The organism is Micromonospora sp. NPDC049203 (genome assembly GCF_043197215.1).
In the GTDB taxonomy this organism is placed as follows: domain Bacteria; phylum Actinomycetota; class Actinomycetes; order Mycobacteriales; family Micromonosporaceae; genus Micromonospora.
The window spans coordinates 1-42,029 of record NZ_JBICSV010000002.1 but is presented as its reverse complement, the minus strand read 5'-3'; the positions used below and the strand labels follow the sequence as shown (position 1 = coordinate 42,029).

The 42,029-nt window shown below is 74.5% G+C and carries 34 protein-coding genes, 1 pseudogene and 1 riboswitch; of the genes and pseudogenes, 20 read left to right on the top strand and 15 right to left on the bottom strand.

Translation table 11 applies throughout. The annotated features are described in order from the left end of the window. Positions 1 to 108 precede the first annotated feature (108 nt). The 3 genes and pseudogenes from ACGFIA_RS04850 to ACGFIA_RS04840 all read left to right on the top strand — a co-directional run. Positions 109 to 690: pseudogene (locus tag ACGFIA_RS04850) on the top strand (thiamine pyrophosphate-dependent enzyme); the annotation flags it as partial. Further along, positions 690 to 1,655: a transketolase C-terminal domain-containing protein gene (locus tag ACGFIA_RS04845; RefSeq protein WP_357473699.1), complete on the top strand. Its 966-nt coding sequence runs from the start codon at positions 690 to 692 to the stop codon at positions 1,653 to 1,655. The pseudogene ACGFIA_RS04850 and the gene ACGFIA_RS04845, both read left to right, overlap by 1 nt. A gap of 3 nt (positions 1,656 to 1,658) precedes the next feature. After that, the gene (locus tag ACGFIA_RS04840) at positions 1,659 to 3,008 is read left to right on the top strand and encodes a hypothetical protein (protein WP_357473696.1); all 1,350 of its coding nucleotides are present in this window, start codon (positions 1,659 to 1,661) and stop codon (positions 3,006 to 3,008) included. Positions 3,009 to 3,153: 145 nt separating this feature from the next. Here ACGFIA_RS04840 and ACGFIA_RS04835 read toward each other — a convergent pair whose 3' ends face one another. The 8 genes from ACGFIA_RS04835 to ACGFIA_RS04800 form a co-directional block, all read right to left on the bottom strand. Continuing rightward, entirely contained in the window at positions 3,154 to 4,395 is a 1,242-nt protein-coding gene (locus ACGFIA_RS04835; protein ID WP_357387719.1) for an MFS transporter, read from the bottom strand. An 8-nt stretch (positions 4,396 to 4,403) separates the two neighbouring features. Next, positions 4,404 to 4,643 carry a hypothetical protein gene (locus ACGFIA_RS04830; protein ID WP_357387717.1) on the bottom strand — a complete coding sequence of 80 codons (240 nt, stop codon included), beginning with the start codon at positions 4,641 to 4,643 and terminating at the stop codon, positions 4,404 to 4,406. A 30-nt stretch (positions 4,644 to 4,673) separates the two neighbouring features. Then, positions 4,674 to 5,912, bottom strand: a complete 1,239-nt coding sequence (locus ACGFIA_RS04825; RefSeq protein WP_393258656.1) for a YcaO-like family protein — start codon at positions 5,910 to 5,912, stop codon at positions 4,674 to 4,676. Positions 5,913 to 5,963: 51 nt separating this feature from the next. After that, positions 5,964 to 6,698, bottom strand: coding sequence for an SGNH/GDSL hydrolase family protein (locus tag ACGFIA_RS04820; RefSeq protein WP_357387713.1), 735 nt, complete (start codon positions 6,696 to 6,698; stop codon positions 5,964 to 5,966). A gap of 41 nt (positions 6,699 to 6,739) precedes the next feature. Then, positions 6,740 to 7,372: an HAD family hydrolase gene (locus tag ACGFIA_RS04815; protein ID WP_357387711.1), complete on the bottom strand. Its 633-nt coding sequence runs from the start codon at positions 7,370 to 7,372 to the stop codon at positions 6,740 to 6,742. Further along, positions 7,369 to 7,515: a hypothetical protein gene (locus tag ACGFIA_RS04810; protein ID WP_357387709.1), complete on the bottom strand. Its 147-nt coding sequence runs from the start codon at positions 7,513 to 7,515 to the stop codon at positions 7,369 to 7,371. The genes ACGFIA_RS04815 and ACGFIA_RS04810 overlap by 4 nt, the downstream gene beginning before the upstream one ends. A gap of 80 nt (positions 7,516 to 7,595) precedes the next feature. Then, positions 7,596 to 8,816 (bottom strand): MFS transporter, encoded by a 1,221-nt coding sequence (locus ACGFIA_RS04805; protein WP_357473684.1) that lies wholly within the window; start codon positions 8,814 to 8,816, stop codon positions 7,596 to 7,598. Further along, a complete protein-coding gene (locus tag ACGFIA_RS04800; RefSeq protein ID WP_357387705.1) occupies positions 8,813 to 10,375 on the bottom strand; it encodes an AMP-binding protein in 1,563 nt (520 codons plus the stop codon). The genes ACGFIA_RS04805 and ACGFIA_RS04800 overlap by 4 nt, the downstream gene beginning before the upstream one ends. 284 nt (positions 10,376 to 10,659) lie before the next feature. Here ACGFIA_RS04800 and ACGFIA_RS04795 point away from each other — a divergent pair, with 284 nt between their 5' ends. From ACGFIA_RS04795 to ACGFIA_RS04770, 6 genes are all read left to right on the top strand, one after another. After that, positions 10,660 to 11,970 carry an SGNH/GDSL hydrolase family protein gene (locus ACGFIA_RS04795; RefSeq protein ID WP_393258653.1) on the top strand — a complete coding sequence of 437 codons (1,311 nt, stop codon included), beginning with the start codon at positions 10,660 to 10,662 and terminating at the stop codon, positions 11,968 to 11,970. 65 nt (positions 11,971 to 12,035) lie between these two features. Continuing rightward, positions 12,036 to 13,256 carry a cytochrome P450 gene (locus ACGFIA_RS04790; RefSeq protein WP_357387703.1) on the top strand — a complete coding sequence of 407 codons (1,221 nt, stop codon included), beginning with the start codon at positions 12,036 to 12,038 and terminating at the stop codon, positions 13,254 to 13,256. Then, the gene (locus tag ACGFIA_RS04785; RefSeq protein WP_357387701.1) at positions 13,256 to 14,275 is read left to right on the top strand and encodes an alpha/beta hydrolase; all 1,020 of its coding nucleotides are present in this window, start codon (positions 13,256 to 13,258) and stop codon (positions 14,273 to 14,275) included. Before ACGFIA_RS04790 ends, ACGFIA_RS04785 begins: the two co-directional genes overlap by 1 nt. Then, a complete protein-coding gene (locus tag ACGFIA_RS04780; RefSeq protein ID WP_393258650.1) occupies positions 14,268 to 15,401 on the top strand; it encodes an alpha-hydroxy acid oxidase in 1,134 nt (377 codons plus the stop codon). The genes ACGFIA_RS04785 and ACGFIA_RS04780 overlap by 8 nt, the downstream gene beginning before the upstream one ends. Before the next feature lies 1 nt (position 15,402). After that, on the top strand, positions 15,403 to 16,746 hold the full coding sequence (locus tag ACGFIA_RS04775) for a PLP-dependent aminotransferase family protein (protein WP_357387697.1): 1,344 nt from the start codon (positions 15,403 to 15,405) through the stop codon (positions 16,744 to 16,746). A 27-nt stretch (positions 16,747 to 16,773) separates the two neighbouring features. After that, positions 16,774 to 17,025, top strand: a complete 252-nt coding sequence (locus ACGFIA_RS04770; RefSeq protein ID WP_013286617.1) for a hypothetical protein — start codon at positions 16,774 to 16,776, stop codon at positions 17,023 to 17,025. Positions 17,026 to 17,095: 70 nt separating this feature from the next. Here the strand turns inward: ACGFIA_RS04770 and ACGFIA_RS04765 are convergent, their stop codons facing one another. From ACGFIA_RS04765 to ACGFIA_RS04745, 5 genes are all read right to left on the bottom strand, one after another. Next, positions 17,096 to 18,532, bottom strand: a complete 1,437-nt coding sequence (locus ACGFIA_RS04765) for a glycine hydroxymethyltransferase (protein ID WP_357387695.1) — start codon at positions 18,530 to 18,532, stop codon at positions 17,096 to 17,098. Between the two features lie 18 nt (positions 18,533 to 18,550). Further along, a riboswitch (ZMP/ZTP riboswitch) is annotated at positions 18,551 to 18,640 on the bottom strand. Positions 18,641 to 18,821: 181 nt separating this feature from the next. Next, positions 18,822 to 19,322: a hemerythrin domain-containing protein gene (locus ACGFIA_RS04760; protein WP_357387693.1), complete on the bottom strand. Its 501-nt coding sequence runs from the start codon at positions 19,320 to 19,322 to the stop codon at positions 18,822 to 18,824. A 106-nt stretch (positions 19,323 to 19,428) separates the two neighbouring features. After that, positions 19,429 to 20,913 (bottom strand): S8 family serine peptidase, encoded by a 1,485-nt coding sequence (locus ACGFIA_RS04755; protein ID WP_357387691.1) that lies wholly within the window; start codon positions 20,911 to 20,913, stop codon positions 19,429 to 19,431. A 148-nt stretch (positions 20,914 to 21,061) separates the two neighbouring features. Continuing rightward, the gene (locus ACGFIA_RS04750) at positions 21,062 to 21,925 is read right to left on the bottom strand and encodes an NAD(P)H-hydrate dehydratase (RefSeq protein WP_357387689.1); all 864 of its coding nucleotides are present in this window, start codon (positions 21,923 to 21,925) and stop codon (positions 21,062 to 21,064) included. Continuing rightward, positions 21,909 to 22,640 (bottom strand): histidine phosphatase family protein, encoded by a 732-nt coding sequence (locus ACGFIA_RS04745; protein ID WP_357387687.1) that lies wholly within the window; start codon positions 22,638 to 22,640, stop codon positions 21,909 to 21,911. Before ACGFIA_RS04745 ends, ACGFIA_RS04750 begins: the two co-directional genes overlap by 17 nt. Positions 22,641 to 22,902: 262 nt before the next feature. Between ACGFIA_RS04745 and ACGFIA_RS04740 the strand changes: the two genes are divergently transcribed. From ACGFIA_RS04740 to ACGFIA_RS04715, 6 genes are read left to right on the top strand one after another with little or no spacing between them, the layout of a single operon-like run. Beyond that, complete coding sequence (locus ACGFIA_RS04740) at positions 22,903 to 26,577, top strand: DUF4132 domain-containing protein (RefSeq protein ID WP_357387685.1); 3,675 nt, start codon at positions 22,903 to 22,905, stop codon at positions 26,575 to 26,577. Further along, a complete protein-coding gene (locus ACGFIA_RS04735) occupies positions 26,574 to 27,677 on the top strand; it encodes an AAA family ATPase (RefSeq protein ID WP_357387683.1) in 1,104 nt (367 codons plus the stop codon). The genes ACGFIA_RS04740 and ACGFIA_RS04735 overlap by 4 nt, the downstream gene beginning before the upstream one ends. Continuing rightward, positions 27,674 to 30,013, top strand: a complete 2,340-nt coding sequence (locus ACGFIA_RS04730; RefSeq protein WP_393258645.1) for a DUF5682 family protein — start codon at positions 27,674 to 27,676, stop codon at positions 30,011 to 30,013. The genes ACGFIA_RS04735 and ACGFIA_RS04730 overlap by 4 nt, the downstream gene beginning before the upstream one ends. Then, positions 30,010 to 31,122, top strand: a complete 1,113-nt coding sequence (locus ACGFIA_RS04725) for a VWA domain-containing protein (RefSeq protein ID WP_393258643.1) — start codon at positions 30,010 to 30,012, stop codon at positions 31,120 to 31,122. Before ACGFIA_RS04730 ends, ACGFIA_RS04725 begins: the two co-directional genes overlap by 4 nt. A 9-nt stretch (positions 31,123 to 31,131) precedes the next feature. Next, positions 31,132 to 33,174: an SWIM zinc finger family protein gene (locus ACGFIA_RS04720; RefSeq protein ID WP_393258641.1), complete on the top strand. Its 2,043-nt coding sequence runs from the start codon at positions 31,132 to 31,134 to the stop codon at positions 33,172 to 33,174. A gap of 34 nt (positions 33,175 to 33,208) precedes the next feature. After that, positions 33,209 to 34,189, top strand: a complete 981-nt coding sequence (locus ACGFIA_RS04715) for a DNA polymerase domain-containing protein (RefSeq protein WP_393258639.1) — start codon at positions 33,209 to 33,211, stop codon at positions 34,187 to 34,189. A gap of 5 nt (positions 34,190 to 34,194) precedes the next feature. On the opposite strand, the gene ACGFIA_RS04710 is transcribed toward ACGFIA_RS04715, so the two are convergent. Further along, positions 34,195 to 34,701, bottom strand: a complete 507-nt coding sequence (locus ACGFIA_RS04710) for an Lrp/AsnC family transcriptional regulator (RefSeq protein ID WP_262011709.1) — start codon at positions 34,699 to 34,701, stop codon at positions 34,195 to 34,197. Positions 34,702 to 34,773: 72 nt separating this feature from the next. Between ACGFIA_RS04710 and pdhA the strand changes: the two genes are divergently transcribed. The 4 genes from pdhA (at position 34,774) to ACGFIA_RS04690 (ending at position 40,187) form a co-directional block, all read left to right on the top strand. Further along, positions 34,774 to 35,973 carry a pyruvate dehydrogenase (acetyl-transferring) E1 component subunit alpha gene (pdhA, locus tag ACGFIA_RS04705; RefSeq protein ID WP_357481368.1) on the top strand — a complete coding sequence of 400 codons (1,200 nt, stop codon included), beginning with the start codon at positions 34,774 to 34,776 and terminating at the stop codon, positions 35,971 to 35,973. After that, positions 35,973 to 36,977 carry an alpha-ketoacid dehydrogenase subunit beta gene (locus tag ACGFIA_RS04700; RefSeq protein ID WP_357481362.1) on the top strand — a complete coding sequence of 335 codons (1,005 nt, stop codon included), beginning with the start codon at positions 35,973 to 35,975 and terminating at the stop codon, positions 36,975 to 36,977. Before pdhA ends, ACGFIA_RS04700 begins: the two co-directional genes overlap by 1 nt. A gap of 110 nt (positions 36,978 to 37,087) precedes the next feature. Continuing rightward, positions 37,088 to 38,437 (top strand): dihydrolipoamide acetyltransferase family protein, encoded by a 1,350-nt coding sequence (locus ACGFIA_RS04695; protein ID WP_357387836.1) that lies wholly within the window; start codon positions 37,088 to 37,090, stop codon positions 38,435 to 38,437. 475 nt (positions 38,438 to 38,912) lie between these two features. Then, on the top strand, positions 38,913 to 40,187 hold the full coding sequence (locus ACGFIA_RS04690; protein ID WP_357481365.1) for an Ig-like domain-containing protein: 1,275 nt from the start codon (positions 38,913 to 38,915) through the stop codon (positions 40,185 to 40,187). 61 nt (positions 40,188 to 40,248) lie between these two features. On the opposite strand, the gene ACGFIA_RS04685 is transcribed toward ACGFIA_RS04690, so the two are convergent. Next, positions 40,249 to 41,268 (bottom strand): SMP-30/gluconolactonase/LRE family protein, encoded by a 1,020-nt coding sequence (locus tag ACGFIA_RS04685; RefSeq protein ID WP_357387669.1) that lies wholly within the window; start codon positions 41,266 to 41,268, stop codon positions 40,249 to 40,251. A 184-nt stretch (positions 41,269 to 41,452) separates the two neighbouring features. On the opposite strand from ACGFIA_RS04685, the gene ACGFIA_RS04680 reads away from it, so the two are divergent. Then, the gene (locus ACGFIA_RS04680; RefSeq protein ID WP_357387667.1) at positions 41,453 to 41,830 is read left to right on the top strand and encodes an STAS domain-containing protein; all 378 of its coding nucleotides are present in this window, start codon (positions 41,453 to 41,455) and stop codon (positions 41,828 to 41,830) included. Positions 41,831 to 42,029: the final 199 nt, after the last annotated feature.

The window sequence follows — 42,029 nt, the reverse complement described above, 5'->3', positions numbered from 1 at the left end:
GCTCCCCCACCGCCCCCCCCCCGCGGGGGGGGGGGCCCCCGCCCGCCCCCCCCCGCGCGCCGCCCCCCCCCCCCCCCCCCCCGCGGCGGGCCCCCCCCCCCCCCCCCCCGCGGCGCCGACATCGTCGGCGCCACCTTCTTCGGTGACGGCGCCGTCAACGAGGGCATGCTCCTGGAGGCGTTCAACCTGGCCGCGCTCTGGCGGGTGCCGGTGCTGTTCGTCTGCGAGAACAACGGCTACGCCACCACGATGCCGGTCGAGGGGGCGGTCGCCGGCACCATCGCCGGGCGGGCCGCCGCGTTCGGCATGCCGGCGGCCGCCGTCGACGGGCAGGACCCGGAGGCGGTACGCGAGGTCACCTCCGCCGCCGTCGCGCGGATGCGCGCCGGCGGCGGCCCCGAGCTGGTCGAGGCCCGCACCTACCGCTTCGACGCCCACCACACCTTCGAACATCAGGTACGCCTCGACTACCGGCCGCCGGAGGAGGTGGCCGAGGGCCGGTCCCGCGATCCGGTGGACATCGCCGGAGCGCGGCTGGACCCGGCGGTACGGGCCGAGGTGGACGCCGCGGTCGAGGCGGAGCTGGACGCCGCAGTCGACTACGCGCTCGCCGGGCCGCACCCCGACCCGGCGACCGCACTGGACCATCTGTACGCCAGCGGGCTCACCGCCCGGACCGGAGGTGGCTGATGCCCCGGCTCTCCTACCGCAGGGCGCTCACCCGGGCGCTCGCCGACGAGATGACCCGCGACGACTCGGTGGTGGTGCTCGGTGAGGACATCCGGGTGGCCGCCGCGAACGTCACCACCGGCCTGCTGAAGAAGTTCGGCCCGGAACGCGTCCGCGACACACCGCTGTCCGAGCAGGCGTTCACCAGCTTCGCCACCGGCGCGGCGCTGGCCGGGGCCCGCCCGGTGGTGGAGTTCCAGATCCCGTCGCTGCTGTTCCTGGTCTTCGAGCAGATCGTCAACCACGCGCACAAGTTCCCGCTGATGACCGGCGGCCAGTGCGCGGTGCCGGTCACCTACGTGGTGCCCGGCTCCGGTTCCCGCACCGGCTGGGCCGGGCAGCACTCCGACCACCCGTACGCGCTGTTCGCCCACGTCGGCGTGACAACAGTCGTACCGGCCACCCCGGCCGACGCGTACGGCCTGCTGGTGTCCGCGATCCGCTGCGACGACCCGGTGGTGGTCTTCGCCCCGGCGGGCGCCCTCGACCTGCGCGCCGACGTCACCGACCCGGCGCCGGTGCCGCTGGGCCGGGGGATCGTCCGCCGCGCCGGCACCGACGTGACAGTGGTGGCGGTCGGGCACCTGGTGCACGACGCGCTCGCCGTCGCCGAGGACCTGGCCGGAGAGGCGTCGGTGGAGGTCTTCGACCCCCGCACGATCTACCCGTTCGACTGGGACGGGCTGGTCGAGTCGGTGAGCCGCACCGGGCGGCTGGTGGTCGTCGACGACGGCAACCGCTCCTGCGGCATCGCCGGGGAGATCATCGCCACGGTGGTCGAGCGGGTCCGGCTGGCGGCGCCACCCCGGCGGGTCACCCGCCCCGACGGCGCGGTGCTGCCGTTCGCGCCGGCCCTGGACCGGGCCGTGCAACCCGGCCGCGACCAGCTCACCGCCGCCATCCAACTGACCCTCAAGGACGGATGAACGATGGACCCGAACTACACGTGGCCGCCGCTCGGCCAGGCGTGGACCGACCTGCCCGAGTCCACCCGTACCGCGATGGTGGCCACCGGCGCCGCGGCGTGGGAGAAGGTCTTCCACGGCCGGGCCACGTACAACAAGCAGTGGCGGCTGGCCCGCCCGCCCGTGTTCACCGCCGACGCGTTCCGCGAGCTGAACGAGGTCTGCGACCGCATCGCGCAGCTCATCCTGGAAGCCTGCCGGCGCCGCGCCCGTACCGCTGGTGAGCTGCGCCTGCTGCTCGACGTGCCGGACGGGGAGACCCGGCTGCTCGACCCGGACGAGGAGCTGCACGAGGGGCTGCTCGCCGCGTACCGGCCGGACGTGCTGTTCTCCGGCGGCGTGCCGTGCATCGTGGAGTACAACATCGACAGCAGCCTCGGCGGCGGCTTCGACGCCGACACAGTGATCCAGCGGTACGCCGAGCTCTACCGTACCCATGACCTGCTCGACGGCGCGCGGCCCGCGCCGTCCCTGCTGGATCAGCGGTTCGTGGCCATCCGGGACACGCTCGGCCTGCCCGACGGCGCCCGGGTGGCGCTGCTGATGGACTTCGACGCCGACTACCCGGGGCTGGACGACCCGGAGACGTTCATCCGGATCCTGTCCCCGCTGATCGACCAGGCCCGGCCGTTCGGCATCGACCTGGTCATCGCCCCGGTCGCCACCGCCACGCTGGACGCGCGGAACCGGCTGGTCGTCGGCGGTGCCCCGGTGGACGCCCTGTTCCGGCTGTTCGTGCCCAACCGGGTCACCCCCAGCGCCGGCCTGGACGCGGTGTCCGGGGCGCTCGCCGCCGGCACGCTGCCGATGTTCGTCAGCAGCGCCGCCTGGCTGCTCAGCAACAAGCTGAACTACGCCTGGCTCTGGGAAGACCTGGACCTGTTGCCGGAGGACGACCGGACGCTGATCCGCCGGTACGTGCCGCACACCGTGGCGCTCACCGCCGACCAGCTCGACCGGGCGCTCGCCGAGCAGGCCGACCTGGTCGCCAAGCCGGCCGGCGGATCGGCCGGGCACGGGGTGCTGATCGGCCGGGAGATGAACCCGGGGGCATGGGCGGACGGGGTGCGCGCCGCGATCGCCGAGGGCGGCAACATCCTGCAGCGCTACCACGAGGCGGACCGGGTGGCGATGGACTTCGTGCAGATCGAGACCGGTGAGACGGTCACCGCCGACGTCCCGTACAGCCTCGCGCCGTACCTGTTCGACCGCACCGGATCCGGCGCGCTGGCCCGGGTCGGCTACCCGGGTTGCGACGAGGTCCTCAACCTGGCCCGAGGCGTCCTCCTGACCGGCATCCTGCTCACCGACTGACCCCCGCCCCTTGGGCGCGTTGATCAAGGAGTTTGTGTCCTCACCAGGGCCTGCCGTTGACACAAACTCCTTGATCGACGGGCGGATCGTCGGGCAGGGCAGGCCCGGGGGAGGAAAGGGCGGGGCAGGGGTGCGGGGTGCGTGGCTAGTCGGCCGTGATGCGCAGGCCGCGCACCGGTGAGGTGATGACCAGGGCGAGGCTGAGCACGACGGGCACGGCCAGCATCAGGTACGCCACCCGGACCCCGACGGTGTCTGCGGCCAGCCCTCCGATCAGGGCGCCGAACGGAGTGCCGCCCCAGGCCAGCATGCGCCCGGTGGTGTTGACGCGGCCCTGCAGCGCATCTGGTGTGAGGAGTTGGCGCACGGTGATGCCGTTCGCGTTCACGGTCAGGCGCGCCACGGCCCAGATCGTCCACCACGCCAACGCCAGGGCGAACACCGACGTGCCGGCCAGGCCGATGAGGGCCGCGACGAAGATGACGAGCCCCGTGATGGACACCGTCCCCTGGCCGGCCCACCGGCTGGCCCTGGGCAGGACGACGGCGGCCACCAGTGAGCCGACCGCGGCGGCAGTGAAGAGCAGACCCAGGCGCTGGTCCTCCGGGCTCAGATCGAGCACCTCGTCGGCGTGGACGACGAGCAGGCCCAGCACGCCGCCGGCGGCGACGTTGAGCCCGAAACCGGCAGCGGTCAACGTCCGCAGGACCCGCGTCCGCCAGAGGTGGCGCAGTCCTTCGGCGATCTCGGCCCGCACCCGGCGGGCTCCCGTCGGCCCCGGGTCCAACCCGGCGCGGATCTGGGCGAGCAGCGCGGCGGACACCAGATAGGTGACGGCGTCGACGGCCAGCACCAGGGTGGGGTCGGCGACAGCGGCAAGTAGTCCCGCGGCGGCGGGCGCGGCGATCTCCAGCACGATCTCGGTGGACCAGATGAGGCTGTTCGCCCGGGTGATCCCCGCCTTGCCGACGATGCGCACGAAGGCGCCCCACGCCGCCGCGTCGAACCAGCAGAAACCGCAACCCACGCCGAACGCCACGACGAGCAGGTACCAGGGGGCGAGCACATCGAACAACGCGGCGACCGGCACGGTGGCGATCAGCAGTGCGCAGCACACGTCTGCGATGATCATCATGCGCTTACGTCGCAGGCGGTCGGCGGCGGCCCCGGCGAAGAGCCCGAACAGCAGGTACGGCAGGGCTTCGAGCCCGACCACCGCCGCGGTCAGCGTCGGGGACGCGCTCGTCCGGTAGACGAGTAGCGGCAGCGCGACGGCGCTGGCGGCGGTCCCGGCGACGGAGATCGACCGGGCGAGGTACCAGAGGGAGAAGTCACGGTGAAACAGCCGGCTCCCGTCGACGCCGGCTGTCTCTACGAGCCGCGTCACGACCTCCTTCAGGCCAGCACGGCGAGGTGGCGGTCGTCGATGCTGGTCAGCGCGAGGTGCAGGTCCGCTGCCAGATCGTCGGCGAGGCGAAGCGTCGACGCGCCTTCCTCGTCGCCGGGGTGGAAGCAGAGGGTGCCGCCACCGGGGCCGATGCCGAGATCCTGAGCCATCGGCTCTTCGACGTCGTCACCCGGGTGGAAGCAGAGGCTGCCACCACCGGGGGCGAAGCCGTTCTCCTCAGTAGACATGTGTCCTCATATCGTTTGGACTGGATGTGGTCAGGTGATGATCGCCCGGTCCGGTGACGGCCACAAGTGCCATCCCCGTCCGGTCGGGACGACGGGCACCCCGTGTCGCACCAGGCTGAAGCGTTCCAGCCCCGGGGCGATCGTGGTGGCCACCACGATCGGTGAGCCGGCCGCCGTGACCTCGCACACGTGGTGGTCGACGCCTCGACGGGCCAGAGCCCGCCGGACGTGCTCCAGCCCCCAACCCGGGCTGCCGTCGTCGGCTACGTCCGCGCGTAGCGGCACCGCGCGCACCGGCCCGGAGAGCAGCCCGTCGAGTGGCATCAGGGCACATCGTCGCAGTGCGGGCCAGGCCGCCAGACGCTGGACCGCGGGCGAGCCGGGGGCCGGTGAGGAGAGCGCACAGACTTGGATCAGCTCGCCGAGGGCACGCGACGCGGCGTCGGTGGCCCAGAGCGATGCGCCGGCCCCGAGCCGGGTCGGCTCGCCGCCGGCCGCCGGGCTGACTGCCAGGTACACCGGCACGTCCAGGTCGGTCGTGACGTCGAGCAGATGTACGGGTGCGCCGGCCGCCCGTACGGCCTGCGCGTGCAGTGCGCGCAGCTGGTCCGGCAGGTCCCCGGCCGGCACGAGGTCGACGTCCGGCACTCCGGCGACGTACCACCGGAGCAGCGCCTGCCCGAGCCCGTCGTGTTCGATCAGCTCGCAGAGGCCGTGATAGACGGCCTCCGCCACGTCGACGCCGGCCGCTGTGCCCAGGCTGGACGAGTATCGCAGGAGGCTGCGGTACGGCCGGACGTCGTCACCCGCCACCGGCCACCGGTAGTAGCGCGGGTCCGTGAGGAAGGTGGGATAACGGACCCCGCCGTACGAGGCACATGCCGCGACGGAGTCCGGAAACTCCGTCGCCCACCGCTGTACGACCAGATCCGAATCCAGGGCGGACTGTCCGGCCACGATGCTCGCCGGCAGCAGCCTCGTGGCGTCCGCCGTCCATCGGCGGTTGTCCCGGGCAGACATGAGGTGGCGTTCCAGGGCCTCGAAGTGCGCGCTCGCCGCGCCCTGGGGACCCGCTCCCTTTCCCGCACCCACGGCGACCCGTGCCCCGCCCTGGAACAGCGTGACGCGCATGGTGGGCGACTCGGCCGGGCCGAGCACCTCCGTCCGCGCCGTGAGGCCGAGCCGCTCGATCTCAGTTGACGCTGTAGCGAGAGCGCGCTCCGCGGGCACGGACCGGAACGGCACCGCGGCCTCCCGGGGACTGTTCACCGGCCCGGACCGTGTCATCGAACTGCCGTGATCTCAACGGCGGTGGCGGGATCAGACGCCACGCGCCGCGCCCCGCCCCGGCGTCTGCGCGGGGTTCCTCTCCGGGGAGCCGGACGTGCCGCGGCAGGCCAGGACACGCAGCGTCTCGGCGGTGGCGACGGCGTCGCTGCGGGCGCTGCCGTGCCGGCCGTCGCTGCTGTACAGCGACGGGTCGGCCACCAGCGGATGGTCGGTGAGGTGGACGTGCAGCGTGCCCAGCCGCTCGCCCACCGCCCTCGTGTGCCGGGCCAGCCGGCGCATCCGCTCGCCCAGGCCCGCGCGTAGCGCGTCCGGCACCGCCGGGCTGTGCGACACGTCGAACATGCCCACCGTGATCACGTCCGCCCCCGCCTCCCGTAGGGCGGTGATCATGGCGGTGAGCTCGGCGTCGACCGCGTCCGGGTCGTAGGCGGACCGGAACGCGTCGTTGCCGCCGCACACCACGAGGGCCAGGTCCGGCTCGAAGGCCAGCGCGTCGGCGAGCTGGGTCGCCCGGACCTCGTGCGCGCGCAGTCCGCGCCGGCCCAGGTTCAGGTAGGCCAGCTCCGGCCGGATCGCGCGCAGCTCGACGGCGACCCGGTCGGCCCACTGGAGATCCGGATAGCCGTCGGCCGGCTCGCACAGCCCTTCCGCGACACTGTCACCCAGCACCACGAACCGCCGCCACCGGTGCCCGCGCAGCAGCTCGGCGGCCTCTCCCGGTCGCAGGCACCACGGGTCGGTCGCCTCGGTCAACGTCGATGGCATGCCCGGCAGGCTAGCTGAGCCGGGTGAGCGGGGAAAGGGGATCAGGGCAGCAGGGCCAGCAGCTCCCCGGGCCGGCTCAGGCTGAGGTCGGCCGGCTCGGCGCTGTCGTACTGGTGGCCCCAGGCGGCGGCGACCGCGATCGCGCCACTGTGCCGGGCGGCGCGGACGTCCAGCGGTGAGTCGCCCACGTACGCGGCGCGGCCGGGTGGCACGCCGAGCCGGCGGCAGGCCACCTCCACGCCGTCGGGCGCCGGTTTGGGGCGGTCGACCTGGTCGCCGCCGAGTACGACCCCGAAGTGGCCGCGCAGGCCCGCCCGGTCGAGCAGGATCTCGGCGGCCCGGTGGCTCGCGCCGGTGAACACGCCCACCGGCACCCGGGCGGCGATCTCGGCGAGCGTGTCGGCGATGCCGGGGTAGACGCGCACCCGCCCGGCCAGCGCGGCCAGTTCGGTGTGGTAGCGGTCCAGGTCCTCGCCGGAGGCCGGCCGCCGCAGCAGGTGGGTCAGCAGGTCCGCCGGCGAGCCGAGCGAGTAGCCGGCGATGACCTCCGCGTCGGTGTACGACGGGCCGCCGCCGGCCCGCACGGCCGCCCGGTAGGCCGCGGGCACCACCGCGTGCGACTCGACGAGCGTGCCGTCCATGTCGAACACGATCGCGTCCACCGTGCGGCTCATGCGGCGCCGGCCCGGTGTGCCGTGGCGAGCCGCTTCGGGGCGCGGTCGTGCACCCGCCAGGCGGGCAGGTCGTCGTGCGAGCCGCGCTCGGTGGTCTCCGGCAGGGCCAGCGCGATGCGCCGCACGTCGTCCCAGGTCGCCATGGCCCAGACCCTACCGCCGCCCCCCGACGCCGCGACCCGCGACCGGCAGGCTCGCGACCGGCGGGCCCCGACCGGCGGGCTCAGACCGGCGTGGGAGTGGCCGGTTCCACGGCCGGGCGCCGGGACGCGCGGGTCAGCAGCAGCGGTCCCACCGTGAGCACCAGGCAGACCACCGACATCACCAGCAGCGCCGGGGTCAGGTCGAGCAGCGCCACCGACCAGCCGCCGAGCAGCGCGCCCACCGGCAGGCCGAGGAACGCCACCGATCCGGAGATGCCCAGCACCCGGGTCTGCAACTCGCCCGGCACCCGCTGGTAGAGCGCCGCGCCGAGCAGCGGGTTCACCGCCGCGATGCCGATGCCGGACAGGAACGTCACCACGAGCACCACGACCAGGTCGTCGCTGAGCGCCAGCGCGAGCAGCCGGGGCGCGCCGCTGAGCGTCAGCCCCAGCGCGAACGTCGTCCCGGCGGGCAGCCGCGTGCCGAGCATGGTGAACAGCAGGTTGCCCAGCAGCGCGCCGGCCGAGAAGACGCCCAACAGCAGGCCGAACCCGGCCGGGTCGCCGAGCACCTGGCTGACCCAGAGCGGGATCCAGACCGCGACGCTGGCGTTGGCGAACATGTTCGACACCGACACCACAAGCAGCATCGTCATCAACGTCCGGTCGGTGCGCAGGTACGCGAAGCCGCCGCGCAGCGCCCGCAGGTACGGCTCCCGGGGCGCGGGCTCGGCCGGTGCGGGCGGCCGGACCAGCACGCCGATCAGCAGCGCGCAGACCGCGAACGTGGCCGCGTCGATCCAGATGGCCCGGGTCAGCCCGACCCAGTCGATGAGCAGCCCGCCGAGCACCGCGCCGAACAGCGTCATGCCCCGGGCCAGGCCGTCGTAGGCGCTGGTGAGCCGGATCAGTGGCACCCCGGCCCGCTCGGCGGCCGGTTTGAACAGCACGTGCTTGACCCGGTCGCCGATGCCGCGCAGCCCGCCGGCGACCGCCACCAGCACCAGCAACGCGCCGAACCCGAGCCAGGGCGCCAGCGCCACCACTGCCATCGCGGCGGCGCTCGCGGCGTCCACGAACACCGAGGTACGGCGTACCCCGAACCGGTCCGCCCACGGTGTCGCCAGCGCGCTGGACAGCATGTACGGCAGCGTCTCCGCCGCCGCCACCAGGCCCATCTTGGTGGGGCTGCCGGTCGTCTCCAGCACCAGCCACGGGATGGCGACCACCGAGATCCGGGTGCCGAGGTTGGACAGCAGGTCGGCGCCGACCAGGGTGTACAACTCCCGGCGCGGGTTCACGCCGGACTGCCGATCGGGTCGGCGCCGGCCGGGTGTGCGGCCGCGTACCGGGCTCGCAACGCCCGCTTGTCCACCTTCGCCGACCGGTTGAGCGGCAGCGCGTCGACGAACTCCACGGCGCCGGGCGCCCAGGTCTCGCTGAGTTCCCGGACCACGAGCGCGATCAGCTCCTCGCCGGTCACCGACGCGCCCGGCGCGGGCACCACGTACGCGTGCGGCAGCTCCCCGGCCACCGGGTCCGGTACGCCGATGACGGCGGCGGCGCGTACCTCGGGGTGGCCGGCGAGCACGTCCTCGATCGGGCGGGAGTAGATCGGCCAGCTGCGCTGCCGGGTGAGGATCCGGTCCTGTAACCGGTCGACCAGGTAGAGGTAGCCGTCGGCGTCGAGGTGCCCGATGTCGCGGGTGCGGACCCAGCCGTCGACGAGCGTGTCGGCGGTCAGCTCGGATTGTCCGTGGTAGCCGGCGAAGCTCAGCTTGGTGCGCGCCCACACCTCGCCGTCCTCGCCGGCCGGCAGCACCCGCCCGTCGGCGTCGCGGATCTGCACCGTCACGTCGCCGTACGGGCGGCCGCAGGACCGCAGCCGTTCCGGGTGCTCCGGGTCCTCGGTGAGCCCCGGTAGCGCGCAGATGACCACTGCCTCGCTGAGCCCGTACACGATGCGCAGGCACGGGCCGAAGCGGGCGATGGCCTGGCGCAGCCGGGCCGGCGCGGCGGGCCCGGCCCCCACGTTGAACATGAACATCGCCGAGAAGTCGGCGCCCGGCAGGTCGGGGTGGTCGAGCACCTCGTACAGCATCGGCGGGGTGACGAACGTGGAGGTCAGCCGCTCGGCGTCCACGGTGGCGATGAACGCGGCCGGGTCCCACTGCTCGCGCAGGAACAGCACGCCGCCGGTGAACAGGTTGAACAGCGTCGTGATCTGGCCGCTGGCGAGCCACATCGGGGAGTGCGACAGGTGCCGCAGCAGCGGGAACCCGGCGCCCCGGAAGTCGGCGGCCAGGGCGAGTACCTGCCGGTAGAAGCTCTCCCGGTGGTGTACCAGCTTCGGCGTGCCGGTGGTGCCGCTGGTCTGCAGGAACGACTCCGGCGCGGGCACGCCGGCGGGCAGCTCCGCCGCCGGCTCGCCGGTTTCGGCCCTCAGGTCCGGTCCGGCACCGCCGGGACCGAGGCAGAGCAGCGGTACGCCGGACAGCCCCGCCGCGACCTGCGCCGCCTGCGGATCGCGCGCGTCGTACACGAACGCCTCCGGCGCGGACAGCGCGACGAACTCGTCCACCTCCCGCCGCGAGGTCACCGGCGCGACCCACATGCTCCGGCAGCCGAGCAGGTGCAGGGCCAGTTGGAGTAGCGGGCCCTCAACCGTGTTGCCGAGCATCACCAGCACCGCCGCGCCGGGGCGTACCCCGTGGTGGCGCAGCGCGGCGGCCAGGCCGCGCACCTCGGCGGCGACCTGGGGGTAGCTCAGGCGGCGTCCGCCGCCGACGAGCGCCTCCCGGTCGCCGAACCCGGCGAACAGCTCCAGCGCCTCGTGCACGTAGTTCGGCCGGTCGGTCATCGGGCAGCCCCCATCATGGTCCGCGAGCGGCGTCCGGCCAGGTCAGGGCCGGGACATGACGGCAGGTGCCGGAGTCGGCGACCGCACCGCCGCCAGCCCCGAGCCTAGGCAGCGGCGGTCCACGGCGGACAGAGCCGATCGTCGTCGCGTCCCGTCCCGCGGGCATTTGATCATGTCGATCAGGTTGATTGACGCTCGTCACGGCCGGAAGCTAGTTTCCGGTCCATCGCCCGGGCCGTGTCGCCGACCGCGTCACGCCCGGGGCTGCCGACCATGGAGGATCGATGCCGACCCCGAAGAGATGGCACGTCATAGCTTCCGCCGTCACGCTCCTGATCGCCGCCACCCCGGCGGTCACCGCGAGCGCCGGCCCGACCGGGAACGAGGGCGCCGGGCACGGGCGCGCCGAGTGGGCCGGAACCTGGGCCGCGGCGGTGACCCGCGGGAACAACGTGGGCCTGACCGAGACCGGGCTGAACAACCAGAGCATCCGGATGACAGTGCAGACCTCGGTCGGCGGGCCGCGCCTGCGGGTGCGGCTGACCAACCTGTACGGCCAGCAGGCCGTCCAGGTCGGCCGCGCCACGATCGCCCGGCCGAACACCGCCACCCCCGACGACCTGTCCGACATCGTCCCGGCGAGCGTCCGCCAGCTGACGTTCTCCGGTGGCGGCTCGGCGACCGTCAACAAGGGCGCGGAACTGCTCAGCGATCCGGTGGACTTCCGGGTGGCCGAGCAGGAGGACCTGGTCGTCACGCTGTACTTCCCGGTGCTCACCGGGCCGGTCACGTTCCACGGCCAGTCCAAGGTCACCAACTTCATCGGCGCCACCGACCTCACGTCGGCTGCCGACGGCGCCGGCTTCACCATCCGGCCCAACTGCTGCTGGATGTTCCTGTCCGGCATCGACGTGGAACGCAAGGTCACGCCCGGCTCCGTGGTGGTGCTGGGTGACTCCATCGGCGACGGCAACGGCAGCACCGTCAACGCCGACCGCCGCTGGCCGGACTTCCTGGCCAAGCGGCTGATCGACGCCCGGCCCGATCCGCGTACGCCGGGCGTGCTCAACCTCAGCCTGGCCGGCAACCGGCTCAACCACGAGGGCACCGAGCCCGGCGCGGGCGGATTCCCCGGCTACTACGAGCTGGGACCGAACGCGCTGGCCCGGCTCAACGAGGACGTGTTCCCGCAGACCGGGGTGCGTACCGTCATCACCCACCTGGGCATCAACGACATCTGGATGAACGGCGACAGCCCCGAGGCGATCATCGCCTCGCTGCGCCAGATCAACCGGCAGGTCCAGGCGCGCGGCCTGACCAGCATCGCCGGCACGCTCATGCCGTACGAGGGCAACGGCGGGCCGGGCGTGTGGACGCCGGAGAAGGACGCCACCCGTCAGGCCGTCAACACCTGGCTGCGCGGGCCCGGCCGGGTCGAGTTCGACGGCGTCGTCGACTTCGACGCGGTGATGCGGGATCCGGCCCAGCCGACCCGGCTGCTGCCGGCGTACGACTCTGGTGACCACATCCACCCGAACGACACGGGTGCCGCGGCGATGGCGAACGCCGTGCCACTGAAGTTGCTCGGACTGTGACACCGGGCGGGGGCGGCGGTCGACACGACGCCGCCCCCGCCGCCGTTTCCTGGGGAGGAAAGACAGTGGACGTCAGCGAGATCCTGACCGGGCTCTACAGTGAACAGGGCCGGCAGAACCCCTATCCCTTCTATACGGCCCTGCACGAGCACGGGCCGATAAGCGCCGTTCCGGCCCGGGCCGAGCACAGCACTGTCAGCGCGGTCGCGGGCGGGTACGACGTGGTCGACCAGATCCTGCGCGATCCCGGCTGGTACAAGGGTTTCCCGCCCGGCTGGGAGGAGCAGGAGATCCTGCGTACGTTCCTCACCTCGATGATGTTCGTCAACCCGCCGGACCACACCCGGATGCGCGCGGTGTTCGCCAAGACGTTCACCCCGCGCCGCCTCGGCGCGCTGGAGCCGGTGATCGAGCGGATCGTCGCCGAACGCCTGGACCACATGGCCGAGGCGGGCGCGGGCGGGCACGAGGTGGACTTCGTGGCCGACTTCGCGTACCCGGTCCCGGCCCTGGTGATGGCCGAGTTCATCGGCCTGCCCGCGGCCGACCTGGCGTGGTACCGGCAGCGGGTCGACTGGATCGACGAGTACATGGACGTCGCCGGCAAGACGCCGGAGCGGCTGGCCCGGGCCAACCAGGCCGCCGAGGAGCTGCGCGTCTACTACCGGGACCTGATCGCCCACCGGCGCCGTACGCCCGGGCACGACCTGATCAGCGGGCTGGTCGAGGTGCTCGACGCGGGTGGCGTCGACCTCACCGAGGACGAGTTGATCAGCAACCTGATCGTGCTGTTCAACGCCAGTTTCGTCACCACCGTCTACATGTTCAGCAACGGCCTGCCGCTGCTGCTTGACCACCCGGACGTGACCGCCGCCCTGCCCGGCGACGACGCGCTGGCCAGCGGCTGCGTCGAGGAGGTGCTGCGGATGGAGAGCCCGGTGCACTTCCTGGCCCGCTCCGCGCCGGCCGGCGTCGACCTCGGCGGCGTGCCGATCAGCCGCGACGACAACGTGCTGCTGCTCATCGCCGCCGCCAACCGCGACCCGGCCCGGTTCCCCGACCCGGACCGCTTCGACCCGCACCGCGACGGGCCGTCGTCGCTGGCCTTCGGCGTCGGGCTGCACTTCTGCCTCGGCTCGGCGGTGTCCCGGCTGGAGGGCCGGCTGGCGCTGCCGCGCCTGTTCGCGCGCTTCCCCCGGCTCGCCGTCACCCAGCCCTACACGTACAGCGGGAGCCTGTTCCTGCGCGGTATCGACAAACTCTTCGTCACCACCGGGGAGGCTTGATGACACTCGATCCACAGGTGGTCGCGTGGCGGGCCGCGCGGGCCGCCGCCGGCACCGTGCCGCTCTACACCCAGACCCTCGAGCAGGCCCGCGCCGCCGACCTCGCCGCGATCCGTGCCGGCTCCGGCGCGGTCGAACCGGTCGCCGAGGTACGCGACACGACGGTGCCCGGCCCGGCCGAGCCGCTGCCGGTGCGGATCCACCGGCCGGACGGTGACGGCCCGCTGCCCACGCTCGTCTACTTCTTCGGTGGTGGATGGACCCTCGGCAGCGTCGACACCGCCGACGGGATCTGCCGCCGGCTGGTCAACCTCACCGGCGCCCAGACCGTGACTGTCGGCTACCGGCTCGCCCCGGAGCACCCGTTCCCGGCGGCGGTGGAGGACTGCCACGCCGCGCTGCGGCACCTCTCGGCGCACGCGGCCGAGTTCCGGGTCGACCCGGACCGGCTGGCGGTGGGCGGCGACAGCGCGGGCGGGAACCTGGCCGCCGTGGTCACGCTGCTGGCCCGGGCCGACGGCGGCCCCCGGCTGGCCGCCCAGTTGCTCGTCTACCCGAACACCGACCAGCGGCCCGGGCGCCGGCCGGCCGGCGACGAGGACCCGCTGCTGTTCAACAAGCACTCGGTCGGCTGGTACCGCGGCCACTACCTCGCCGACCCCGGCGACGCCGCCCACCCGCTGGCGTCGCCGCTGCTCGCCGAGGACCTGTCCGGCCTGCCCCCGGCGCTCGTGATCACCGCCGGGCACGATCCGCTGCGCGACGAGGGCCTGCGGTACGCGGCTCGGCTGCGCGAGGACGGCGTGCCCACCGAGACGGTCGACTACCCGGGCATGGTGCACGGGTTCTTCGCCATGCCCGGCGTGTTCGACGCGGGCCGGGAGGCCCAGGAACGCGCCGCCGCCTTCCTGCGCCGCTCGTTCGGGCTCGACACGGCGTCCGGCCCGGACGGCGCGGTGCCCGAGCCGGCCGGACCGGTGGCGGCCGGGAGCGCTGTGGGCTCGGACGGCCATGGCTGACCCGGCCCGCGACACGCGGCCGGCCGGCGACCCGGCGGACGGGTTCGTGCCGCCGGCCAGCCTGGCCGAGTTCGCCGGGCTGGCCCGGGCCGTGCTGCCGGCCGACGTGTGGGACTTCGTCGACGGCGGCAGCGGCACCGAGACCGCCCTGGCCGCGAACCGGGCCGCGCTGGACCGGGTGGCGGTGCTGCCCCGGATGCTCGCCGGGGTCGAGGACCCGTCCACCGAGGCGACGCTGCCCGGTGGCCGGGCCGCGTTGCCGGTGGCTGTCGCGCCGATGGCGTACCAGCGGCTGCTGCACCCCGGCGGCGAGCCGGCGCTTGCGGCGGCGGCGCGCACGGCGGGCGTGCCGTACGTGATCAGCACGCTGTCCAGCACGCCGATCGAGGAGATCACGGCGACCGGCGCGACTGCCTGGTTCCAGCTGTACTGGCTGCGCGACCGGGCACTGGTGGCCGACCTGCTGGACCGGGCGGAGGCGGCCGGCTGCGCGGCGGTGATGGTGACGGTGGACGTGCCGGTGCTGGGGCGGCGGCTGCGCGACGCGCGCAACGGCTTCGCGCTGCCGCCGCACGTCACCGCCGCGAACCTGCCCGGCGGGCGGGACGACCTGGCCCACCAGGGCACCCCGGGTGTCTCGGCGGTGGCGGTGCACACGGGCGCGGTGTTCGCCCCGGCGCTGAGCTGGGCGGACCTGGAGTGGCTGCGCGCGCGTACCCGGGTGCCGTTGCTCGTGAAGGGCATCCTGGACCCGCGCGACGCGGTCCGCACGGCGGACGCCGGCGTGGACGCCGTGGTGGTCTCCAACCACGGCGGACGGCAGCTCGACGCCGCCCCGGCCAGCGTGAGCGTGCTGCCCGAGGTGGTCGGCGCGGTGGACGGGCGCTGCGCGGTGCTGCTGGACAGCGGCGTCCGCGGCGGCATCGACGTGCTGCGGGCGCTGGCGCTCGGCGCGGACGGCGTGCTGCTCGGCCGGCCGCTGCTCTGGGCGCTCGCGGCGGGCGGCCGGGCCGGCGCCGAGGCGGCGCTCGCGCTGCTCGCGGCGGAACTGCGCGACGCGCTCATCCTCAGCGGCTGCCCCGACCCGGCCTCGGCCCGGCGGCTGCGTACCCGGATCGGAGGCTGACGTGGAACCCGTCGACCTGGCCGTCACGGCGCTGCACGGCAGCGTCGGCGACCCGGCGCTGAACTCGATGAACTTCCTCAACGAGGTGGCGCAGCACTACCCGGACGCGGTGTCGCTGGCGGCCGGGCGGCCGTACGAGGAGTTCTTCGACTCCACGCTGCTGCACGCGCACCTGGACCGTTTCCGCCGCCACCTGACCGAGGACGTCGGGCTGGACCGGGCCGGTGTGGACCGGACGCTGTTGCAGTACGGCCGCACCAAGGGCATCGTGCACCACCTGATCGCCCGGCACCTCGCCGTGGACGAGGGCCTCACCGTCGACCCGGAGTCGATGGTGGTGACGGTCGGCTGCCAGGAGGCGATGTTCCTGGTGCTGCGCGCGCTGCGGGCCGGACCGGACGACGTGCTGTTCGCGGTGGCGCCCACGTACGTCGGGCTCACCGGCGCGGCCCGCCTGGTCGACCTGCCGGTGCGCCCGGTGGCCGGCGGGCCGGACGGCGTCGACCTGGCCGACCTGCGCGCCGGGGTGCGCCGGGCCCGCGCGGAGGGGCTGCGGCCCCGGGGCTGCTACGTGATGCCCGACTTCGCCAACCCGTCCGGCGTCAGCATGGACACCGCGCAGCGGCGGCGGCTGCTGGACCTGGCCGCCGAGGAGGACCTGCTGCTGATCGAGGACAACCCGTACGGCCTGTTCCCGGCCGGCGGCACCGCGCGGCGGCCCACGCTCAAGGCGCTGGACACCGCGCGCCGGGTGGTCTACCTCGGCTCGTTCGCCAAGACGGTGCTGCCCGGCGCGCGGGTCGGCTACGTGGTGGCCGACCAGCGCGTCAGCGAGACCGACGGCACCGTGGTGCCGCTCGCCGACCACCTCGCCAAGATCAAGAGCATGGTCACCGTGAACACGTCACCGATCAGCCAGGCGGTGATCGGCGGCGCGCTGCTGGCGCACGACTGCTCGCTGGTCGCCGCGAACGTGCGGGAGCGGGCCGCGTACGCCCGGAACCTGCGGCATCTGGTCGACGGCCTGGCCCGGCGCTTCCCGGAAGGCGGTCCGGTCACCTGGACCGTCCCGGCGGGCGGGTTCTTCGTGGTGGTGAACGTGCCGTTCGCCGTCGACGACGCGCTGCTGCACCGCTCGGCGAGCGAGTACGGCGTGCTCTGGACCCCGATGGCGCACTTCTATGACGCGGGCACACCGGTGAACGCGTTGCGGCTGTCGGTGAGCGCTGTCACACCGGAGTCGATCGATCTCGGGCTGGACCGGCTCGCCGCGCTGGTCACCGACACCATCGCAGCGCAGGTGGCACCGCAGTGTCAGCCTTCCGGCACCGTCCGTGTTTCCTGAGCCCGTTCGACTGTTGATAATGGACGAATGGTTGCCTGGGAGTACGCGTTGCTCGTTCGTCGGTATCAGGGGCAGGGTCGCAATTTCCACGTCTCGTTCGTGTGGTACGGCCCGGACGGGTCACGCACCGACGTGACCGCGTACGGCGACACCGCCATCGCCCACCTCAACCGGGTCGGCCGGGAGGGCTGGGAACTGGTCTCCGCCGCCGAGGACGTGAACAACGTGCAGGGCAGCACCGAGGTCCACCGCTACCACCTCAAGCGCCCGCTGCGCTGACCACCCGTGACCCGCCGGCGCCCCGGGAGACTCGTTCTCCCGGGGCGCCGCTTCGTGTCGGTGGGGGCGCTCAGCCCAGGTCGACCGCCGGGTAGAGCGGGAACGGCGTGAGCAGGTCGGCGGCCTGCTTGCCGACGGACTCGGCGACGGCCGGGTCCAGCACGTACTTCGCCTTCGACGCCGCGCCGTCCGGCCCGGTGCCCGGCGTGGTCTGGCTGAGCACGGTGTGGATCAGCTCGGCGGTGGCGTCCATCTCGGCGGCGCCGAGCCCTCGGGTGGTCAGCGCCGGGGTGCCGATGCGGATGCCGGAGGTGTACCAGGCGCCGTTCGGGTCCTGCGGCACCGAGTTGCGGTTGGTCACGATGCCCGAGTCCAGCAGCGCCTGCTCGGCCTGCCGGCCGGTCAGGCCGTACCCGGACACGTCGATGAGCACCAGGTGGTTGTCGGTGCCGCCGGTGACCAGCGTGGCGCCGCGCCGCAGCAACCCGTCGGCGAGCGCCTGCGCGTTGTCCACGATCCGCTGGGCGTAGTCGGCGAAGTCGGGGCGGCGTGCCTCGGCCAGCGCCACGGCCTTGGCGGCCATCACGTGCGGCAGCGGCCCGCCGAGCACCATCGGGCAGCCCCGGTCGACCTGGTCGGCGAGCTCCGGGCCGCAGAGCACCATGCCGCCGCGCGGGCCGCGCAGCGACTTGTGGGTGGTGGTGGTGACGATGTGCGCGTGCGGCACCGGGTCGAAGTCGCCGGTGAAGACCTTGCCGGCGACCAGCCCGGCGAAGTGGGCCATGTCGACCATGAAGGTGGCGCCGACCGAGTCGGCGATCTCCCGCATGATCCGGAAGTTGACCTTCCGCGGGTACGCGGAGTAACCGGCGACCAGGATCAGCGGCTTGAACTCGCGGGCCGCCTCGGCCACCCGGTCGTAGTCGATCAGGCCGGTGGCCGGGTCGGTGCCGTAGCTGCGCTGGTCGAACATCTTGCCGGAGATGTTCGGCCGGAAGCCGTGGGTGAGGTGCCCGCCGGCATCAAGCGACATGCCGAGCATCCGCTGGTTGCCCAGCTCGCGGCGCAGCGCGAACCAGTCCGCCTCGGTGAGGTCGTTCACCTGCCGGGCCTGCGCCTTGCGCAGCGCGGGGGACTCGACCCGGTCGGCCAGGATCGCCCAGAAGGCGACCAGGTTGGCGTCGATGCCCGAGTGCGGCTGCACGTACGCGTGGGACGCGCCGAACAGCTCCCGGGCGTGCTCCGCGGCGAGCGCCTCGACGGTGTCGACGTTCTGGCAGCCGGCGTAGAACCGGCGCCCGACGGTGCCCTCGGCGTACTTGTCGCTGAACCAGTTGCCCATGGCCAGCAGCGTCGCGGGGGAGGCGTAGTTCTCGCTGGCGATGAGCTTGAGCGACTCGCGCTGGTCGGCCAGTTCCGCGGCGATGGCGTCGGCCACACGCGGCTCGACGCCGCGGACGACCTCGAGCGCGCTGCGGAAGGCGGTGGACTCGGCGTTGCGCGACATGCGACCTCCAGATGACGTGCGGAAGGCCCAGGCGCTCGGCATGCGTCCTCATGACGAGGCCGCTCCCCGATGGTGCTCCATCTCCACGCGCCAGTCACGGCCCGTGCCGATCCTACCGGCCCGGCCGGGAGCTGCGGGGTTGGGCCGCCCGTCGGCCCCGGCCCGGCCCGGGGAGAGGAGACACGACCATGACCACACCGAGCACCGGACGGCCGCTCGCCGTGGTGACCGGCGCGTCCGGCGGCATCGGGTACGAGCTGGCGGTCCCGCTAGCCTCGCGGTGCCGGTGTCAGGCGACCACGGCGTCCAGCGACTTCTTCAGCGCCTTGGGGGCGGTCGGCGTCTTCGGGGCCTTCGGGCGCAGGTCCAGCATCCGCTGGCCGATCTCCTGGAGCTGGTTACGGCCGAGCGCCTCGCGGACCTTCGGGAACCACTCCTGCTCCTCCTCCTCGATGTGGTGCAGGACGTTCTCGATCAGCACCGTCGTCTTGGCGTTGTACCGCTCGTCGTCGGCGTCCATGGTGAACAGCTCGAAGCAGAGCACGTCGGCGACGTGGTGCTCCTCGTACGACTCCAGGACGTCGTCCTCGACCTCGGGCACCAGCTTGCGGACCTCCGGGTACATCACCTCGTTCTCCAGGTAGGTGTGCACCGTCAGGGCTTCGAGGATCTGCTTGACGATCTTCCCGCGCTTGCTCGCCGGTCCCTCCTCGGCCTCCTGGAAAGCCTTGAACAGACGGCGGATCTCCTTGTGGTCCTCCTTGAGCAGGACGATCGCGTCGGTGGACACCGGTTACCTCCTAAGTCGGCTGACGGTGCCCCCCTACCCGGCACCCGACCAGGACAAACGGACCGGGCCCGGCGTGCTCGCCGGGCCCGGTCCACGCGGGTTCGGGTTACTTGACCGCGTTGTACGCGTCGACGACGCCGGCGCCGTAGAAACCGTTGCGGTTCCCGCCGGAGCAGGTCGCGTCGTACGCGTTCGGGCCCGCCGGGATCAGCGGCACCGGGTTGTAGACGCCCGACGGGCAGGGCTTCGCCACCGCCGTGCGCTCCAGGAAGGAGGAGAGCTGACCCGGGGTCATGCCCGGGTGCGCGGACAGCGCCAGCGCCGCGACGCCGGTGGCGTGCGGGCCGGACATCGAGGTGCCCTGCTTGTAGCCCCACCCGTTGGTGCGGGTGACGGTGTTGAAGGTGGTGGACAGGATGCCGTCGGTGGACGTCGAGCGGGCGCCCTGGGTCCGGAACCGGGTGTCGCCACCCGGCGCGGTCACGTCGATCACGCCCTGGCCGTACGAGGAGTAGTAGCTCTTCTCACCGGTCGGGCCGACGGCGGCGACGGTCACCACGCCCGGGGCCTCGGCCGGCAGGTCGAGGCAGGCGTTCGTCAGGTTCTCCCGCTCCTCCGGCGTGCCGTTGTTCGGGCTGCCGGTGTCGGTGATCTTGTGGGCCAGGTCGTAGTTCGAGTTGCCGGCCGACGCGACGTGCAGCACACCCTGGGACTGCGAGTAGCGCAGGGCCCGCTGCACGGCCTTCCACACCGGGCGCTGACGCGCGTCGTTGCGGCAGTTCAGCTCCCACGGGTCGATGTAGTAGCTGTTGTTGGTGAGCCGCATGCCGTGCTCGGCGGCCCACATGAACCCGCAGACCGCCGCCTCCGGGAAGATGTAGCCGTCGTCGTTGACCACCTTGACGGCGGCCACCTTGACGCCCGGGGCGACACCGGTGACCCCGACGCCGTTCACGGCGGCGGCGATGGTGCCGGCGACGTGGGTGCCGTGGTCGCTGGTGGTGGGGTTCCACGCGGCCTCGGCGGTGTTCGGGACGCCGCCCACGCAGGAGGCGCTCTTGTCCCTGGCGATCTGGGTCGCCAGGTCCGGGTGGCTGCTGGAGATGCCGCTGTCCAGCACACCCACGACCACCGACGGGCTGCCGCCGGTGACCGAGTGCGCCTGCGGGACGCGGATCATGTCCATGTCCCACTGCTGGCCGTAGAGCGGCTCGGCGGTCGGGTCGCCGGTGGCCGCGGCGACGGCGGCGGCCGGCACCTCGACCGTCTCGCCCTCGTTCAGGGCGGTGCCCAGGCCGGCGGTGGAGGCGACCGACTCGACGCCGGCGCCCGCCACGCGGGTGGCGAAGTCCGGGGCGGACGAGCGCACGACCAGCACGCCGATCTTGTCGTACGCGGCCACCACGGTGCCGTCGGCGGCCGCCACGCGGGCGGCGGCCTTGGCGGTGCTGTTGCCCTGCGGGGCGAGCACCAGATAAGAGGTTTCCGGGCCGACGGCCGCGGCCGGTGCCGTGCCGCCCACGAGGGCGAGCCCGGCGCCGAGCGTCACTGCCGACGCCGCGGCGAGTGTCTTGCGACGGAGGTTGTTCACACAGACTCCCAGGGGTTCGTGCGGGTGGACCGCATCCCTCGGCGGGCTGCGGTCCGGGCGGAGGCACGGCGAAGTACCGGCCTCGCCCGGACCAGCGCCGCCACCCTCCGGGGTGTTACACGCCGCGCGAGCGGGGTGAAGTGGATCGTCAGACGGTGGCGATCGTGTAGGGGATCTCGTCCAGCAGCTCCCGGGCCAGGAAGCCGATCCGCCCGTACCGGGGAACCAGCCGCTGACCGCTCACCGCGTGCGCGAACGCCGCCCAGCAGGCCGCCTGCGCCGGGTCGGCGCCCCGGGAGAGCAGGCCCGCGAGCAGGCCGGACCGCACGTCGCCGCTGCCCGAGGTGCCCAGGCCGGCGTCCCCGCTCTCCTCCCGCCAGGCCCGGCCGTCCGGGGTCGCGATGTGGCCGTACAGCGAGACGACCGCGTCGTACCGGCCGGCCAGTTCCACCGCCTCGGCGTCGAGGTCGTCGCCCGGGTCGCGGCCCAGCAGGTGCCGGGCCTCGGTGAGGTTGGGGGTGAGCACCACCTTGCGGCCGGAGCCGGCCAGCAGGTCCGGCGCGTGGCTGAGCGCGCCGAGCGCGTACGCGTCGAGCACCAGCGCGGTCTCCCGGCCGGCCGCGTCCAGGACCAGGTGCAGCAGCTCTCCGGTGGCGTCGATGTCCCTCAGCCCGGGGCCGACAGCCACCACGTCCGCCTCGGCGACCAGGCCGCCGAGGCGGTCCCCCGGGTCACCGCGCACCGCGCCGTCGTCGGTCTCCGGCAGGCCGACCACCAGTGCCTCGGGCACCTGGATGCTCAGCGACGCCGCAGTGGACTCGGCCGCGGCGAGCTGGAGCACCCCGGCCCCGGCGCGCAGCGCGGCCACCCCGGCGAGCAGCACCGCGCCGGGGGTGAACCGGGAGCCGCCGACCACCAGCACGGTGCCGCGCGCCTCCTTGCCGCCGGTGGGCACCGGCAGCGCCCAGTCCCGCAGCAGCGCGGGGGTGATCACGTCAGACCGGCTCGGCATTTACCTCGTCCTCCCTGGTGGGCTTCGCCCCCTGCCGGTGCAGGTGGTCGATGTCGTTGAACACGTCCGGCACGAGCCGTCCCGCGTCGTCGGCGTGCCAGCCGGTGACCGAGCAGTTGGCGATCACGTGCTCGCGGGTCAGCGCCATCAGCTCCGCCTCGGTGAGCCCTTCCACCAGATAGCGCAGCAGGAAGACCAGCGCGTCGTGGCCGAACAGCAGCACCCGGCCCCCGTCGTGGTCGCGGCGCAGGTCGCCGAGCAGCGCCCGCAGCCGCAGCGCCACGTCGGTCCACGACTCGCCGCCGGGCGGTCGGTAGTAGAACTTGCCCAGCCGGGTACGCCGCTGCGCCTCCTCCGGGTGGCGCCGGGTCACGCCGTGGGCGGTGAGCCCGTCGAGGATGCCCAATTCCCGGTCGCGCAGCCGCTCGTCGACGCGGGCCGGGATCCCGGTGCCGTCGAGCGCCAGCTCGGCCGTGCGCACCGCCCGCAGGTACGGCGACACCACCGCCACTTCCGGCCGCCTCGATTCCGGCAGCCCGGCCAGCCAGCGGCCGGTCGCCCGCGCCTGCTCCTCGCCGGTCGTCGACAGCGGCACGTCCGCGTCCCGGTGGGTGAGGTCGATCAGCTCGGCGCCGGACGTCTCGGCCGCCGTGGCCGCCACGTTCGCCGTGCTCTCGCCGTGCCGGATGATCCAGAGCGATGCCAACTCCGCCATGCGGCACCCGGTACCCGGGCTCGACCGGGGATAACCGTGCCGGACGGGTGGCGCCGCCCGGCCGTTCAGTCCTCCGGCGAACCGGGACTCACGAGGCCCGCGGGCCGCTGACGGCAGTGCTGGGAGCACTGCTGCCGGCCGGGTGGGCGGCCCGGACCCGGACCGCGACGCCCAGCGCGGCGAGTAGCGCGCCCGGCGGCGTCACGGGTGTCGGTGGGGCCGGTTATGGTCCCCGCACACTGCGGGCGATCAAGGAGACGGTGTGCGCAGATTCGAGTTCGTGGGCGGCGGTTCGGCCAAGTTCTGGGCGGTCGGGCAGCGCGACGCGACGGTGACGGTCCGCTATGGATCCCTCGACGCGCAGGGCCGCACACAGGTCAAGGAGCTGGGTTCGCCGGCCGAGGCCGCCGCGCACGCCGACCGGCTGATCGCGGAGAAACTGCGCAAGGGGTACGCCGAGACGAGCGCCGCGCCCGCCGCCGGGCAGACCGGAGTGCCCGCCGCCGAACCGACCGAGCCGAGCCACGACCCGGAAGCGGCCGGTGTGGGTTCGACCGGTGGCGGCCCGGCCGGGGCGTCGCCGGCCACGTCGCCCGCAGGCGGGCTGCCGGACGAGGACGTGTTCGAGGTTCCGGCCGCCTGGCGGCGGATGCTGATCCCGCGCCGGGGCGGCACGCCCGGCCCGGCCCTCCCGTCCGCCGCGAAGGGTCGCGCCGCCGGCCGGAAGGTGCTGGACTCGGTGGCCGACCCGGTCGCCGTCACCGCGCGGGACACCGACGACCCGGAGCTGGGCCCGGCGCTGCGCCGCTACCTCGACGGCGAGCCCGGTCCGCTGGGCGGGGCCGCGCTGGTGGTGGCAGTGGTCGCGCGGCTCGGCTACCACGGCCGCAGCCAGCAGGGAGTGGCCCTCGCCGACCTGCTCGTCGCCGATCTCGGCCCGGCCGGCGCGGCGGTCGCCGCGACCGAGCAGATCACCGTGAGCATGGTGACAGGCGGGTCGACGCCCTCGCTTCCGCTGCGCCGCGCGGAGAAGAAGGATCCGGAACACTTCGGCCACTGGCACCTGCGCCAGGCCGTGCTGCGCCGGGTCCGCGCGCACCTCGCGGCGGCCGGCGACGCCGACTACGCCGCGGCCCGCGCCGCGCTCGCCCCGTACCGGTCCGGCTCGTTGCCGCAACGGGTGGTCACGTCCTTCCTGCTGCCCACCGAACGGGAGTGGGTGGCCGACGACGTCGCCGCCGTGTCCCGGGCTGGCGGGCAGACGCTGGCCGGGCTGCTGGTGTGCGCCGTCGACGACGCGGACGCGATCCACGCCCTCGCCGACTCGCTGTCGGTGTACCGGTTGACGCAGGACCACGCGTTCGCGGTCACCGCCACGGAAGCGGTCGGACCGCCGATAGCGCCTGTGCTGGGCGGGTGGTTCGACCACGAGCACACCCGCTCGGACGGGCACAGGATGCTCGTGTCGCTGCTCGCCGCCCTGCCCGGCGACGAGCCGATGACGGTGCTGCTCGACCGGCTGGACCGCAGATACGTCCCGCCCGCCGTACTGGAGATGGTGCGCCGCTTCCCGGTGCGCGGCGTACGCCTGCTGGCCGCCGCCGCCGAGGGGCGCAGCCCGGCCTCGCGGGAGGCCGCCACCCTGCTGCGTGCCCACGTGCTGGCCAATCCGGCCGCCGTCGAGGCGGCGCTGCCAGCGCTGGATCCGGCGCGGCGGGAACTCCTCAAAAGGGTCCGTGACGAGGCGTCCGCGCTGCCCGTGGCCGGGCCGGACCGGCTGCCGCCGGTGCTCGTGTCCCCGCCCTGGACGGTGCGGCGTTCACGAACCACCCCGCCGGTGGTGGACGGGCTGGGCCGGCCCGCCGGGTCCGCCACGGCCTGGCTGCCGGGCGAGCGGGAGCGGTGGGCCGCTGTCGTGCCCCGCTGGTCCGGCTGGTGGCGGGGCGACGACCTGAGCGTGCTGGCCGCCGAGGTCGCCGCCGGGCGAGCCGGAGGGCACGCGATGATCCACTTCTTCGTCCGGGCCACCGAGGAGCTGGCCCGGCCGCTGCTGCCGGCCTGGCGGCCCACCGAGTCCTGGGGCGCCGACGAGTGGATGTCCCGCCTCGCCGGGCGCTACGAGCTGGACGCGCTGCCCACCGCGCTGCACCTGGCCCGTACCGCGCCGAAGAGCGTCGGCGAGGTGCTGCTGCCGTACGCCGACGGTGAGGTGGCCGACCTGATGGCCGACTGGCTCGACCGGCTCAAGACGGCCCGCCCGGTCGCCCGGGCCTGGCTGCGGCGGCACCCGGAGTACGCCACGCGGGCGCTGCTGCCGGCCGCCCTGGGCACGCCCGGGCCGCGCCGTCGGGCCGCCGAGCGGGCGTTGCGCCTGGTCGCCGCGGAGCACCGCGACATGCTCCTCGGCGTGGCCCGGGAACACGGCGAGGAGGCGCTCGCCGCCGCCACCGCGATGCTCGACGCCGACCCGCTGGTCCAGCTCCCGGCCCGGATGCCGAGCCTGCCGGCGTGGCTGGACCCGGCGGTGCTGCCGCAGGTGCTGCTGCGGGACCGCTCGGCGGCGCTGCCCGCCGAGGCGGTACGCCATCTCTGCACCATGCTCGCCATCTCCGCGCCCGGCGAGCCGTACCCGGGAGTGGAGGTCGTCCGCGCGGTGTGCGACGCCGACTCCCTGGCGGAGCTCGTCTGGGGGCTGTTCGAGAGCTGGCAGGGCGCCGGTGCGCCGTCGAAGGACGGCTGGGTGTTCACCGCGCTGGGGCTGCTCGGCGACGACTCGACAGCCCGGCGGCTCGCGCCGCTGGTGCGGGCCTGGCCGGGCGAGAGCCAGCACGCGCGGGCGGTCACCGGCCTGGAGGTGCTGGCGCAGATCGGCACCGACGTGGCGCTGATGCACCTCTACGGCATCTCGCAGAAGGTGAAGTTCCGTGGCCTGCGGGAGCAGGCGGCGCGCAAGGTCGGCGAGGTCGCCGACGGGCTGGGCCTGACGCCCGAGCAGCTCGGCGACCGGCTGGTGCCCGACCTCGGGCTGGACGCCGACGGCAGCCTGGTCCTCGACTACGGGCCGCGCCGGTTCACCGTCGGCTTCGACGAGCAGCTCAAGCCGTACGTGGTGGACGGGGCGGGCGCCCGCCGCAAGGACCTGCCCAAGCCCGGCGCCCGGGACGACGCCGAGCTGGCGCCCGCCGCGCACAAGCGTTTCGCCGGCCTGAAGAAGGACGTGCGCACGCTCGCCGCCGACCAGATCCGCCGCTTCGAGTCGGCCATGGTGACCGGGCGGCGCTGGCCCGCCGCGGACTTCCGCCGTTACTTCCTGTCCCACCCGCTGCTCTGGCACGTCGTGCGCCGGCTGGTCTGGGCCGCTGTGGACGAAACCGGTCAGGTGGTCACCGCGTTCCGGGTCGCTGAGGACCGCACGCTCGCCGACGTCGACGACGAGACGTACGCGCTGCCTGATGACGCCACCGTCACCATCGCGCACCCGCTGCGCCTCGGCGCGGCGGTGCCGGCCTGGGCGGAGGTGTTCGCCGACTACGAGATCCTCCAGCCGTTCCCGCAGCTCGGCCGCGACGTGCACCGGCTGGACGAGGCCGAGCGCGCGGAGAAGCTGCTGCGGCGGCACGCGGGCGTCACGGTCCCGGCCGGGCGGCTGCTCAGCCTGGAGCGGCGGGGCTGGCGGCGCGGCGACCCGCAGGACGCCGGCATCCAGAGCTGGCTGGAGCGCGAGGTCCCCGGCGGCGGGGCCGTGGTGATCGACCTCGACCCCGGCATCGCGGTCGGCCTGGTGGACATGTTCCCCGACCAGAAGATCGAGGCGATCTGGGTCAACGACGTGCCACGCGGCGGCTGGTTCCAGCGCGACGGCAAGGTCCGCCTCGGCGACCTGGACGACGTCACCGTCTCCGAGGTGCTGCGCGACCTGGCGGAGGTGACCCGGTGACCGCGCTCGACCCGGCCGCCGAGCGGGCCCAGCGCCCCCCGGCCGAGGTGCGGTACGCCGACGAGCTGGCCGCGCTGGCCGCCGCCGACGGCGATCCGCGCCCGCCGGGCTGGCGGCTGAGCCTGCGCGCCGCGCGCCGCTTCATCCTCGGCGACCCGGCGGCCGGGATCCGGCGCAAGTTCGTCGGCGACCCGTCGCTGATCGACCGGGCGCTGGTGGCGCTGGCGACCAGCCGCGGGCTGATGCTCGTCGGCGAGCCGGGCACCGCGAAGTCGCTGCTGTCGGAGCTGCTCGCGGCAGCGGTGAGCGGCGACTCCACGCTGACCATCCAGGGCGGCGCGGCGACCACCGAGGACCAGATCCGCTACTCGTGGAACTACGCGCTGCTGGTGGCGGACGGCCCGTCGCCGCGCGCGCTGGTGCCGGCGCCGCTGCTGCGCGGCATGGCCGAGGGGCGGGTGGTCCGCTTCGAGGAGATCACCCGCTGTCCGCTGGAGGTGCAGGACTGCCTCCTCTCCCCGTTGTCCGACCGGGTGCTCGCCATCCCGGAGCTGCCGGGCGCCGACGCCATGGTCTTCGCCCGCGAGGGGTTCAACGTGATCGCCACCGCTAACACCAGGGACCGGGGCGTCAACGAGATGAGCGCCGCGCTGAAGCGGCGGTTCAACTTCGAGACCGTCTTCCCGATCCCCGACCTCGGCACCGAGCTGGAGCTGGTCGAGGCCGAGGCGGGCGAGCTGCTGCGCCGCTCCGGCGTGACGGTGCCGCCCCGGCGGGACCTGCTGGACGTGCTGGTCACCACGTTCCGGGAGCTGCGGACCGGGGTCACCGAGCGCGGCGACGCGATGGAACGGCTGTCCGCGGTGATGAGCACCGCCGAGGCGGTGTCGGTGGCGCATGCGGTCGGGCTGCGCGGCTGGTTCCTGCGCGGCGAGCCCGGTGACGCCGCCGACCTGGTCGCCTGCCTGGCCGGCACCGCCGCGAAGGACGACGCGGAGGACCTGGCCCGGCTGCGCCGCTACCTGGAGCAGCAGGTGTCCCGCCGCTCCGGGGCGCAGTGGCGGGCGGTGCACGACGCCCGGCACCTGCTGCCCGGGTGAGCGCCGTCGAGGCGCCCGGCGGCGTCACGTTCCTCGGCGTCCGGCACCACAGTCCGGCCTGCGCCCGGCTGGTCGCCGAGACCGTGGCCCGGCTGCGGCCGGCGTACGTGCTGGTGGAGGGGCCGGCGGACCTGAACGGGCGGATGGACGAGCTGCTGGGAGACCACGAGCTGCCGATCGCCGTGTTCACCGCGTACCGCGACGGCACCCGGCGGCACGCGTCCTGGAGCCCGTTCTGCGCGTACTCGCCGGAGTGGGTGGCGCTGACCGCCGGTCGGGAGGTGGGCGCGCGGGTGCGCTTCATCGACCTGCCCGCGTGGCATCCCGCGCTGAGCGACCGCGCCAACCGGTACGCCGACGCCGACCAGCGGTACGCCGAGGCGGTGCGCCGGCTCTGCGCCACCCTGGCCGTGGACAACGTGGACGCGCTCTGGGACCACCTGTTCGAGATCGGCCCCGACGACGGGCTGGCCGAGCGGCTGGACACGTACTTCGACGTGCTGCGCGGCGAGTCGGCGGCGGGGGAGGACGACACCGCCCGCGAGGCGTACATGGCCCGCTGGGTACGCGCCGCCCGCCGCCGGGCCGCCGGCCGTCCGGTGCTGGTGGTGACCGGCGGCTTCCACCGTCCCGCCCTGGTCCGGCTGACCGCCGGCCCGGACAGCGCCGGCCCGGACAGCGCCGGCCCGAACAGCGCTGGGCCGGAGGAGGACGACTGGCCGGAGGTGCCCGCCCCGGCGCCTGACGCGGTGGCGGGCAGCTACCTCGTGCCGTACTCGTTCCGGCGGCTCGACGCGTTCGTCGGCTACCAGTCCGGGATGCCGTCCCCGGCGTACTACCAGCGGGTCTGGGAGGACGGCCCGCGCCGGGCCGCCGAGGCGCTCACCGAGGTGGTGGCGGCCCGGCTGCGCGCCCGGCGGCAGCCCGTCTCCACCGCCGACCTGATCGCCGCCCGGACGATGGCCGGTGGTCTCGCCCGGCTGCGCGGCCACGCCCACCCGGGCCGCGTCGACGTGCTCGACGGGCTGGTCTCCGCGCTGGTCACCGACGCGCTCGACCAGCCGCTGCCGTGGGCGACCCGGGGCACCCTGACGCCCGGCGCGCACCCGGTGGTCGTGGAGATGGTGGCCGCGCTCAGCGGCGACCGGGTGGGCCGCCTGCATCCGGACACGCCGCTGCCGCCGCTCGTGCACGACGTCGACGCGGAACTGGAACGGCACCGCATCGATCCGCACGAGGCGGTCGAACTGGACCTGACAGTCGCCGACGACCTGGCCCGCAGCCGCCTGCTGCACCGGCTGCGGCTGCTGGACGTACCCGGCCACACGCGCGAGCACGGCCCACGCGTGGGCGCGGACGCGCTGCTCACCGAACGCTGGTCGCCCGCGCCGTCGGCGGACCGGCTGGCCCGGGTGATCGAGGCCGGCGGGTACGGGCCGACCGTCCTGGACGCCGTCACCGCCCGGATCGAGGAGCGGGTGACGCTGCTCGGCGCCGACGTCGATGCGCTCGCCACGACGCTGTTCGACACCGCGCTGGCGGGGCTGCCCGAGCACTCCACCCGGACGCTCACCGCGATCGCCCGCGCCACCGGCTCGGTCACCGACCTGCGGGCGCTGGGCCGGGCGCTGGCCGTGGCGCTGGCCCTGTGGCGGCACGACGGGCTGCTCGGCAGCGCCGGGACCGCCCCGCTGGGCGCGCTGATCACCGCCGCCGTGCGCCGCGCGCTCTGGCTCGTCGAGGGCGTGCGGGCGGCTGCCGCACCGGCCGACCCGGGACGGCTGACCGCGCTCGTCGCGGTCCGCGACGCGGTCCGCCACGCCGGACCGGCGCTCGGGCTCGACCGGGACGGCGCGCTGGCAGTGGCGGGGCGGGTGGCGGCCGACGCGGCGGCCCCGCCGGACCTGTGCGGCGCGGCGCTGGGCCTGGCCTGGTCGTTGGGGGACGTGCCGGACGCGGCCCGCGCGGTCCGGGCCGTGGCCGCGCCGGACACGCTCGGGGACTGGCTGTCCGGGCTGTTCGCGCTGGCCCGGGAGGAGGTCGTGTCTGGTGACGCGGCGTTGCTGGCAGTGGTGGACGAGCTGCTCGCCGCGATGGGCGCGCACGACTTCCTGGTGGCGCTGCCCGCGTTGCGGCAGGCGTTCGGCTGGTTCCCGCCCCGGGAGCGGGCGGAGGTGGCCCGGCACGTGCAGGCGCTGCACGGTGGCGACCCTGCGCCCGGCGATCCGCTGCGGCTGGACGCCGACCCGCTGCTGGTGGCCGCCGCCCGCGCGGTGGAGGAGCGGGTCGACGCGGTGCTGACCCGGGAGGGGCTGTGGGAGGGGGACCGGACGTGACCGACCCGATGCGGGAACGCTGGCGGCTGGTGCTCGGCGACGCCGCGCAGGACAGCCTGGGCGGCCTGTCGGCCGAGGCGGCCGGCCGGGACGCCGCGCTGGACTGGCTCTACGGCCGGGACGCCGAACTCGGCCGCCGCGACGTGCGGCGCGGCGGGTCCGGCCCGTCCAGCCTGACCACAGTGGACTGGCTGGACGGCATCACCCGGCTGTTCCCGAAGGAGACGGTGCAGCGACTGGAACGCGACGCGGTCGAGCGGTACGGCATCCACGAGGTCGTCACCGACCCGGCGGTGCTGGCCCGGGTCGAGCCGAACCCGACGCTGCTGCGCGCGGTGCTGCGCACCAAGCACCTGATGGACCCGCAGGTGCTGCGGCTGGCCCGCAAGCTGGTCGAGACGGTGGTGCGGCAACTGGTGGAGCGGCTGGCCGCCGAGGTGCGGCAGTCGTTCGCCGGGCCGCGGGCGCGACGTCCCAGCCGGTTCCGCCAGGCCCGCAACTTCGACGTACGGCGCACCATCCGGGCGAACCTGGCGCACTGGCGGCCGGACGAGCGCCGGCTGCACGTACGGCAGCCGCACTTCTTCTCCCGCACCCGCCGCCACCTGGACCGCTGGCAGGTGATCCTGCTGGTGGACCAGTCCGGTTCGATGCTCGGCTCGGTGATCCACGCCGCGGTGACCGCCGCCTGCCTGTGGGGGCTGCCGGGCGTGCGAACGCATCTGGTCGCGTTCGACACCGACGTGGTCGACCTGACCTCCGACGTGGACGACCCGGTGGAGCTGCTGATGAAGGTGCAGCTCGGAGGCGGCACCGACATCGCCCGCGCGGTCGCGTACGGGGCGCAACTGGTGGAGAACCCGCGCCGGGCCATCGTCGCGCTGGTGTCCGACTTCTACGAGGGCGGCGACGCCGGGCGTCTGGTCCGGTCGGTGCGGCAGCTCGTGGAGCAGGGCACACACGTGCTGGCCCTCGCCGCGCTGGACGAGGAGGCCGACCCGGCGTACGACAGGGCCACCGCGCAACGGCTGGCCGACGTGGGTGCGGCGGTAGGCGCCATGACGCCGGGTGAGCTGGCCGCGTTCGTGGCCGAACACGTGGGCCGGTAGGGGGACCGGATGACCCGTGACGACCTGATCGCGCTCACCCCGGACGTGCTTGCCGCGCTGAGCAATCGTGGCCTGGTGAAACGCGCCATCCGGGAGGTCGACGCCGGTGAGCGGCCGGCGCTCACCGAGGACGCCGACGGCGCGGTGCGCGCCGCGTACCCGGACGGGGTGACGCTGACGCTGCCCGTGGGCGGTGGCCTGGCGGCCGGGACCTGCTCCTGCCCCGCGCCGGGCGTGTGCCGGCACCTGCTCGCCGTCGTGCTGACCTACCAGCGCACGCACGCCGACGCCCCGGGTCGCGGGGCCGCGCCCGACCGGGACGCCGCACCGGGCCACGACGCCGCCCCGGATCGGGAGGCCCCACCGGGCCGGGAGGACGCCGGGGCCGGGGGCGAGCCGTGGCGGTGGTCGCCGGGCGACGTCACCGACGAGGAACTGGCCGCCGCGATCGGCGCCCCGGCTCTCACCGCCGCGAGACGACGGCTGCGGCGCGGCTACACCGCCGTGGTCCACCGGCCGGACGCCGCCGACCCGGTCCCGCGCGTGGAGCTGCCCGCCGGCACCGTCCGGTTCCTGGTGCCCGGCCAGATCGGGTACGCGCGCGGCGACGCGGCCGACGACGGCGGCGAGTCGATCGCGCTCGCGGTGTGGGCGTGCCGGGCGGCCGACCGGGAACACCCGGACCGTCAGGAGGCCCAGGTACGTGTCGGCGGCACCGTCACCGTGACGGAGCATCCGGCGCTGGACGCGGCTGTGGCGCTCGCCTCGGATGTGCTGCTGACCGGGGCCGCGCACCTGGGCTCCGGCGTGGACGCCCGGCTCGCTGCGGTCCGGCGTGACCTCGACGCGGCCGGTCTGCGCTGGCCGCTGCTGGCGGTGGAGGACCTCGCGGGGCAGCTGGAGGCGTACGCGGCACGCGGCGCCCGGTACCGGCCGGAGACGTTCGCCGACCTGCTTGCCGAGCTGCCCGCCCGGCGGCGCGCGGTGGTGAACGCCGGCGCCACCCCGGCGGAGCGGGTGCTGGGCACCCACGAGCCGGCGGAGACGCCGCTGCGGCGGGTACGGCTGACCGGCCTCGGCGCCCGGGTCCGGTGCAGCGGCGGCGAGGTGGGCGTGGACGTGGTGCTCGCCCACCCGGCGGCCGTCTCGGTGCTGGTGCTGCGCCGCGCCTACCCGGTCACCGAGGACGGCCCGCCGACCGGGCACGAACTGGCCGGGCGGCGGGTCACCGGCGCCACGCTCGGCGCGCTCGCCACCGGCAACGTGGTCTCCGAGTCGGCGGTGCGCAGCGCCGCGCACCGGCTCCGGTTCGCCGCCGGCCGGCTGTCCCGCACCACAGTCACGCCCGGCGCGGGGGAGTGGTCCGGCCTGCCGCCCGGCCTGGTCGCCCGCAACCCGGACGCGCTCGCCGCCGAGCTGGCCGGGCGGCCACCCCGGCTGCTGCGCCCACGCACCGCCGCCGAGGCGGTGCGGGTGCTCGCGCTCGGTGAGGTGCGTGCCATCGGGTACGCGGCCGGTGAGCAGCGCCTCGACGCCACGGTGACCGGGGCCGACGGTGGCACGGCGACTGTCACCGCCACCCATCACGCCGCCGCTCCGGGGGCACTCGACGCGCTCGCGGCCGCGCTGGGCGGAACACACGGACCGCCGCGCTATGTCAGCGGAACTGTGCGCCGGGGCGCGGACGGCCTCGTCGTCGAGCCACTGGCAGTGGTCGCCGACGCGGTGGTCGTACCCGATCTGGCACCCGGGGTGGGCGACGGGCGGCTGGCCGGCGCGGTCGACGCCCGGCCCGACCCGGTCGCCGCCGCGCTGGGTGCTGCGTCGGCGCTGCTCGCGCAGGCCGCGCACACCGGTCTGCGGCACCTGCCGGCGGCCTTCCCGGACCGGCTGCGCGCGACGGCGGCCGGGCTCGCCGGGGTCGGTCTGGACCGCTGCGGCTCGACGCTGGCCGGGCTGGCCGGAATGCTCGGCGCCGACCCCGGCGAATCGGCGGTATGGGCCTGGGTGGACGCCTGGATCCGGCTGTCGGTGACGGCGGAGTCCCGGTGAGCCGGCCTCCACGGCCGGGCCGGGTCGCTACGGTGTGACGGTGGCGACCACGGCGGCGCAGGAGATCCAGGTGGGGGAGCGGCTGGTCCGCGTCTCCAGCCCCGACAAGCCCTACTTCCCGGAGCGCGGGCTGACCAAGCTGGACGTGGTCAACTACTTCCTGTCCGTCGGCGACGGCATCCTGCGCGCGTTGCGGGACCGGCCGACCATGCTGGAACGCTGGCCGCGCGGCGTCTTCGAGGGCGCCAAGGTGGCCACCCGGCAGACAAACAAGGGCGACGCGTTCTACCAGAAGCGGCTCCCGGCCGGCGCGCCCGACTGGGTGCGCACCGCGCACATCACGTTCCCCAGTGGCCGTACCGCCGACGAGGTGGCACCGAGCGAGCTTGCGGTGGTGATCTGGGCGGCCAACCTGGGCACGCTGCGGTTCCACCCGTGGCCGGTGTCGAAGGCCGACGTGGAACACCCCGACCAGCTGCGCATCGACCTCGACCCGATGCCGGGTGTCGACTTCGCGCAGGTGGTGCCGGTGGCGCACGAGGTGCGCGCGTTCCTGGCCGAGCTGGGCCTGGAGGGCTTCCCGAAGACCACCGGCGGGCGCGGCATCCACGTCTACGTCTCCATCGAGCCGCGCTGGAGCTTCGGCGAGTGCCGGCGCGCGGTGCTGGCGCTCGGCCTGGAGATGCGGCGCCGCCTGCCCGACCTGGTCACCACCACCTGGTGGCGCGACCAGCGGGACCGGCCGGTCTTCGTCGACTACAACCAGATGGCACGCGACCACACCATGACGTCGGCGTACTCGATCCGGCCCACACCTGCGGCGCTGGTCTCGGCGCCGCTGGACTGGTCCGAGCTGGACGACGCCCGCCCGGAGGACTTCGACGTGGTCAGCATGCCCGCGCGGTTCGCCGGGCGGGGCGACCCGCACGCCGGGCTGGACGGGCGGCGGTACTCGCTGGCACCCCTGCTGGAGCGGGCCGACGCCGAAGGGCTGGAGCCGCCGCCGGAACGCTGAGGCGGTCAGTCCCAGGGGCTCTGCGTGCCGTCGAACTCCTCGAACACCAGCCAGGTACGTGTGGACAGCACCCCGGCGATGCTCTGCACCCGGTCCAGCACCACGTCCCGCAACGTCGCGTTGTCCGGTGCCCGGACCAGGGCGAGGACGTCGTGTTCGCCGCTGAGCAGCGCGGCGTGCTCGATGTAGCGCACCCGGGCCAGCTCGGCGGAGACCTCCCGCCAGGTGTTCTGCTCGATGGTGAGCGCGATGTACGCCGACGTGCCCAGCCCGGCCGGCTCCGGCGCGATCCGCGCGGTGAACCCGGTCAGCACCCCGTCGCGCAGCAGCCGCTCCACCCGGGCGTACGCGTTTGTGCGCGAGACGTGCACCCGTTCGGCGAGCGTACGGATGGAGGTGCGGGCGTCGCGGACCAGCTCGCGCAGGATCCGCCGATCCACCTCGTCCAGCGGCCCGGCCGAACGTCCCGTTCCGCCCGCCGCGCCCGGTGTGGCGCCGGTCTCCTGGCTCACCTCGGCCACCCTCCCATGCCATTCGTCCCGCGTTCATCCCGCATGTTGAGTCAATCATCCACGACCGGGAGCATAGGGCCACCACACGTCCAGGAGGTCCCCGCCGTGACGACCACACCCCAGGCGGTCCGCAGGGCATCCCCGCGCACCCGCCGGAAGTCCACCCCGGCCGCACCCGACCCGTCGGCGGGCTTCATGCCGCAGCGGGAGCCGGTCCGGCTGCTCGAACCCGACGGGACCCCGCTGCCGGCCCGCGACGACTACCCGGAGCCGCCGGTCGAGACGCTGCGCGAGATGTACCGGCGGATGGTCGTCGGCCGCCGCTTCGACGTGCAGGCCACCGCGCTCACCAAGCAGGGCCGCCTCGCCGTCTACCCGTCCGCGCGTGGCCAGGAGGCCTGCCAGATCGGCGGCGTCCTCGCGCTGCGCGACAGCGACTGGGTGTTCCCCACCTACCGCGAGTCGATGGCGCTCACCGCGCGCGGCCTCGACCCGGTCGAGGTGCTCACGCTGCTGCGCGGCGACTGGCACTGCGGGTACGACCCGGCTGCCACCCGTACCGCGCCGCAGTGCACCCCCCTCGCGACCCAGTGCGTGCACGCCGCCGGGCTGGCCTACGGCGAGTCGTACCAGGGCCGCGACACAGTGGCGCTGGCGTTCATCGGCGACGGTGCCACCAGCGAGGGCGACTTCCACGAGGGCATCAACTTCGCCGCCGTGTTCAAGGCGCCGGTGGTCTACCTGGTGCAGAACAACAAGTACGCGATCAGCGTGCCGCTGTCGCGGCAGACCGCCGCGCCGAGCCTCGCCTACAAGGGCGTCGGCTACGGCGTACCCAGCGAGCAGGTCGACGGCAACGACCCGGTGGCCGTCCTGGCCGTGCTGGAACGCGCCGTCGCGCACGCCCGCGCCGGCAAGGGCCCCTACCTGGTCGAGGCGCACACGTACCGGATGGAGCCGCACACAAACGCCGACGACCAGACCCGCTACCGCGACGCCGACGAGGTCGAGGCGTGGCGCGACCGCGACCCGATCGCCCGGCTCGAGGCGTACCTGCGGGCCAAGGGCGCGCTCGACGACGCCGCCGTCGCGGCCGTCGCGGCGGAGGCCGAGGAGTACGCCGCCGCGCTGCGCCGCCGGATGGACGACCAGCCCGCAGTCGACCCGCTGAGCCTGTTCGACCACGTGTACGCCGAGCCGACGCCGCAACTCGTCGAGCAGCGCGAGATGGTCCGGGCCGAGCTGGCCGCCGACGCGGAGGGGGACGCCTGATGGCCACCATGACCATGGCGAAGGCGCTCAACGCGGCGCTCGCCGACGCGATGCTCGACGACGAGCGGGTCGTCGTGTTCGGCGAGGACGTCGGCCAGCTCGGCGGCGTCTTCCGGATCACCGACGGGCTGCAGGCCCGCTTCGGCGACAAGCGCTGCTTCGACACCCCGCTCGCCGAGGCCGGCATCGTCGGGTTCGCCGTCGGCCTGGCCATGTCCGGGCTGCGGCCGGTGGTGGAGATGCAGTTCGACGCGTTCGCGTACCCGGCGTTCGAGCAGATCGCCTCGCACGTGGCGAAGCTGCGCAACCGCACCCGTGGCGCGCTCAGCGTGCCGATCGTCATCCGGGTGCCGTACGCCGGTGGCATCGGCGGCGTGGAGCACCACTGCGACTCGTCCGAGGCGTACTACGCGCACACCCCCGGCCTGAAGGTGGTCACGCCGGCCACCGTGGACGACGCGTACTCGCTGCTGCGCGCCGCCATCGACGACCCCGACCCGGTGGTGTTCCTGGAGCCCAAGAAGCTCTACTTCACCAGCGCCCAGGCGGAGCTGCCGGCCCGTACCGCGCCGCTCGGCACCGCCGTGGTGCGCCGCCCCGGCACCGACGCCACCCTGATCGCGTACGGACCGGCGGTGCCTGTCGCGCTCGCTGCCGCCGAGGCCGCCCGCGAGGAGGGCTGGGACCTGGAGGTCGTCGACGTCCGCAGCATCGTGCCGTTCGACGACGCGACAGTCACCGCCTCGGTACGCCGTACCGGCCGGTGCGTGGTGATCCAGGAGGCGCAGGGCTTCGCCGGGGTCGGCGCGGAGATCGCCGCCCGGGTGCAGGAACGCTGCTTCCACGCGCTGCACGCCCCGGTGCTGCGGGTGTCCGGGCTGGACATCCCGTACCCGGCGCCGATGCTGGAGCACACCCACCTGCCCTCGGTCGACCGGGTGCTGGACACCGTGGCCCGGCTTCAGTGGGACGACCAGCCCGACACGCGGTGGGTGGCGGCATGACCGAGCGCACCGAGCGGAGCGAGGGCCGTGAGGGCATGCCCGGCCGGCTCAGCATGACCGAGCGCACCGAGCGGAGCGAGGGCCGTGAGGGCATGCCCGGTCAGCACGGCATGACCACGGCTGTGGGGAACCGGGACTTCCTCCTGCCCGACCTCGGGGAAGGGCTGAGTGAGGCGGAGATCGTCGAGTGGCGGGTCGCCGTCGGCGACGTGGTGACGGTGGACCAGAGCGTGGTCGAGGTGGAGACCGCCAAGGCCGTCGTCGACGTGCCGTGCCCGTACGCCGGCCGGGTCGTGGCCCTGCACGGCGCGGCCGGTGAGGTGCGCCCGGTGGGCCAGCCGCTGATCACCATCGCCCCGCTCGACGACGCGCCCGACCCGCACGCCACCTACCGCGAGGAGGAGCGGGCCGGCTCCGGCAACGTCCTGATCGGCTACGGCACCGGCCACGGCGGCACGGGCCGTAGGCGTCGCCGTCCGCGCCTGGCGCTGGCCCCCGAGGCCGGCACGGTCGCCTCGGCGGACCGCGCGGCTGAGTCGCCGCAGACCGGCGGACCGGCGGTGGCGCCGCTCGTCATCTCGCCGATCGTGCGGCGGCTGGCCAAGGAGCACGGCATCGACCTGGCGTCGCTGCGCGGCACCGGGCCGGGCGGTGTGATCCGCCGGGCCGACCTGGACGCCGCCGTGGCCGCCCCCGCTCCGGCTGCCCGGCTGGCCGCGGTGCCGGACGCCCCGGCCGCCCACGTCGGGCTCGCCCCGGCCGGTGACGGCGACACGGTCATCCCGCTCACCGGCATCCGCAAGGTGATCGCTGACAAGCTCTCCCGCAGCCGGCGGGAGATCCCCGAGGTGACCATCTGGGTCGACGTGGACGCCACCGGCCTGTTGGAGACGCGCGCCGCGATCAACGCGGCCACGCCTGACACGCCGGTGAGCATCCTGGCGCTGCTGGCCCGGATCTGCCTCAGCGGCCTGCGGAAGTACCCCCAGCTCAACGCGCACGTCGACACCGAGGGCCAGCGGATCATCCAGTCCGCCGGTGTGCACCTGGGCATCGCCGCGCAGACCGACAGGGGCCTGGTCGTGCCGGTGCTGCGTGACGCGCAGCGGCTCACCACCCGGGAGCTGGCCGCCGCGCTCGCCGAGACCACTGCGGCGGCCCGGGCCGGCACGCTGCCGCCGGCCCGGCTGACCGGGGGGACGTTCACGCTCAACAACTACGGCGTGTTCGGCGTGGACGGCTCGACGCCGATCATCAACCACCCGGAGGCGGCGCTGCTCGGCGTCGGCCGGATCGTGGACAAGCCGTGGGTGGTGGACGGGCAGCTCGCCGTCCGCAAGGTGACCCAGATCAGCCTCACCTTCGACCACCGCGTCTGCGACGGCGGTGTGGCCGGCGGCTTCCTGCGCCACGTAGCCGACTGCGTCGAGCAGCCCGCCCTCCTGGTAGCCAACGTCTGACCCGTCCGCCACCCGGCCCCGGCCCCCTGAGGGCCGGGGCCGCGCGCGTCCCCCGCCCCCGCCCCGCCCCCGCCCCGCGATCGTGCACTTGCTGCCCACGATGTGCCCGACTCGCACCCTTCTCGAGGGCCGCAACTGCGAGATCGCAGTGGAGCGGGTCGGATCTTGGTAGGAAAGTGCCCCTATGCGGGCCCCTATGGGGACCGTCTCGTACCAAGATCTCCAAGCCCTCCCGCCTCGCTCCGTCGATCATGAGGTTGACGGGGAGGAACCGGACACCGGGCGCCGGTAACTTCATGATCGACCGTCGGCGGCCGGACCGGGGCGGAGAGCGCGTGGGGCGCAACCGGGGACGGGTATCGCCTGTCCGGCATGATTCGCGCAGCCGTTTCCGAGCAATTCCGCCGAAGGTGCCACGGCGCGATCCCGGGCCTACAGAATGTGGGCGAGAGGGTTCGGAAATGGGGGGCGAAATATGTTTGCGAGGCACCGACTGACGCTTTTCGCGATGACCGTCGCAGCCGCACCGCTGGCGGTCGGCGCGTGCACCGCCGGCCCGAAGTCGATGGCGAAGCGGGCCGAGGCGGCCCCGCCGCCGTCGGTCGCCGTGACGCCGGCCGATCGCACCCGGGACGTGCCGATCAGCGCGGAGGTGGGTGCCAGGGTGAGCAACGGCAAGGTGACAGCCGTCAAGCTGACCGACGACAAGGGCAACGCCGTGCCGGCTCAGCCCCGCGAGGACGGCTCCGGCTGGGTGCCGGACCGGCCGCTCGCCAATTCCCGCACGTACACGGCCGAGGTGACCGCGACCGGCGATTCCGGCAGGACCGCCACGCAGAAGACGACGTTCACGACGATGGCCAAATCCACCAAACCGGCAGTCACCAGTGAATTGTATTTCCGGCCGAATCAGACGTACGGGACGGCGATGCCCGTGGTGCTCGGATTCGACCCGCCGATTCCCAAGGAGGCCCGCGCGGATGTGCAGCGCCGGCTGTTCGTGAAGACCGACCCGCCGCAGCCCGGCACCTGGTCCTGGGTGGCCGACGGCAAGCAGGCCGAGTACCGGGCACCGGACCGCTGGAAACCGGGCACCAAGATCAGTGTGCGCAGCGCACTGGAGGGGCTGCCCATCGGCAAGGAGACGGTCGGCGACGCCGACCGGGTCGCGAGCGCCAAGGTCGGCCGGCAGGTGACGCTCGACATCGACAACGGGACCAAGCAGATGACCGTCTACGAGGACGGCAAGGCGGTCAAGAAGATCCCGGTCAGTCTCGGCAAGGAGAGCACGCCGACGTCCAGCGGCACCATGGTGATCATGGAGAAGCACGAGCACACCACGTTCGACACGCGGGGCGAACCAAACGGCGGCTACGTGGTCGACGTGGACGACGCCCAGCGGCTGACCTGGGGTGGCGAGTTCATCCACTCGGCGCCGTGGTCGGAGGGGGAGCAGGGCTCCACGAACACCTCACACGGCTGCACGAACGTCTCGGCCACCGCCGCGGACTGGCTGATGGGTTTCACGCAGGTCGGTGACCTGGTGACGGTCAAGGGCACCGAGGTGAAGCTCGACCAGGGCAACGGCTTCACCGCCTGGAACGTCGGCTGGGACGAGTTCGCCAAGGGCAGCGCGCTGCCCGTACCGGCGGGGCTGAAGCCCACGCAGAGCCCGACGCCGCACCCGGGCGCGGTGGCCGGCGGGTCGTCGCCGGCCCCGTCCCCCTCGCGGAGCAACAGCGGCGGCTGAACCTGGGGAGGAACGGCCCCGGGGCCGGCCCGCGTCCGCGCGGGCCGGCCCCGCGCCGCGCTCAGTCCAGGTCGACGCGGGCCACGCCGGTCGCGGTCAGACTGCCCAGCCAGAGGTGGCGGCCGTGTTGCCGCACGCCGGTGACCATCGGGTACGCCCCGCTCGGGCCGTGCAGCGTACGCAGCACCCGGCCGGTGCCGTCGACAAGCGCGACCAGCCCGTAGCGGCGCGGCTGCGGCTGGACCGCGCCGGGCAGCAGGGCCACGATCTGCCGGACCCGGGGATGCGGCAGCAGCCGCTCCATGGCCCGCAGCCGAGGGCTGGGCAACGCGACCCAGTAGGTGCCGTCGCCGACGCCGGAGACGTTGTCCGGATACGCGGGCAGGTCGGTGAGCACTGTGGCCCGCCCGCCGGGCAGGTCCACCCGCAGCAGCCGGTGGGTGGCGGTCTCGGCGAGCATCAGCGCCGACTCGTCGGGGGTGAGCGCGAGCCCGTTGGGGAAGTAGAGCCCGTCCGCGACCACGTCGGTGCGGCCGGTGCGCCTGTCGTACGCGAGCACCCGCCCGTTGGGCCGGTGTTCCAGCAGGTCGCGCTTCCAGTGCGAGAGCGGGAACCGGTCGGAGGAGTCGGTGAAGTAAACGGTGCCGTCGCGGGCCACCGCCGCGTTGTCGGCCAGGTGCACCGGCGGCGCGGCCCCGGTCAGCTCGTGCACCCGGCCGGCCGGGTCGACCCGCAGCAGCCCCCGGTACGCGTCGCAGACCAGCAACCCGCCGTCGACCGGATCCCGTTCGATGCCCAGCGGTCGTCCGCCGGTCTCGGCCAGCAGGGTGGGCGGCGTGCCGGGCGGGGAGTCGGCCGGCCACCACCAGAGCCGGCCGTCCTCGTCGCCGCTGACCACCCGGCCCTCGCCGTCGACCACGACGTCCTCCGGGCCGTGCCCGCCGGCCGGCAGCGGCAGCAGGTCGGCCCGGTCGAGCCGGGTGTCGGCGGGTGCCCAGGGGCCGGTGAGCGGTGGCGGCACGGTCGCCGGCTCGCGGACCGGCCGGATCAGCAGTGGGGCACGCGGGCGGGGGACGGCCATCGGCTCATTGTGGCCCGGCGGCGCCGCGTGGGGCAGCCCTCGACGGCGTTTCGCCCCGGCCAGGGGGCGTGGCGGGGGACTGCGGGATGACCCTGAGACGGCTCGGGGTCGGGTCCCGGACAGTACCCGGAACCACCGGCCGTGAGGTCGGGAAATGTCGGTGGGGGCGGGTAGGTTTGGCCGCATGGTACACAGCGTTGAGCGCCTCCACGTGGTGACTGACGTGCACGATCACATGGTCGAGCTGCGTCCGGTCGGCGAGATCGACATCGCCTCCGTGACGGCGTTCCGGGCCGCGCTCTGGGCGGCGCCCGCCCGGCCGGTGCTGCGGGTCGACCTGTCCGGTGTGCGGCTGCTCTCCGCCGCCGGGGTGCGCGCGCTGGTCGCCACCCACCTGCGGGTGCGGGCCCGCGGTGGCGAGCTGGTGCTCACCGACCCCGACCCGGTGGTGGCCCGGGTGCTGCGGGTGACCGGCCTGCACCGGGTGGTCCCGGTGCGCTGTTCCGACCGCACGCCGGATCTGCCCGGCCGCACCCGCGAGCTGGTGGCCTGCGCGGCCTGAACAGCCGGCGGCCGGGGCGCGCGCAGCCGGCCTGAGCACGACGTCGGGCCGCTCGGCCTGAGCACGGCGTCGGGCCGCTCGGCCTGAGCACGGGGGGGGGGGGGGGGGGGGGGGGGGGGGGGGGGGGGGGGGGGGGGGGGGGGGGGCCGGGGCCCGGGGGCCCCGGCCGCCCCCCCCCCCCCCCCCCGGCCGCGGGCGC

What these genes read in the sequence shown, in the direction of transcription:
- ACGFIA_RS04845 (WP_357473699.1), top strand. Translation starts at nt 690, where the DNA reads ATGCCCCGGCTCTCCTACCGCAGGGCGCTCACCCGGGCGCTCGCCGAC.
- ACGFIA_RS04840 (WP_357473696.1), top strand. Translation starts at nt 1,659, where the DNA reads ATGGACCCGAACTACACGTGGCCGCCGCTCGGCCAGGCGTGGACCGAC.
- ACGFIA_RS04830 (WP_357387717.1), bottom strand. Translation starts at nt 4,643, where the DNA reads ATGTCTACTGAGGAGAACGGCTTCGCCCCCGGTGGTGGCAGCCTCTGC.
- ACGFIA_RS04820 (WP_357387713.1), bottom strand. Translation starts at nt 6,698, where the DNA reads ATGCCATCGACGTTGACCGAGGCGACCGACCCGTGGTGCCTGCGACCG.
- ACGFIA_RS04815 (WP_357387711.1), bottom strand. Translation starts at nt 7,372, where the DNA reads ATGAGCCGCACGGTGGACGCGATCGTGTTCGACATGGACGGCACGCTC.
- ACGFIA_RS04810 (WP_357387709.1), bottom strand. Translation starts at nt 7,515, where the DNA reads ATGGCGACCTGGGACGACGTGCGGCGCATCGCGCTGGCCCTGCCGGAG.
- ACGFIA_RS04800 (WP_357387705.1), bottom strand. Translation starts at nt 10,375, where the DNA reads ATGACCGACCGGCCGAACTACGTGCACGAGGCGCTGGAGCTGTTCGCC.
- ACGFIA_RS04795 (WP_393258653.1), top strand. Translation starts at nt 10,660, where the DNA reads ATGCCGACCCCGAAGAGATGGCACGTCATAGCTTCCGCCGTCACGCTC.
- ACGFIA_RS04785 (WP_357387701.1), top strand. Translation starts at nt 13,256, where the DNA reads ATGACACTCGATCCACAGGTGGTCGCGTGGCGGGCCGCGCGGGCCGCC.
- ACGFIA_RS04780 (WP_393258650.1), top strand. Translation starts at nt 14,268, where the DNA reads ATGGCTGACCCGGCCCGCGACACGCGGCCGGCCGGCGACCCGGCGGAC.
- ACGFIA_RS04770 (WP_013286617.1), top strand. Translation starts at nt 16,774, where the DNA reads ATGGTTGCCTGGGAGTACGCGTTGCTCGTTCGTCGGTATCAGGGGCAG.
- ACGFIA_RS04765 (WP_357387695.1), bottom strand. Translation starts at nt 18,532, where the DNA reads ATGTCGCGCAACGCCGAGTCCACCGCCTTCCGCAGCGCGCTCGAGGTC.
- ACGFIA_RS04750 (WP_357387689.1), bottom strand. Translation starts at nt 21,925, where the DNA reads ATGCCGAGCCGGTCTGACGTGATCACCCCCGCGCTGCTGCGGGACTGG.
- ACGFIA_RS04745 (WP_357387687.1), bottom strand. Translation starts at nt 22,640, where the DNA reads ATGGCGGAGTTGGCATCGCTCTGGATCATCCGGCACGGCGAGAGCACG.
- ACGFIA_RS04720 (WP_393258641.1), top strand. Translation starts at nt 31,132, where the DNA reads ATGACCCGTGACGACCTGATCGCGCTCACCCCGGACGTGCTTGCCGCG.
- ACGFIA_RS04700 (WP_357481362.1), top strand. Translation starts at nt 35,973, where the DNA reads ATGGCCACCATGACCATGGCGAAGGCGCTCAACGCGGCGCTCGCCGAC.
- ACGFIA_RS04695 (WP_357387836.1), top strand. Translation starts at nt 37,088, where the DNA reads ATGACCACGGCTGTGGGGAACCGGGACTTCCTCCTGCCCGACCTCGGG.
- ACGFIA_RS04690 (WP_357481365.1), top strand. Translation starts at nt 38,913, where the DNA reads ATGTTTGCGAGGCACCGACTGACGCTTTTCGCGATGACCGTCGCAGCC.
- ACGFIA_RS04685 (WP_357387669.1), bottom strand. Translation starts at nt 41,268, where the DNA reads ATGGCCGTCCCCCGCCCGCGTGCCCCACTGCTGATCCGGCCGGTCCGC.
- ACGFIA_RS04680 (WP_357387667.1), top strand. Translation starts at nt 41,453, where the DNA reads ATGGTACACAGCGTTGAGCGCCTCCACGTGGTGACTGACGTGCACGAT.